The organism is Streptomyces sp. NPDC100445 (assembly GCF_044759735.1).
In the GTDB taxonomy this organism is placed as follows: domain Bacteria; phylum Actinomycetota; class Actinomycetes; order Streptomycetales; family Streptomycetaceae; genus Streptomyces.
The window spans coordinates 228,388-286,058 of sequence record NZ_JBIVZV010000007.1 but is presented as its reverse complement, the minus strand read 5'-3'; the positions used below and the strand labels follow the sequence as shown (position 1 = coordinate 286,058).

Annotated in this window: 25 protein-coding genes and 2 pseudogenes (1 of these 27 running past the window's edge); 9 read left to right on the top strand and 18 right to left on the bottom strand. The window is 73.8% G+C overall.

The features are described 5' to 3' along the window. Nucleotides 1-38 precede the first annotated feature (38 nt). From ACIQVT_RS19340 to ACIQVT_RS19330, 3 genes and pseudogenes are all read right to left on the bottom strand, one after another. A pseudogene (locus tag ACIQVT_RS19340) lies at nucleotides 39-14,603 on the bottom strand (SDR family NAD(P)-dependent oxidoreductase); the annotation flags it as partial. Between the two features lie 67 nt (nucleotides 14,604-14,670). Further along, a complete protein-coding gene (locus ACIQVT_RS19335) occupies nucleotides 14,671-19,425 on the bottom strand; it encodes a type I polyketide synthase (protein ID WP_403754705.1) in 4,755 nt (1,584 codons plus the stop codon). Continuing rightward, complete coding sequence (locus tag ACIQVT_RS19330) at nucleotides 19,422-24,866, bottom strand: SDR family NAD(P)-dependent oxidoreductase (protein WP_403754702.1); 5,445 nt, start codon at nucleotides 24,864-24,866, stop codon at nucleotides 19,422-19,424. The genes ACIQVT_RS19335 and ACIQVT_RS19330 overlap by 4 nt, the downstream gene beginning before the upstream one ends. Nucleotides 24,867-25,163: 297 nt before the next feature. Here ACIQVT_RS19330 and ACIQVT_RS19325 point away from each other — a divergent pair, with 297 nt between their 5' ends. After that, nucleotides 25,164-25,691, top strand: a complete 528-nt coding sequence (locus tag ACIQVT_RS19325) for a hypothetical protein (RefSeq protein WP_403754916.1) — start codon at nucleotides 25,164-25,166, stop codon at nucleotides 25,689-25,691. 57 nt (nucleotides 25,692-25,748) lie between these two features. On the opposite strand, the gene sbnA is transcribed toward ACIQVT_RS19325, so the two are convergent. From sbnA to ACIQVT_RS19290, 7 genes are all read right to left on the bottom strand, one after another. Next, nucleotides 25,749-26,723 carry a 2,3-diaminopropionate biosynthesis protein SbnA gene (gene sbnA, locus ACIQVT_RS19320; RefSeq protein WP_403754699.1) on the bottom strand — a complete coding sequence of 325 codons (975 nt, stop codon included), beginning with the start codon at nucleotides 26,721-26,723 and terminating at the stop codon, nucleotides 25,749-25,751. Nucleotides 26,724-26,759: 36 nt separating this feature from the next. After that, the gene (sbnB, locus tag ACIQVT_RS19315) at nucleotides 26,760-27,830 is read right to left on the bottom strand and encodes a 2,3-diaminopropionate biosynthesis protein SbnB (RefSeq protein WP_403754696.1); all 1,071 of its coding nucleotides are present in this window, start codon (nucleotides 27,828-27,830) and stop codon (nucleotides 26,760-26,762) included. Then, nucleotides 27,827-28,831 carry a TauD/TfdA family dioxygenase gene (locus tag ACIQVT_RS19310; RefSeq protein WP_403754693.1) on the bottom strand — a complete coding sequence of 335 codons (1,005 nt, stop codon included), beginning with the start codon at nucleotides 28,829-28,831 and terminating at the stop codon, nucleotides 27,827-27,829. The genes sbnB and ACIQVT_RS19310 overlap by 4 nt, the downstream gene beginning before the upstream one ends. Before the next feature lie 53 nt (nucleotides 28,832-28,884). Further along, nucleotides 28,885-32,139: an amino acid adenylation domain-containing protein gene (locus ACIQVT_RS19305; RefSeq protein ID WP_403754690.1), complete on the bottom strand. Its 3,255-nt coding sequence runs from the start codon at nucleotides 32,137-32,139 to the stop codon at nucleotides 28,885-28,887. A gap of 13 nt (nucleotides 32,140-32,152) precedes the next feature. Further along, nucleotides 32,153-34,741, bottom strand: a complete 2,589-nt coding sequence (locus ACIQVT_RS19300; RefSeq protein WP_403754687.1) for a Pls/PosA family non-ribosomal peptide synthetase — start codon at nucleotides 34,739-34,741, stop codon at nucleotides 32,153-32,155. A 273-nt stretch (nucleotides 34,742-35,014) separates the two neighbouring features. After that, complete coding sequence (locus tag ACIQVT_RS19295; RefSeq protein WP_403754685.1) at nucleotides 35,015-35,665, bottom strand: peroxiredoxin-like family protein; 651 nt, start codon at nucleotides 35,663-35,665, stop codon at nucleotides 35,015-35,017. A gap of 116 nt (nucleotides 35,666-35,781) precedes the next feature. Then, nucleotides 35,782-35,928 (bottom strand): hypothetical protein, encoded by a 147-nt coding sequence (locus ACIQVT_RS19290; protein ID WP_403754683.1) that lies wholly within the window; start codon nucleotides 35,926-35,928, stop codon nucleotides 35,782-35,784. Nucleotides 35,929-36,090: 162 nt separating this feature from the next. Between ACIQVT_RS19290 and ACIQVT_RS19285 the strand changes: the two genes are divergently transcribed. From ACIQVT_RS19285 to rph, 3 genes are all read left to right on the top strand, one after another. After that, nucleotides 36,091-36,690: a TetR/AcrR family transcriptional regulator gene (locus ACIQVT_RS19285; RefSeq protein WP_403754680.1), complete on the top strand. Its 600-nt coding sequence runs from the start codon at nucleotides 36,091-36,093 to the stop codon at nucleotides 36,688-36,690. A gap of 727 nt (nucleotides 36,691-37,417) precedes the next feature. Next, the gene (locus tag ACIQVT_RS19280) at nucleotides 37,418-38,905 is read left to right on the top strand and encodes an NB-ARC domain-containing protein (protein ID WP_403754676.1); all 1,488 of its coding nucleotides are present in this window, start codon (nucleotides 37,418-37,420) and stop codon (nucleotides 38,903-38,905) included. 340 nt (nucleotides 38,906-39,245) lie between these two features. Next, the gene (gene rph, locus ACIQVT_RS19275; RefSeq protein WP_403754673.1) at nucleotides 39,246-41,879 is read left to right on the top strand and encodes a rifamycin-inactivating phosphotransferase; all 2,634 of its coding nucleotides are present in this window, start codon (nucleotides 39,246-39,248) and stop codon (nucleotides 41,877-41,879) included. Nucleotides 41,880-41,938: 59 nt separating this feature from the next. Here rph and ACIQVT_RS19270 read toward each other — a convergent pair whose 3' ends face one another. From ACIQVT_RS19270 to ACIQVT_RS19260, 3 genes and pseudogenes are all read right to left on the bottom strand, one after another. Further along, entirely contained in the window at nucleotides 41,939-42,766 is an 828-nt protein-coding gene (locus tag ACIQVT_RS19270) for a MarR family transcriptional regulator (protein ID WP_403754670.1), read from the bottom strand. 247 nt (nucleotides 42,767-43,013) lie between these two features. After that, nucleotides 43,014-44,123, bottom strand: a pseudogene (locus ACIQVT_RS19265) (NAD(P)/FAD-dependent oxidoreductase). Beyond that, on the bottom strand, nucleotides 44,120-45,304 hold the full coding sequence (locus tag ACIQVT_RS19260; RefSeq protein WP_403754667.1) for a PucR family transcriptional regulator: 1,185 nt from the start codon (nucleotides 45,302-45,304) through the stop codon (nucleotides 44,120-44,122). The pseudogene ACIQVT_RS19265 and the gene ACIQVT_RS19260 overlap by 4 nt, the downstream one beginning before the upstream one ends. A gap of 223 nt (nucleotides 45,305-45,527) precedes the next feature. On the opposite strand from ACIQVT_RS19260, the gene ACIQVT_RS19255 reads away from it, so the two are divergent. Beyond that, nucleotides 45,528-46,172 (top strand): carboxymuconolactone decarboxylase family protein, encoded by a 645-nt coding sequence (locus ACIQVT_RS19255; RefSeq protein WP_403754664.1) that lies wholly within the window; start codon nucleotides 45,528-45,530, stop codon nucleotides 46,170-46,172. Further along, complete coding sequence (locus ACIQVT_RS19250; protein ID WP_403754661.1) at nucleotides 46,165-46,974, top strand: SDR family NAD(P)-dependent oxidoreductase; 810 nt, start codon at nucleotides 46,165-46,167, stop codon at nucleotides 46,972-46,974. Before ACIQVT_RS19255 ends, ACIQVT_RS19250 begins: the two co-directional genes overlap by 8 nt. A 53-nt stretch (nucleotides 46,975-47,027) precedes the next feature. On the opposite strand, the gene ACIQVT_RS19245 is transcribed toward ACIQVT_RS19250, so the two are convergent. The 3 genes from ACIQVT_RS19245 to ACIQVT_RS19235 form a co-directional block, all read right to left on the bottom strand. Continuing rightward, a complete protein-coding gene (locus ACIQVT_RS19245) occupies nucleotides 47,028-47,543 on the bottom strand; it encodes an STAS domain-containing protein (RefSeq protein WP_403754658.1) in 516 nt (171 codons plus the stop codon). An 843-nt stretch (nucleotides 47,544-48,386) separates the two neighbouring features. Next, nucleotides 48,387-48,695, bottom strand: a complete 309-nt coding sequence (locus ACIQVT_RS19240) for a hypothetical protein (RefSeq protein WP_403754655.1) — start codon at nucleotides 48,693-48,695, stop codon at nucleotides 48,387-48,389. Nucleotides 48,696-49,299: 604 nt separating this feature from the next. Beyond that, nucleotides 49,300-50,940, bottom strand: a complete 1,641-nt coding sequence (locus ACIQVT_RS19235; protein WP_403754652.1) for a penicillin-binding transpeptidase domain-containing protein — start codon at nucleotides 50,938-50,940, stop codon at nucleotides 49,300-49,302. A gap of 303 nt (nucleotides 50,941-51,243) precedes the next feature. Here ACIQVT_RS19235 and ACIQVT_RS19230 point away from each other — a divergent pair, with 303 nt between their 5' ends. Next, complete coding sequence (locus tag ACIQVT_RS19230) at nucleotides 51,244-52,938, top strand: chloride channel protein (protein WP_403754913.1); 1,695 nt, start codon at nucleotides 51,244-51,246, stop codon at nucleotides 52,936-52,938. A gap of 138 nt (nucleotides 52,939-53,076) precedes the next feature. After that, complete coding sequence (locus tag ACIQVT_RS19225) at nucleotides 53,077-53,526, top strand: phage holin family protein (protein ID WP_403754650.1); 450 nt, start codon at nucleotides 53,077-53,079, stop codon at nucleotides 53,524-53,526. A gap of 1,353 nt (nucleotides 53,527-54,879) precedes the next feature. On the opposite strand, the gene ACIQVT_RS19220 is transcribed toward ACIQVT_RS19225, so the two are convergent. Further along, nucleotides 54,880-55,989 (bottom strand): PP2C family protein-serine/threonine phosphatase, encoded by a 1,110-nt coding sequence (locus ACIQVT_RS19220; protein ID WP_403754647.1) that lies wholly within the window; start codon nucleotides 55,987-55,989, stop codon nucleotides 54,880-54,882. A gap of 789 nt (nucleotides 55,990-56,778) precedes the next feature. After that, a complete protein-coding gene (locus ACIQVT_RS19215) occupies nucleotides 56,779-57,306 on the bottom strand; it encodes a MarR family winged helix-turn-helix transcriptional regulator (protein ID WP_403754645.1) in 528 nt (175 codons plus the stop codon). 175 nt (nucleotides 57,307-57,481) lie between these two features. On the opposite strand from ACIQVT_RS19215, the gene ACIQVT_RS19210 reads away from it, so the two are divergent. Beyond that, on the top strand, nucleotides 57,482-57,671 hold the 5' end (the start) of the coding sequence (locus tag ACIQVT_RS19210; RefSeq protein ID WP_403754642.1) for an SPW repeat protein. The gene runs 230 nt beyond the window's last position; only the first 190 of its 420 coding nucleotides appear in the window; the start codon lies at nucleotides 57,482-57,484; its stop codon lies off the right edge, out of view.

Here is a 57,671-nt window from a genome sequence, read left to right as displayed (position 1 = left end):
GAGACCGCGGGCAGGCCGAGCGAGCGGCGGTGGGCGGCGAGCGCGTCGAGGTAGGCGTTGCCGGCGGCGTAGCCGGACTGACCGGGGCTGCCGAGCAGACCGGCCGCGGAGGAGAACAGCACGAACGCCGTCAGGGGCCGCTCGCGGGTCAGTTCGTGCAGGTGCCAGGCGGCGTCCAGTTTGGGCCGCAGGACGGTGTCCAGCCGCTCGGGGGTGAGCGAGGTCAGGACGGCGTCGGCGACGACGCCCGCGGTGTGCACGACGGCGGTGACCGGGTGTTCGTCCAGGACCCGGGCGAGGGCGGCGCGGTCGGCGGCGTCGCAGGCGACGAGGGTCACCCGCGCGCCGAGCGCGGTCAGTTCGTCGCGCAGCCCGGCCGCTCCGGGCGCCTCGGGCCCGCCACGGCTGAGCAGCACCAGCCGCTCGGCGCCGTGCGCGGTGACCAGGTGCCGGGCGACCAGCCGGCCCAGGGCGCCGGTGCCGCCGGTGACGAGGACGCCGCCGGAGAGGCCGGCCGGGGCGGGTTCGGTCAGGCGCGGGGCGCGTACCAGGCGGGGCACGCGCACCGTGCCGTCGCGCAGCGCCAGCTGGGGCTCGCCGGAGGCGACGGCGGAGGGCAGCAGGCGGCGGGAGGCGTCCGTACCGTCCAGGTCGGCGAGGACCAGTCGGTCGGGGTGCTCGGACTGGGCGGAGCGGATCAGGCCCCAGGCGGCGCCGGCGCCGGGGTCGGTGACGTCCCCGGGGCCGGTCGCCCCGTGGGTCGCCACCACCAGGACGGAGTCGGCGAACCGGGTGTCGGCCAGCCACTCCTGCACCAGGGTGAGCAGGTCCCGGACGCCGTCCCGGGCGGTGTCCGCGCCGGGGCCGCCGGTGTGGGTGACGACCAGGGTGTCGGGGGCCCGGACGGCGGCCTCCGTCAGGTCGGCGGCGACGGCGACCTCGGCGACCTCACCGGCCAGGGCCGCGGCCAGCTCCGCGCGGCCGGGGCCGAGCACGGTCCACCGCCCGGCCTGCGGGGCCGCGGGTACGGCGACCGGTACCCAGTCCACGGCGAACAGGTCGTCGTGTCCGCCCGCGGCGGCCGCCGCGATCCGCTGCGGATCGACCTCCCGCAGCGACAGGGACGCGACCCGCGCCACCGGCCGGCCGGTGGCGTCGGCGGCGTCGATGCGCACCGCGCCGGCGCCGGCCGGGGCGATCCGTACCCGCAGGGCGGTCGCACCGCTCGTGGCCAGCTCCACGCCGCTCCAGGCGAACGGCAGCGACATGTGCTGCCCGGCCCCCGCGCGCAGCCCGATGATGTGCAGGGCGGCGTCGAACAGCGCCGGGTGCAGACCGAACCCGGTGGTGTCGGCGGGGACGGCGACCTCGGCGTACGCCTCGTCGCCGTGCCGCCAGGCCGCGCGCAGGCCCTGGAAACGGGGTCCGTACTCGGCGCCCAGCTCAGCGAGCCGCTCGTAGACGCCGTCCAGGTCGACCGGTTCGGCGCCGGGCGGCGGCCAGGCGGTGAGGTCGTGGGCGGGCCGCTCCCCGGCGGGCCGCAGCACTCCGGTGGCATGGGTGGTCCACGGCTCGCCGTCGGCCCGGGCGGCGTACACGCGGAAGGCGCGCCCCGCGGTGGCGTCGGGTTCGCCGACCGTGCACTGGAGGCGGACGGCGCCGTCCTCGGGCAGCACCAGGGGTTCGGTGACGGTCAGGTCGTCCACCGTGCCGCAGCCGACGCGGGCCCCGGCGGCGAGGGCCATCTCCACGAAGGCGGTGCCCGGCAGCAGCGCCGCCCCGCCCACCCGGTGGTCGGCCAGCCACGGGTGCTCGGCGAGGGAGAGGTGCCCGGTGTACAGGGTGCCGTCGGCGCCGGCGAGTTCGACGGCGGTGCCGAGCAGGGGGTGGCCATCGGCCGGGCGGGGCAGGCCGAGGTCGCCGGTCATCCAGTGGCGGGTGCGCTGGAAGGCGTAGGTCGGCAGGTCGAAGCCGTCGCGGTGGGGCAGCAGGGCCGTCCAGTCGACGGCGGCGCCGTGCGCGTGCAGCGCGGCGAGCCCGGTGAGCAGCGCCTCGGTCTCCTCGCGGTCCTTGCGCAGCAGCGGTACGACGGCCGTCCCGTCGGGCAGGCACTCGCCGGCCGCGGCGGTCAGCGCGCCGCCCGGGCCGACCTCGGCGAAGTGCCGTGCGCCCGCGTCGTGCAGGGCGGTGACGGCGTCGGCGAAGCGGACGGCCTCGCGGGCGTGCCGCACCCAGTACTCGGGGGTGGACAGCTCGTCGGGGGCGGCCGGGGCACCGGTGAGGGCGGACACCAGCGGGATGCGTGCCGTCCCGTACGACACGGTGGCGGCGACCTCGCGGAACTCCTCCAGCATCGGCTCCATCAGGGCCGAGTGGAAGGCGTGGCTGACGGCCAGCTCCTTGGTGCGCTCGAAGCGGGCGGCCAGCGCGCGGGCCGGTCCGGCGGGACCGGAGACGACGACGGACGACGGCCCGTTGACGGCGGCGATGTCCACGCCGTCGCCGAGGAGCGGCCGCACCTCGTCCTCGGTGGCGCCCACGGCGATCATCGCCCCGCCCCCGGGCAGGGCCTGCATCAGGCGGCCCCGCGCGGCGACGAGCGCGCAGGCGTCCGCCAGCCCGAGGACGCCCGCGGCGTGGGCGGCGGCGAACTCGCCGACCGAGTGACCGGCGAGCAGGTCGGGCCGAACCCCGAGGGACTCCAGCAGCCGGTACAGGGCCACCTCGACGGCGAACAGCGCCGGCTGGGTGTAGGCGGTGCGCTCCAGCAGTTCGGCGGAGTCGAGGATCTCGGCGAGCGGCCGGTCGAGGAGCGGGTCGAGGTGGGCGCGGACCTCCTCGAAGGCGGCGGCGAAGGCGGGGAAGGCCGCCGCGAGGCGGGTGCCCATCCCGGGCAGCTGCGAGCCCTGGCCGGAGAAGAGGAAGGCGAGCCGGCCGTCCGTGGCGGTGCCGAGGACACCGGTCCGGGGGGTGCGTCCCTCGGCCACGGCCCGGACGCCGGCGGTCAGTTCGTCCCGGGTGCGGCCGAGTACGGCGGCGCGGTGGCCGAGCCGGGTGCGGGCGTGGGCGAGCGCGCCGGCGAGCCGGTGCGGGTCGATGTCCGGGGCGGCGGACAGGTGCGCCAGCAGCCGGGCGGCCTGGGCGCGCAGGGCGTCGGGGGTGTGGCCGGAGAGCAGCCACGGCACGGTGCCGGCCGGCGGGGCGGCGGGTTCGGCGGCCGGCTCCTCGGCGGGCGCGGCCTCGATGATGACGTGGGCGTTGGTGCCGGAGATCCCGAAGGAGGAGACGCCCGCCCGGCGCGGGTGGCCTGGGTCCGGCCAGGGGCGGTTCTCGGTGAGCAGCCGGACGCCCGCGCCGTCCCACTCGACGTGCCGGGAGGGCCGGTCGACGCCGAGGCTGGCCGGCAGCGTCTCGTTGCGCATCGCCTGGATCATCTTGATCACACCGGCGACACCGGCGGCGGCCTGGGTGTGGCCCAGGTTGGACTTGACCGAGCCGAGCCACAGCGGGTGGTCCTCGGTGTGCTCGGCGCCGTAGGTGGCGATCAGCGCCTGGGCCTCGATGGGGTCGCCGAGGGTGGTGCCGGTGCCGTGCGCCTCGACCACGTCGACCTCGGCGGCCGTGACCCCGGCCGCCTCCAGGGCGCGCCGGATGACGCGCTGCTGGGCGGGCCCGTTGGGGGCGCTGATGCCGTTGGAGGCGCCGTCCTGGTTGACGGCGGTGCCGCGCAGCACGGCGAGGATCCTGCGGCCGTTGCGGCGTGCGTCGGAGAGCCGCTCCAGCAGCAGCACCCCGGCACCCTCGCCGAAGCCGGTGCCGTCGGCGGCGTCCGCGAAGGGCTTGCAGCGGCCGTCCCGGGACAGTCCCCGGTGCCGGCTGAACTCCACGAAGGTGCCCGGGGTGGCCATGACGGTCACTCCCCCGGCCAGCGCCAGCGAGCAGTCGCCCTGCCGCAGCGCCTGCGCGGCCAGGTGCAGGGCCACCAGCGACGAGGAGCAGGCGGTGTCGACGGAGAGGGTGGGGCCCTCCAGCCCCAGGGTGTAGGCGACGCGGCCCGAGACCACGCTGCCGGAGCCGAAGCTGCCGAAGTAGTCGTGGTACATGACGCCCGCGAACACGCCGGTGTCGGAGCCTTGCAGGGTGGCGGGGTCGATGGAGGCGCGCTCCAACGCCTCCCAGGAGGTCTCCAGCAGCAGCCGCTGCTGGGGGTCGGTGACCTGCGCCTCCTCGTCGTCCATGGCGAAGAACGCCGGGTCGAAGTCGGCGGCGTCGTACAGGAAGGCGCCGTGCCGGGTGTAGCTCGTGCCGGGCCGGTCCAGGGTGGGGTCGTAGAGGTTCTCGACGTCCCAGCCGCGGTCGGCGGGGAACTCGCCGACGGCGTCGCGGCCCTCGGCCACCAGCCGCCACAGGTCCTCCGGCGAGGCGACGCCGCCGGGGAACCGGCAGGCCATGCCGACGACGGCGATCGGCTCGTCGTCGGCCGAAGCCCGGGGGGCGGGGCGGGCCGGGGCCGCGGCGAGGGCGCCGGTGAGTTCGCCGAGCAGGTGGCGGGCGAGTTCCGCCGGTGTGGGGTGGTCGAACACCAGGGTGGCGGGCAGCTTCAGGCCGGTCGCCGCGGTGAGCCTGTTGCGCAGTTCCACGGCCGCCAGGGAGTCGAAGCCGAGTTCCCGGAAGGCCAGGGTGCGGCCGACGTCCTGGGCGGAGCGGTAGCCGAGGATGGCCGCGACATGGCTCTGCACGAGTTCGGTCAGGAGCGGCTCGTGCTCGGCCGGCAGCAGCCCGGCGAGCCGGTCCCGCAGGGCGTCGGCACCCCCGGCCGCGCCCGCCGCGCCGCTCGCGCCGGCCCGGCGTACGGGCACCAGCGCGCGGAACAGCGGGGCCGCGCCGTCGCCCTGGGCGCGCAGGGCGGCCAGGTCCAGTTTCACCGGCAGCACGGCGGGGTCGGCGCCGCGCAGGGCGGCGTCGAAGAGGGCGACGCCCTCCTCGGTCTCCAGCGGGGCGACGCCACCGCGGGCGATGCGGGTGAGGTCCGTCTCGCCGAGGGCACCGGTCATGCCGCCGGCCTGCGCCCACAGGCCCCAGGCCAGGGAGTGCGCGGGCAGCCCGAGGGCCCGGCGGTGCACGGCGAGCGCGTCGAGGTAGGCGTTGGCGGCGGCGTAGTTGGCCTGGCCGGGCGAGCCGAGCGTGGCGGCGGAGGAGGAGAACAGCACGAACGCCGACAGGTCCAGGTCCGCGGTCAGTTCGTGCAGGTTCCAGGCGGCGTCGACCTTCGGCCGGAACACCGTGTCGATCCGCTCCGGGGTGAGGGAGGGGAGCACGCCGTCGGCGAGGACGCCGGCCGCGTGGAGCACGGCGGTCAGCGGCCGGTCGGTCGGTACGGCGTCCAGTACGGCGGCGAGCGCCTCGCGGTCGGCGGCGTCGCAGGCGGCGCTCGTCACCTCGGCGCCCAGCGCGGTGAGTTCGGCGACGAGGTCGTCGGGGGCACCGCCGCGGCTGAGCAGGAGCAGATGCCGGACGCCGCGCTCGGCGACCAGGTGCCGGGCCAGGATCCGGCCGAGGGCGCCGGTGGCGCCGGTGAGCAGGACGGTCCCGTCACCCGGGCCGGTGGCGTCGTCCGGGCCGTCCGGGGTGGAGCGGGCCAGCCGGGGAACCAGCCAGGTGCCGGACCGCAGCGCCAGGTGCGGCTCACCGACGGCCGGCGCCTCCGCCAACTGCTCGCGGGTGGGCCGCTCGTCGGCCTCGACCAGCACGACGCGGCCCGGGTTCTCCGACTGGGCCGAGCGGACCAGGCCGCCGGCGGCGGCGCCCGCCGGGTCGGTGCCGGTGACCACCACCAGGGTGCGGTCCTCGTCCGCGAGCCCGGCGCGCAGCCCGGCCAGGACGGAGTCGACGGCCGCGCGGGTCTCGGCGGCGCTCACCCCGGCCGGGGCGAGGACCACCTCCGGTGCGACAGCGCTCGCGGTCGCCGCGGGGGCCGGGGCCGGGACCCAGTCGACCCGGTACAGGGCGCCCGCGCGGGCGGACCGCGCCGCCGCGGCGAGCGCCTCGCTACGCAGGGGGCGCAGGGTGAGCGAGTCGACGGTGGCGACGGGCGCGCCCGTGGGATCGGCGAGGGTGAGGGAGACGGTGCCCTCGCCGGTGGGCCGGACCCGGACGCGGAGCGCGGTGGCACCGGTGGCGTACAGCCGTACCCCGGACCAGGCGAACGGCAGCAGGGCCTCGTCGCCCGCGGCGTCGGTGAGGCCGATGGTGTGCAGGGCGGCGTCCGACAGCGCCGGGTGCAGCCCGAACCCGTCGGCTACGGCGTCGGTGGCGACCTCCGCGTACAGTCCGTCCCCGGTGCGCCAGGCGGCGCGCAGCCCCTGGAACAGCGGCCCGTAGCCGAGGCCGAGGGCGGCGAGTTCGTCGTACAGGCCGTCGAGCGGTACCGGTTCGGCGTCCGTCGGGGGCCAGACGGTGAGCGGGTCGGCGGTGGCCGGCAGGGTGCCGGTCGGGGCGAGCAGGCCGTCGGCGTGCCGGGTCCACGGCAGCTCCTCGTCGGGGCTCTCCGGGCGGGACCAGACGGTGACCGGCCGGGTCTCCCCGTCCGGTGCTCCGACGACGACCTGGAGCTGGACGGCGCCGTGCTCGGGCAGCACCAGCGGCGCGTGCAGGGTGAGTTCGGTGACGTCGCCGCAGCCGACCTGGTCGCCGGCGCGCAGCGCGAGCTCCAGGTGGCCGGTGCCGGGGAAGAGCAGCCGGCCGCCCACCCGGTGGTCCTCCAGCCAGGGCTGGGTGCCCGCGGAGAGCCGGCCGGTGAGCACGGCGCCCTCGCTGTCGGCGCGTACCATCGCGGCGCCGAGCAGGGCGTGGTCGGTCGGGGCGAGGCCGGCGGAGGTGACGTCGGCGCCGCCCGCGGTGCTGTCCAGCCAGTACCGCTCGTGCTGGAAGGCGTAGCCGGGCAGCGGCACGCGGCGGGACCGGTGGCCCTCCTGCACGGCGGTCCAGTCGACGTCGGCGCCGTGGGTGAACGCCTCGCCGAGCGCCGCCAGCAGCCGGTCCCGGCCGCCCTGGTCGCGGCGCAGGGAGCCGACGGCGGCCACGGCGTCGTCGGTCTCCTGGATGCCGACGGTCAGGACCGGGTGCGGGCTGGACTCGATGAACAGCTGATGGCCGTCGGCGACGACGGCGCGTACCGCCTGCTCGAACAGCACGGTCTCGCGCAGGTTGGTGTACCAGTACTCGGCGCCCAGCTCGGTGGTGTCGAGCGGGCCGCCGGTGACCGTGGAGTAGAACGGCACCCGGGTGGCGCGCGGCTCGATGCCGGCGAGGACCTCGGCGAGGCGGCCGCGCAGGGTCTCGACGTGGGCGCTGTGGGAGGCGTAGTCCACGGGCAGGCGCTTGGCGCGGACCTTCTCCGCCCGCAGCCGCTCGAGGAGTTCGTCGAGGGCGCCGGAGTCACCGGACACCACCGTGGAGGCGGCGCCGTTGACGGCGGCGACCGACAGCCGGCCTTCCCAGGCGGCGAGCCGGGCGCGGACGGCGTCGGCGCCCTCGGCGACGGACATCATGCCGCCGGAGCCGGACAGCAGCTCGGCGATGGCCCGGGAGCGCAGGGCGACGACGCGGGCGCCGTCCTCCAGGGACAGCGCGCCGACCGCGCAGGCGGCGGCGATCTCGCCCTGGGAGTGACCGATGACGGCGGCCGGGGTGACGCCGTACGCGCTCCAGGTATGCGCCAGGGACACCATCACGGCCCACAGCAGCGGCTGTACGACGTCGACGCGGTCCAGGTCACCGCGCAGCTCGGTGCGCAGATCCCAGTCGGTGTACAGCGCGAGGGCGGCCGCGCACTCGGCCATGCGGGCGGCGAACACCGGTGATTCGTCGAGGAGTTCGGCGGCCATGCCGGACCACTGGGAGCCCTGGCCGGGGAAGACGAAGACGGGCCGGGCGCGGCCGGGAGCGGTGCCCTCGACCAGGTTGCGGGCGGTGGTGCCGTCGGCCAGGGCGGCCAGGGCGCCGCGCAGTTCGGCCGGGTCGGTGCCGGTGAGGGAGGCCCGGTGCGCGAAGCGGGCGCGGGTGGTGGCGAGCGACCAGCCGACGTCGGACGGGTCGAGGCCGGGGTGGGTGTCGAGGTGCCCGAGGAGCGCGGCGGCCTGGCCGGCGAGCGCGGCGGGCGTCTTCGCGGTGAGCAGCCACGGCAGGGCGGGGCTCCGGGGTGCGGGGTGTTCCGGTGCCGGGGCGGGCGGGGCCTGTTCGAGGATGACGTGGGCGTTGGTGCCGCTGATGCCGAAGGAGGAGACACCCGCCCGGCGCGGACGGTCCAGTACCGGCCACTCCCGCTCCTCGGTCAGCAGCCGCACCCGCCCCGCGTCCCAGTCCACCTCGGTCGAGGGCCGGTCCACGTGCAGCGTCCTCGGCAGCGTCCCGTGCCGCATCGCCATCACCATCTTGATGACACCCGCCACACCCGCCGCCGCCTGCGTGTGCCCGATGTTCGACTTCACCGAACCCAACCACAACGGCCGCTCCACCGGCCGGTCCTGACCATAGGTCGCCAGCAGCGCCTGCGCCTCGATCGGGTCACCCAGCGTCGTCCCCGTCCCGTGCGCCTCCACCACGTCCACGTCGGCGGTGGTGAGGCGGGCGTTGTCCAGCGCCTCGCGGATGACCCGTTCCTGGGAGGGGCCGTTGGGGGCGGTGAGGCCGTTGGAGGCGCCGTCCTGGTTGACGGCGGTGCCGCGCACGACGGCCAACACCTCGTGGCCGTTGCGGCGGGCGTCGGAGAGCCGTTCCACGACCAGGACGCCGACGCCCTCTCCCCACACCGTGCCGCCCGCCGCGTCGGCGAAGGCACGGGTGCGGGCGTCCGGGGCGAGCGCGCCCTGCCGGCTGAACTCGATGAACGTCTCCGGGGTGGCCATGACGGCGACACCGCCGACCAGGGCCAGGCCGGACTCGCCCTGCCGCAGCGACTGGGCGGCCAGGTGCAGCGCCACCAGCGACGACGAGCACGCCGTGTCGACGGAGAGCGAGGGGCCCTCCAGGCCGAGGGTGTAGGCGACGCGGCCGGAGATGATGCTGCCGGAGCCGAAGCTGCCGAAGTAGTCGTGGTACTGCACACCGGTGAACACGCCGGTGCGGCTGCCCTTGAGGGAGTGCGGGTCGATGCCGGCGCTCTCCAGCGCCTCCCAGGACGCCTCCAGCAGCAGCCGCTGCTGGGGGTCCATGACGAGGGCCTCCTTGGGGCTGATCCCGAAGAAGCCGGCGTCGAACGCGCCCGCGTCGTGCAGGAAGCCGCCCTCGCCGACGTAGGAGGTGTCGGGCCGCTGCCGGGTGGGGTCGACGATGCGGTCCACGTCCCAGCCGCGGTCGGCGGGGAACGCGCTGATGGCGTCGGTGCCGTCGGCGACCAGCCGCCACAGGTCGTCCGGGGTGCGGACGTCGCCCGGGTAGCGGCAGGCAAGGCCGACGATCGCCAGCGGCTCGTCCGCGCGGGCGGCCCGGGTGGCGCGCCGGCCGGCGGGGGCCGCGACCCGGGCACCGGCGACCAGGGTGGCGAGGTGGGCGGCGAGCGCCTCGGGTGACGGGTGGTCGAAGACCAGGGTGGCGCTCAGCCGCCGGTCCAGCTCGGCGGAGAGGGAGTTGCGCAGCTCGATGGCGGCGAGCGAGTCGAAGCCGAGGTCCTTGAAGGCCCGGTCGGTCTCCACGCCGGCCGGGTCCGCGTGCCCGAGGACGACGGCGACATGGGCGCGGACCGTGTGCAGCAGCGCCTCGGCGCGCTCCTCCTCGCCCAGCGCGGCCAAGCGCTCGGCGAAGCCGGCGCCGGCGCCCTCGGTGGCGGCCTCCCGGCGCACCGGGCGGCCGGCCAGCGCGCGCAGGACGGGGGCGAGGCCGGTGCCCTGCGCGCGCAGCGCGGGCAGGTCGAGCCGCACCGGCACCACGGTGGGACGGCCGGCGCGCAGCGAGCGGTCGAACAGGGCGGTGCCCTCCTCGGCCGACAGGGCGGTCATGCCGCCGCGGGTCATCCGGGCGCGGTCGTTCTCGTCGAGCGAGCTCGTCATGCCGCCCGTCGGCGCCCACGGGCCCCAGGCCAGCGACAGGGCGGAGGCGCCCTGGGCGTGGCGGTGCGCGGCGAGGGCGTCCAGGAGGGCGTTGGCGGCGGCGTAGTTGCCCTGGCCGGGGGCGCCGACGGTGCCGGCGACGGAGGAGAACAGCACGAACGCCGCGAGGCCGTCGGTCAGTTCGTTCAGGTGGAGGGCGCCGAGGGCCTTCGGCGCGAGGACCGTGTCGATCCGTTCGGGGGTGAGCGAGGAGACCACGCCGTCGTCCAGGACGCCCGCGGCGTGCACGACCGCGGTGAGCGGCCGGTCGGCGGGGATGCCGGCCAGGACGGCGGCGAGGCTCTCCCGGTCGGCGACGTCGCAGGCGTGGGCGGTGGCGGTCGCGCCGAGACCGGCGAGTTCGGCGATCAGGTCGTCGGCGGCGCCGGAGCGGCTGAGGAGTTCGAGGTGACGGACGCCGTACGCGGTGACCAGGTGGCGGGCGAGGACCCGGCCGAGGCCGCCGGTGGCGCCGGTCAGCAGGACGGTCCCCTCGGGATCCAGCGTCACCTCCGGCAGGTCGGCGGCGGTCTCGGCGCGCACCAGCCGGGCGGCGTGGGCGGTGCCCGCGCGCACCGCGACCTGGGGCTCGCCGAGGGCCAGGACGCCGGGCAGTACGGCTCCCACGTCGGTGCCCGGTTCGAGGTCGAGCAGCGTGAAGCGGTCCGGGTTCTCCGACTGCGCGGACCGCATCAGGCCCCAGACGGCGGCGCCGGCGAGGTCGAGCACGTCGCCGCCGGCGACGCTCACCGCGCCGCGGGTGACGACGGCCAGCGGGCGGGGGTCGTCGTCCTGGAGAGCGGCGAGCGCGGTGCGCAGTGCCTCGCGTACGGCGTCGGGGGTGGTGCCGGGGGTGCTGTGCAGCACCCGGTGGTCGGGGTCGGGGGCGTCCGCCTCCAGGGGCAGCGGCTGCCAGTCGAGGGTGAACAGGGCGTCGGCGAGGGGGTCGCGGGCGGCGCGCAGGTGGGTGAGGGGGCGGGAGGCGAGGGAGGTGACCGTGGCGACGGGGGCGCCGTCGGCGTCGGCCAGGTCGATGGCGAAGGCGTGGTCGCCGGTGGGCACCAGCCGGGCCCGCAGCACGGAGGCGCCGACGGCGTGCAGGGTGACGCCCGTGAACAGGAACGGCAGCCGGGCGGTGTCGTCGGCGGAGCCGTCGCCGAGCAGGGCGAGGGAGTGCAGGGCGGCGTCGAACGCGGCCGGGTGCAGGCCGAAGCGGGGCGCGTCGGCGGCGGGCCGCTCCGGCAGTCGTACCTCGGCGAACAGTTCCGCACCGCGCCGCCAGGCGGCGGTCAGGGCCTGGAACACGGGCCCGTAGGCGAGGCCGGCGGCGGCGTGCCGCTCGTACAGGCCGCCGGTGTCCAGAGGTTCGGCGTCCTCGGGGGGCCAGACGTCCAGGCGGGCGCCGGGCGTGCCGGAGGCGGCGGTGAGGAGGCCGGAGGCGTGCGGGGTCCACGGCTCGTCCGCGGGCGCGTTCTCGGCGCGGGCGTACACGTGCACCGTGCGGGCGCCGGACGCGTCGGGTGCCGCGACGGCGACCTGGACGCGCACGCCGTCGTCCGCGGGCAGCACCAGCGGCGCTTCGAGGGCGAGTTCCGCCAGGTGTGCGCAGCCGACCTGGTCACCTGCGCGGACGGCGAGCTCGACCATGGCGGTGCCGGGGACGACGACCCGGCCGCCGACGACGTGGTCGGCGAGCCAGGGGTGGGTGCGCACCGACAGCCGGCCGGTGAGGACGGCTCCGTCGGTGTCGGCGAGGACGGTGGCCGCGCCGAGCAGCGGGTGGTCGGCGGAGTCGAGGCCGGCGGAGCCGACGTCGCCCACGGTGGCGGCCGTCTCGGGCCAGAACCGTGTCCGCTGGAAGGCGGTGGTGGGCAGGTCGACGGTGCGGGCGCCGGTGAACAGCGCGGTCCAGTCCACGGCGGCCCCGGCCGTGTACAGCTGGGCGAGCGCGGTGAGCAGGGTCTCGGTCTCGTCGCGTTCGCGGCGGGCGGCGGCGGCCAGCACGGCGTCGGTGTCCGTGTCGTCTGCGGTCAGGCACTCGCGGGCCATGGCGGTCAGCACCGCGTCCGGGCCGAGTTCGAGGTAGCGGGTGACGCCCTCGGCGGCGAGGGCGCGTATCCCGTCGTGGAAGCGGACCGCCTCGCGCACGTGCCGCACCCAGTGGTCGGGGGTGGCGATCTCCTGGCCGGCGACGGCGCCGGTGAGGTGGGAGACCACCGGGACGGTGGCCCGGTGGAAGGTCAGCGACCGGACGACCGACCGGAACTCGTCCAGCATCGGTTCCATCAGCGGTGAGTGGAAGGCGTGGGAGACCGTCAGCCGCCGGCTCTTGGCGAACCGGGCGGCCACCGCCTCGGTCTCGGCGGCGTCACCGGAGATCACCACGGAGGCGGGGCCGTTGACGGCGGCGATGCCGACGCGGTCGGTGAGCAGCGGGCGGACCTCGTCCTCGGTGGCGCGTACGGCGATCATGGCGCCGCCCTCGGGCAGCGCCTGCATGAGCCGGCCGCGCGCGGTCACCAGCGTGGTCGCGTCCGCCAGGTCAAGGACGCCGGCCACGTGGGCGGCGGCGATCTCGCCGACGGAGTGCCCGGCGAGGTAGTCCGGCGTGACGCCCCAGGACTCCACCAGCCGGTACAGCGCGACCTCGAAGGCGAACAGCGCGGTCTGGGTGCGGGCGGTGCGGTCGAGCGGCCCGGGGTCGTCGCCGAGGACGACGTCGCGCAGCCCGGGGTCGCCGGTCAGCTGGCAGATCTCGTCGAAGACGCGGGCGAAGACCGGGAAGCGCGCGTGCAGTTCCCGGCCCATGCCCGGGCGCTGCGAGCCCTGACCGGTGAACAGGAAGGCGGTCTGCCCCTTGCGGACCCGGCCCGAGGCGGCGCCCCGGCCCCCCTCGGCGAGGCCGGCCAGGGCCGTGCGCAGCGCGTCGCGGTCGGTGCCGAGGACCACGGCCCGGTAGGGGTGGGCGGTGCGGGTGGCGGCCAGGGAGTGCGCCACGTCCACCGGGTCCAGCTCACCGACGGCGGCGGCCACCCGGGCGGCCTGCTCGCGCAGGGCGCGCTCGGTCCGGCCGGAGACCACCCAGGGCACCAGCGGGGGCGCCGTACGCGGCTCCGCCTCGGCCGGTTCGACGGCGGGGGGCTCCTCCAGGATGGTGTGCGCGTTGGTGCCGCTGGCGCCGAAGGAGGAGACGGCGGCCCGGCGCGGACGGCCGGGGTCGGTCCAGGGCCGGTTCTCGGTCAGCAGCCGGACCTCGCCCCGGCCCCAGTCGACCTTGGCGGACGGCTCCTCGGCGTGCAGGGTGCGCGGCAGCACGCGGTGCCGCATCGCCATGACCGCCTTGATGATGCCGGCGACGCCGGCCGCGGCCTGGGTGTGCCCGATGTTGGACTTCACCGAACCGAGCCACAGCGGGGCGTCCGCGGGCCGGTCCTGGCCGTAGGTGGCGAGCAGCGCCTGGGCCTCGATCGGGTCACCGAGGGTGGTGCCGGTGCCGTGCGCCTCCAGCAGGTCCACGTCGGCGGGGCCGAGGTCGGCGGAGGCCAGCGCGGCGCGGATGACGCGCTGCTGGGACGGCCCGTTGGGGGCGGTCAGGCCGTTGGAGGCGCCGTCCTGGTTGACGGCGGAGCCGCGGACGACGGCCAGCACCTCGTGGCCGTTGCGGCGGGCGTCCGAGAGCCGTTCCAGCACCAGCATGCCGGCGCCCTCGCTCCAGCCGGTGCCGTCCGCGGTGTCCGCGAAGGACTTGCAGCGGCCGTCCGCGGCGAGGCCGCGCTGCCGGCTGAAGGCGATGAAGTTGCCCGGTGTGGACATCACGGTCGCGCCGCCCGCCAGCGCGAGGCCGCACTCCTTGTTGCGCAGCGCCTGCACGGCCAGGTGCACCGCGACGAGCGCCGAGGAGCAGGCGGTGTCGATGGTGACGGCCGGGCCCTCCAGCCCGAGGGTGTAGGAGATGCGGCCGGAGATCACGGCGGCCAGCACGCCGGTGCCGAGCGCGGCCTCGCTGTCGTCGGGCGTGCGGGCCAGCACGTCCTTGTAGTCCTGGCCGTTGGTGCCGGCGAACACCCCGATCCGGGTGCCGTGCGCCGAGTCGGGGGCGATCCGGGCGCGTTCCAGTGCCTCCCACGACACCTCCAGCAGGAGCCGCTGCTGGGGGTCCATGGCGACCGCCTCGCGGGGGCTGATGCCGAAGAAGTCCGGCTCGAACGCGGCCGCGTCGGTGAGGAAGCCGCCGCGGGTGACGTAGGTCCTGCCGGGGGCGTCCGGGTCGGGGTCGTAGAGCGCGTCGACGTCCCAGCCCCGGTCGTCGGGGAAGTCACCGATGGCGTCGGTGCCGTCGTGGACGAGCCGCCAGAACTCCTCCGGGGAGGTCACGCCGCCGGGGAAGCGGCAGCTCATGCCGACGACGGCGATGGGTTCCCGGTCCTGGTTCTCCGCCTCGCGCAGCCGCTGGCGGGTCTGGGCCAGGTCGGCGGAGACCCGCTTGAGGTAGGAGAGCAGCTTTTCGTCGTTGGTCATGGGGTGTCGCCACTCCTGTGCGAAGACGTGGACCGCGGTGGGGCCGGGGTGTCGTGGGAGGGTCGCCTCACGCCGAGCCGAGCTGGTCGTCGATGAAGGCGAAGACGTCGTCGGCGGAGGCCTCCTCCAGCCGTCCGGCGACGGCGGCGGCGTCCTGGCCGAGGGTCTTGTCGAGGTCGCCCAGCAGCGACCGCAGGCGGGTGGTGATCCGGCTCTGTTCGATGTCCTCGGCGGTGAGGTCGCCGAGCCGCGCCGCGACCCGGTCGAGTTCGGCGAGGACCGAGTCCACCGAGGTGTCGGCGCCCGCGAGTTCGGTGCCCAGGTGCTTGGCGAGGGCGGCGGGGGTGGCGTAGTCGAAGATGAGGGTGGCCGGCAGCGGCACCCCGGCGGCGCCGCTGATCCGGTTGCGCAGGTCGACGGAGGTGAGGGAGTCGAAGCCCAGGTCGCGGAAGGCGGTGGTCGGCTCGACCGCGTCGGCGGCGCCGTAGCCGAGGACCGCGGCGGCCTGGCCGCACACCAGCTCCTGGAGGGCGCGGTCGCGTTCGCCGCCGGTGAGGCCGGCGAGCTTCTCGGCGAACCCGTCGGCGGCGCCCGTCTCGGCGGCGCCGCCCGTGCGGGCCTGTGCCCCGGGCAGCGTGGACAGCAGGGGGCTGGGCCGGGTGGCGGTGAAGGCGGGTGCGAACACCGACCAGTCGACGTCGGCGACGGTGACGGTGGTGTCGCCGCCGTCCAGGGCACGGCGCAGCGCGGTGAGCGCGTTCTCCGGGCCGAGCGGGGACATGCCCATCGCGCGGGCGGCCGAGCGGACGGTGCCGTGGGCGGCCATGCCGTCGCCGCCCCACGGCCCCCAGGCCACCGAGGTGGCCGGCAGGCCGGCCGCGCGCCGGTGTTCGGCGAGGGCGTCGAGGTAGGCGTTGGCGGCGGCGTAGTTGGCCTGCCCGGCGCCGCCGACGGTGGCGGTCAGGGAGGAGAACAGCACGAACGCCGACAGATCCCGGTCCGCGGTCAGTTCGTGCAGGTGGCGGGCGGCGTCGGCCTTGGGGGCGAGGACACCGTCGAACCGCTCGGGGGTGAGGGCGTCCAGGACGCCGTCGTCGAGGACGCCGGCCAGGTGCAGCACCGCGGTGAGGGGGTGTTCGTCGGGGACGGAGTCCAGCAGCGCGGCCAGCGCCCCGCGGTCGGCGACGTCGCAGGCGGCGAGGGTCACCGGGGTGCCGGCGTCGGTGAGTTCGCGGACGAGTTCGGCGGCGCCGGGCGCGTCCGGGCCCCGCCGGGAGGTCAGCAGCAGGTGGTCGGCGCCCTCGGCGGCGAGCCAGCGGGCGACGGCCGTGCCGACGGCGCCGGTGGCCCCGGTGACCAGCACCGTGCCGGACGGCTTCCAGGGGGCTCCGGCACGGGCCGGGGCGTGCTCCAGGCGTCGGCCGTGGGCGCCGGACTCGCGCAGGACGACCTGGTCCTCGCCGCCCGCGTCGCCGAGCAGGGCGGCCAGCCGGGCGAGGGTCCGCGGGCCGGGCGCGGCGGGCAGGTCGACCAGCCCGCCCCAGCGTTCGGGGTGTTCCAGGGCGGCGACCCGGCCGAGGCCCCACACCCGGGCCTGGGCGTACCCGGTGACGGCGGCGGTCGTGCCGTGGGCGACGGCGTCACGGGTGACGCACCACAGCGGGGCCGTGATCCCGGCGTCGCCGAGGGCTTGGACGAGGGTGGCGGTGGCGGCCGGTCCGGTGGCCGGCGCCAGCAGCGACAGGACACCGTCGGCGCCGTCCCGGCCGGCGAGCAGTGCGGTGAGTCCCGTGCGGCCGGCCGGGTCCGGCACCGTGACGGTGTCGAGGGTGAGGCCCTGCTCGGTGAGCCCGGCCAGGACGGTGGCCGTCCAGGGGTCGTCGGCGGCGGGGACGACGGCCAGCCAGCGGCCGCCGCGTGCCGGGGTGGCGGCGGGCGCGAGCGGTTCCCAGGCGACGCGGTAGCGCCAGCCGTCGGCGGCGGCGTGGGCCCGCCGCTGCTCGTGCCAGGCGGCCAGGGCCGGTACGACGGCGGCGACGGACGTCTCGTCGGCGACGCCGAGGGTGGCGGCGACGGCGGTCACGTCCTGGTCCCGGACCAGTTCCCAGAACGGGTCGGCGGCGTCGCCGCCCGCGCGGGCCGCCGCGGAGCGCTCGGCCTGGAGGATGGGGGCGTCCGCCCAGTGCCGGTCGCGGCGGAACGGGTAGGTGGGCAGGTCGACCCTGCGGCCGCCGGCGAACACGGTCGTCCAGTCGGGGCCGGTGCCGGTCAGGTGCAGGCGGCAGACGGCGTCGAGGAGGGCGGTGTCCTCGGGGCGGTCGCGGCGCTGGGTGCCGATGACATCGGGCACCGTGTCCTGGGCCAGGTTGGTGAGCACCGAGTCCGGGCCGACCTCGAGGAGGCGGGTGGCGCCCTCGGCGGCCAGGGTGGTGAGCCCGTCGTGGAAGCGGACGGCCTCGCGGACGTGGCGCACCCAGTACTCGGGCGAGGTGAGGTCGCCGTCCGTGCGGCCGGTGACGTTGGAGACGACCGGCAGGGCGGGCTCGTGGAAGGTGAGACCGGCCAGCACCCCGCGGAACGCGTCGAGCATGGGGTCCATGCGGTGGGAGTGGAAGGCGTGCGACACCTTCAGCCGGGTGGTCTTCTCCACCCGGGCGGCGACGGCGAGCACGGCCTCCTCGTCGCCGGAGACCACCACCGCGCGGGGCCCGTTGACGGCCGCGATGTCGACGCCGTCGGTGAGCAGCCCGGTGACCTCGGCCTCGCCGGCGAGCAGGGACACCATCGCGCCGCCCGCGGGCAGGTCCTGCATGAGCCGGCCGCGGGCGGCGACCAGGGTGACGGCGTCCGTCAGGTCCAGGACGCCGGCGACGTGCGCGGCGACGATCTCGCCGATGGAGTGCCCGGCGAGCAGGTCCGGGCGGACGCCCCAGTGCTCCAGCAGCCGGTACAGGGCGGTCTCGAAGGTGAACAGGGCGGCCTGGGTGTAGACGGTCCGGTTCAGGTGGGCGGTGGCGGGGTCGGCGTCCTCGAACATGACCTCGCGCAGCGGCCGGTCCAGGTGGGGGTCGAACGCGGCGCAGATCTCGTCGAAGGCGGCGGCGAACACCGGGAACCCGGCGTGCAGGGTGCGACCCATGCCGGGGCGCTGGGAGCCCTGCCCGGAGAACAGCACGCCGAGGCGGCCGGGCTCGGGGGGCACCACGGCGGGCCGGCTGCCGTCGGCGACGGCACGCAGGCCGGCCAGCAGTTCGTCCCGGTCGCGGCCGGTGACGGCGGCCCGGTGGGTGAACACGGTGCGGGTGGTGGCCAGCGAGTGCCCGACGTCGTACGGGTCGAGGTCGCCGGCGACCGCGAGCAGCCGCTCGGCCTGCCGCTGGACGGCGTCGGCGCCCTTGCCGGACAGCACCCAGGGGACGACGGGCAGCGCGGCCCGCTTTGGGGCGGGCTCCTCGGCCCCGGCGGGCGGCGCCTCCTCCAGGATGGTGTGGGCGTTGGTGCCGGAGATGCCGAAGGAGGACACGCCGGCGCGGCGCGGGCGTCCGTCGGGGGTGTCCCAGGGGCGGGCCTCGGTGAGCAGCCGGACGTCGCCGGCGCTCCAGTCGACGGCGGTGGAGGGCTTCTCGGCGTGCAGGGTGCGGGGCAGGGTGCCGTGGCGCATCGCCATGACCATCTTGATGATGGCGCCGACGCCGGCCGCGGCCTGCGGGTGGCCCATGTTGGACTTGATGGAGCCGAGCCACACCGGCTGGTTCTGCGGCCGGTCCTGCCCGTAGGCGGCGATGACGGCCTGGGCCTCGATGGGGTCGCCGAGGGTGGTGCCGGTGCCGTGCGCCTCGACGGCGTCGATGTGGTGCGGGGCGAGCCGGGCGTCGGCGAGGGCCTGCCGGATGACCCGGATCTGGGCCGGGCCGCTCGGCGCGGTCAGGCCGTTGGAGGCGCCGTCCTGGTTGACCGCCGAGCCGCGGACCACGGCGAGCACCTCGTGGCCGTTGCGCAGGGCGTCGGACAGCCGCTCCACCAGGAGCATGCCGGCGCCCTCCGCCCAGGCGGCGCCCGCCGCCCCGTCGGAGAAGGAGTGGCAGCGGCCGTCGGGGGACAGCGCGCGGCGTTCGCTGAACTCGATGAACATCTCGGGGCTGGCCATGACGGCGGCGCCGCCCGCGAGCGCCAGCGAGCACTCGCCCTTGCGCAGCGACTGGATCGCCGAGTGCAGCGCCACCAGGGAGGAGGAGCAGGCGGTGTCCATGGTGACCGCCGGGCCCTCCAGGCCGAGCGTGTAGGCGATGCGGCCGGAGACGATGCTGCCGGAGATGGTGCCGCCGACGTAGTCGTGGTGCATCAGGCCCACGAAGACGCCGGTCGGGGTGCCCTTCACCTTGCTCGGGTCGATGCCGGCCCGTTCGAAGGCCTCCCAGGTGACCTCCAGCAGCAGGCGCTGCTGCGGGTCGGTGCCGGGGGCGTCCTTGGGGCTGATGCCGAAGAAGGCGGGGTCGCACTCGGCGGCGTCATGCAGGAACCCGCCGTGGCGGACGTAGGACTTGCCGGGGGCGCCGGGTTCGGGGTCGTAGATCGCCTCGACGTCCCAGCCGCGGTCGGTGGGGAACTCGGTGACGACGTCGGTGCCCTCGTCGACGATCCGCCACAGGTCCTCGGGGGTGCGCACCCCACCGGGGTAGCGGCAGCCCATGCCGATGATGGCGACGGGCTCACGGTCCTGCTCCTCCAGCTCGCGTACGCGGCGGCGGCTGCGCTCCAGCTCGGCCGTGGCCCGCTTGAGGTAGTCGCGGAGCTTGTCGGCGGTGGCCGAGTCTTCCATCACAGGGCTCCCAGTTCGTTGTCGATCCTGGCGAAGAGTTCGTCGTCGCTGGCTTCGCCGAAGTCCTCCGGCGGCACGGGCGCGGTGTCCCGGCCGTGGGTCTCCTGCCAGCTGCGCAGCAGCGCTTCGAGGCGTGCGGTGACACGGGCGTGGCTGCCGCCCTCGTCGGGCAGGGCGAGCAGTGCGGCCTCGACGCGGTCCACCTCGGCCAGCGCGGTCCGGGCCCGGTCGGCCGGTCCGGGCACGAGCGCGGTCCTGAGGTGGGCGGCGAGGGCCGCGGGGGTGGGCTGGTCGAAGACGAGCGTCGCCGGCAGGGTGAGGCCGGTGGCGCCGGCCAGGAGGTTGCGCAGTTCGACGGCGGCGAGCGAGTCGAAGCCCATCTCCTGGAACGCGCGTCCCGGTTCGACGGACTCGGGCGAGGGGTGCCCGAGGACGCCGGCGACGTGGGTGCGGACCAGCTCCAGCAGGGCGCGGTCCCGTTCGGGGTCGGCCAGCGGTGCCAGCCGTTCGCGCCAGGAGCTGCCGGGGGCGCCGGCGGCGGGCCCGGCACTGGGCCGGGCGGGCCGCACCAGGCCGCGCAGCAGCGCCGGTACGCCGTCGGGCCGGGCGCGCACCGCGGCGGCGTCCAGGCGTACGGGGACCAGGACGGCGTCCTCGCCGCCGAGTCCGGCGTCGAAGGCGCGCAGTCCCTGGCCGGGGGTCAGGGGCGGCAGGCCGAGCCGGCGCAACCGTTCCAGGTCGGCGGCGTCGATGCCGTCGCTCATGCCGCCGGCGCCGGACCACAGGCCGTAGGCGAGGGAGACACCGGGCAGGCCGAGCGAGCGGCGGTGGGCGGCGAGGCCGTCGAGGAAGGTGTTGGCGGCGGCGTAGTTGGCCTGGCCCCCGCCGACGAGCAGACCGGCGGTGGAGGACAGCAGGACGAACGCCGACAGGTCCTTGTCGCGGGTCAGTTCGTGCAGGTTCCAGGCGGCGTCGACCTTGGGCCGCAGCACCCGGTCCACCCGGTCGGCGTCGAGCGTGGCCAGCACGCCGTTGTCGACGACGCCGGCGGCGTGCACCACGGCCCGGACGTCGTGCTCGGCGAGCAGCGCCGCCAGGTCGGCGCGGTCGGCGGCGTCGCACCGGGCGATGACCACGTCGGCGCCCAGCTCGCGCAGCGTCTCGCGCAGTCGGTCGGCGCCGGGGGCGTCGGCGCCGCGCCGGCCGGCCAGCAGCAGGCGCCGTACGCCGTGCTCGGTGACCAGGTGCCGGGCGATCAGGGCGCCGAGGCCGCCGGTGCCGCCGGTGATCAGGACGGTGCCGTCGGGGTCGGGGGCGAGCGGGGCGCCGGGCTTGGCGCGGGCCAGCCGGGGCAGCCGTACCTCGCCGTCCCGCACCGCGACCTCCGGGTCGCCGGCGGCGAGCGCGGCGGCGAGCGCGGGTCCCGGGTCGGCGCTGCCGTCGCTGTCGACCAGCAGGAACCGGCCGGGGTTCTCCGCCTGCGCCGCGCGGACCAGCCCGTACAGGGCGGCGTGGCCGAGATCGCCGGCGCGCAGCAGGACGGCGAGCCGGTGCTCGGCGTGGTCCGCGTCGGCCGGCCAGGTGCGCAGCGCGTCCAGCACGGCGTGCACCCGCTCGCGCACCAGGGCGGGCAGGTCGGGTACGGCGTCGGGGGTGACCGGTACGGCGAGGACCACCAGGTCGGGTACCGGACCGGCGGCGACGAGAGCGGCCGGGTCGCAGTGGTGGGGGGCGTCCAGCCCGGTGTGCGCCGGGCCGGTGCCCGCGAGGCCGCACACCGCCAGCGCGGGTGTGCGGGCGGTCGCCGGGACCGGCGCCGGGACGAGGTCGACCCGGTACAGCGGGTCGTCGCCGTCCCCGGCGAGCTGCTCGGCGGAGACGGGGCGCGCCACGAGGCTGCGGACGGTCGCGACGGGCGCGCCGGTGGCGTCGGCCAGGGTGAGGGCGACGGCCTCGGGGCCGGACGGCGACAGGTGCAGGCGTACGGTGTCGGTGCCCGCGGCGTGCAGGGTGACGCCGCCCCAGGCGAACGGCAGCACCGCCCGGCCGCCGGGCAGGTCCAGCAGGTTGACGTGCAGGACGGCGTCCAGCAGCGCCGGGTGCACGCCGTACGCGGCGGCGGTGGCACGGGCGCTGTCGGGCAGGGCCGCCTCGGCGAACAGCTCGTCGCCGCGGCGCCACATGGCGCGCAGGCCCTGGAAGACCGCGCCGTAGCCGTAGCCGGTGCGGGCCAGTGCGGGGTAGAGGCCGTCTAGGTCGACGGGTTCGGCGTCCCGGGGCGGCCAGTCGGTCAGGTCCGCCGGGGCGGCCCCGTCGTCGGCCGTGACGGTGAGGACGCCTGCCGCGTTGCGGGTCCAGGGGGCGTCGGGGGTGTCGGCGCGGCGGGACCAGACGGTCAGCTCCCGCTGTCCGTCCCGTTCCCCGCCGACGGCGGCCTGGACGGCCAGCGCCCCCTGCTCGGGCAGGATCAGCGGGGCGTGCAGGGTGAGTTCGCCGACGGTGTCGCAGCCGGTGCGCTCCGCGGCCTGGAGTGCCATCTCCACGAAGGCGGTGCCGGGCAGCAGTACGGTCCCGTGCACGGCGTGGTCGGCGAGCCACGGGTGCGAGGCGAGGGAGAGCCGGCCGGTGAGGACCGCTCCCTGCGTGTCGGGCAGGTCGGTCGCGGCGGTCAGCAGCGGATGGCCGGTGGCGCGCTGCCCCAGGCCGTCGGCGTCGCCGCTGCCGCCCGCGCCGGCCTCCAGCCAGAGGCGCTCACGCTGGAAGGCGTAGGTGGGCAGGGGGGTGTGCCGGGCGTGGTGCGGGGCGAAGAACGCCGCCCAGTCCACGGCGGTGCCGGCCGCGTGCAGCCGCGCCACGGCCGTGACCAGGTCGCGTTCCTCGTCGCCGGCGCGGCGCAGTGCGGCGACGGTCACGCTGTCCCCGGGCACGCAGTCCACGGCCAGCGCGGTCAGGGCCGCGTCCGGGCCGACCTCGAGGAACGCCCGGACGCCCAGCTCGTGCAGGGCGGTCATGGCGGGGGCGAAGCGGACGGGCCGGCGGACGTGGTCCACCCAGTGGCCGGGGGTGGCGAGCCGCGCGGGGTCGGCGAGGGCGCCGGTGAGCGTGGAGACGATCGGGATGCGCGGCTCGGCGAAGGAGCACCGGGCGGCGGCCTCCGCGAAGTCGGCGAGCATCGGTTCCATCAGCGGCGAGTGGAAGGCGTGCGAGACCTCCAGCAGCTTGCCCCGGCCGAAGCGGGCGGCGAGGGCGGTGACGGCGTCCTCGGCTCCGGAGACGACCACGGAGCGCGGGCCGTTGACGGCGGCGAGGCCGACGCGCTCGTCCAGGTACGGGGTGACCTCGTCCTCCGTGGCGCGCAGCGCGGCCATGGCGCCGCCCGCGGGCAGGGCCGCCATCAGGGTGCCGCGCGCGAGGACGAGGCGGACGGCGTCGGGAAGGGACAGCACCCCGGCGACGTGGGCGGCGGCGATCTCACCGACGGAGTGGCCGGCCAGGTAGTCGGGGGTCACGCCGCAGGACTCCAGGAGCCGGTACAGGGCCACTTCGGTGGCGAACAGGGCGATCTGCGCGTGGTCGGTGCGGGCGAGGAGGCCGGCGTCGCCGTCGATGAGGTCGGCGAGCGGGCGCTCCAGGCTCGGGTCGGCGAGGGCGCACACCGCGTCGAAGGCGTCCGCGTACACCGGGAAGGCGCGGTGCAGGTCCCGGCCCATGCCGGTCCGCTGGGACCCCTGGCCGGTGAACAGGAAGGCGGTCCTGCCACCGGCCGGGGTGACCGGGGTGGCGGCGGCGAGCCCGGCGAGCAGGTCGCCGGTGTCCCGGCCGACCGCGACGGCGCGGTGCTCGTGGCGGGCGCGGGTGGTGGCGAGCGACAGCCCGAGGTCGGCGGGGCGGACGCCGGGGTGCGCGTCGAGGTGGTCGCGCAGTCGCGTGATCTGCGCGGTGAGGGCCTGCGGGGTACGGCCGGAGACGATCCAGGGGAGGTGAGCGCCGTCCCGGCCGGCCGGGTTCTCCGCGCCCTCCCGGTCACCGGCGGGCTGCTCCGCGTTGCCGGCGGGTTCCGGGTCGGCGGGGGCCTGCTCCAGGACGACGTGCGCGTTGGTGCCGCTGATGCCGAAGGAGGAGACGGCGGCGCGGCGGGGCCGGCCGGTGGCGGGCCACGGGCGCCGTTCCAGGGCCAGTTCGACGGCTCCCGCGCTCCAGTCGACCTGGTCGGTGGGCGCGTCGACGTGGAGGGTGGGCGGAACCTCGCCGTGCCGCATGGCCAGCACCATCTTGATGACGCCCGCGACGCCCGCGGCGGCCTGGGTGTGCCCGAGGTTGGACTTGACCGAGCCCAGCAGCAGCGGCTCGGCGCGGTCCTGGCCGTAGGTGGCGAGCAGCGCCTGGGCCTCGATCGGGTCGCCGAGCGAGGTGCCGGTGCCGTGCGCCTCGACCACGTCGACGTCGGCGGGGGTGAGCCCGGCACCGGCCAGGGCCTGCCGGACGACGCGCTGCTGGGACGGGCCGTTGGGCGCGGTCAGCCGGCTGCTGGCGCCGTCGGAGTTGACGGCGCTGCCCCGGACGACGGCGAGCACCGGGTGGCCGTTGCGCCGGGCGTCGGCGAGCCGTTCCAGCAGCAGCATGCCGGCGCCCTCGCCCCAGCCGGTACCGTCGGCCGCGGCGGCGAACGCCTTGCACCGGCCGTCCGGCGCGAGCCCGCGCTGCCGGCTGAAGTCGACGAACGTCTCCGGGGTGGACATCACGGTGACGCCGCCGGCCAGGGCGAGCGAGCACTCGTCCGCCTGGAGCGCGCGCACCGCCCAGTGCAGGGCGACCAGGGAGGACGAGCAGGCGGTGTCGACGGTGACCACCGGGCCTTCGAGTCCGAAGGTGTAGGCGACGCGACCGGAGGCGATGCTCGCGGCGCTCCCGTTGGCGAGGTAGCCGTCGAGGTCGTCGGGTACGGAGGTGAGACGGGTGGCGTAGTCGTTGTACATGACGCCGGCGAACACGCCGGTGCGGCTGCCGCGCAGGGAGGCCGGGACGATACCGGCCCGCTCGAAGGCCTCGTACGAGGTCTCCAGCAGCAGCCGCTGCTGCGGGTCCATGGCGAGGGCCTCGCGGGGGCTGATGCCGAAGAAGCCGGGGTCGAAGTCGGCGGCGTCGTGCAGGAATCCGCCGGTACGGGCGTAGGTCCGGCCGGGCCGGTCGGGGTCGGGGTCGTACAGGGCGTCCACGTCCCAGCCGCGGTCGGCGGGGAAGTCCGTCACCGCGTCGGTCCCCGTCGCGACGAGTTCCCACAGGTCCTCGGGGGTGGTGACGCCACCCGGGTAGCGGCAGCCGATGCCGACGACCGCGACCGGGCCGTGTGCGCGTCGCTCGTTCTCGCGCAGCCGCCGCCGCGCCTCCCGCAGGTCCGCGGTCGTCCGCCTGAGATAGTCGAGCAGTTGCTCTTCGTTGTTCACCAGCGCGCCATCCGATCGAGATCGAAGTGAGGGCCTGGGCCGCGCGGATCGCCTCCGGACGGTTTCCGGTCCGCTTCCCCTCCGCTGTCGGAGGCTAGGCAGCCGGTGCGAACCCAAGACACCCCTACGGCCCCCAGGGGCCCCCGTGACGGTTAAGGGGTCCCGCTCCGGGGGCGTCGCGCGCGATGATCCTCGTACGGCCTTGGGCACCCCACCGGCGAGGCGCGCCGCCGCTCGAAGTCGTGCATCGTGAGGGTCTACGCTGTCCCGCCCCACCTGGACCGGGAGGTCACCTCGGTGTTACCCGCACGGGTGCTCGCCGTTGCCCCGCCGGCTCTGGTGATTCTCGCCCTGTCCGGCTGCTCGTCCTGGGGCTGCACCGACACGACGGCGGAGCGTGGGAAGGCCGGTGCCAGGGTGCAGGTCGTGGACACGGACGGGCAGCCCCTCGGCGTCACCGCCGCGGTCGTCGACTGGCGCCTTGAGCCCCACCCGCAGGTGCCCTCCGAAGGTGACCGGGTCCACTTCCACTTCCGCTTCGACGGCGCCGACGAACATTCCGACCCCGCGGTGGATGCCTGCGCGGTCGACAAGGAGCGTGTGGTGTTGGGGTGTCGGACGGTGCACTCGTCCCAGGCGTTCGGGCCGGCCGACGATCCCCTCACGGGCGACGACTGGCTCGCCGTCGAGCACCCTGAGCAGGTTGCCGGAGTGTTGTTGATCCCCAATGACCAGTCGTACGACCGACGCACCTGTGAAGTGGACGTCAAGGACGGTGGCGGGACGCATCCCCCGGAGCCACCCACCAGAGGAGACCGGTTGTAGGGAGGTCAAAGGGGTTGAGCGCGGGGCAGCCCTACCGGGCCCCCGGCCCCGGCGCGGCTAGAAGGGGTTCACCTGGGCGGAGTCGAGGACTCCGTCGCCGTACAGGTCCTGGAGCCAGTTCGTCTGGTAGATGGTGTCGAGGTAGCGTTCGCCGAGGTCGGGGGCGATGGCCACCGCGGTGAGGTCACGGCTGCCGTGCCGGGCCAGCCAGGACGTCGCCGCGCTGACCACCGTGCCCGTGGACCCGCCGAACAGGAAGCCCCGTCGGGCCAGGCGGTGACAGGTGCGGATGGTGTCGGCCTCCTCCACCCGGATCACCTCGTCCACCAGCGTCTCGTCGAGGAGCGGGGGGCGCATGCTCATGCCGAGGCCGGGGATCATCCGGCGGCCGGGCTCGCCGCCGAAGGCCACCGAGCCCACACTGTCCACGGCGATGATCCGCACCGGGCGGCGCCGCTCGCGGAAGTAGCGGGCGCAGCCCATCAGGGTGCCGGCGGTGCCCGTTCCGATGAACAGCGCGTCCAGCCGGGGGAAGTGCTGGGCGATCTCCGGTGCCGTCGTCCGGTAGTGCGCCTGCCAGTTCTGCGCGTTGGTGTACTGGCTGAGCCACACGTACCGGTCGTCGGACGCGCACAGATCGCGGACGTAGTCGAGCCGGGTGCCGAGGAAGCCGCCGTTGGAGTCCAGGTCGGCCACGATGTGCACCTCACTGCCGAGGGCCTCCATCAGCAGCCGGGTGGAGAGGTTGCAACGGGAGTCCGTGACACACAGGAACCGGTAGCCCTTGCTCGCGGCGATCATGCTCAGGGCGACGCCCAGGTTGCCGGACGAGGACTCGACGAGGACGGAGTCCGATTTCAGGGTGCCTTCGCGCTCGGCCCCCTCCACCATCGCGTTCGCGGCCTTCAGCTTGATTGAGCCGGCGAAGTTGAAGCCCTCGCACTTGAGGTAGAGGCGGTATCCGAAGCTCGACTCCAGGTCGATGAAGAGATTGCCCTCGTTGAAGGCGTGGGGAGCGGAGATGACGGGCACGGCAGGCCTCCTGTCCCAGGGCTGAGGGCGAAGGCCTCAGCCGTACCGGCGCAGATCGTGGAAGAAGTCGTCGATGACGCGGAGTTCGTCCGCCCGGGCCACCTGGTCGTAGACGTACTTGCCGACGGCCAGGTCGAGGACGCCCAGGCCGAACGGGGAGAAGATCACCGGCCGGTCGCGGGGCGGGGCGGCCCGGCCGAGCAGTACGTCGTTCAGCGTGCCGTCGAGGAAGTCACGGCCGCCGGTCAGCTGCTCGGCCAGATGTGGGGAGGTGTCCGCCTTCAGGCAGTGCTCGACGTCGTCGACGTAGTTCGCCGCGCCGAGCAGCACCTCGGGGGCGAGGTCGCGCAGCGACACGTGCAGCACCAGGGGGTTGTGGCGGAACCAGTCGGGCGTCGTGACGTGGGGCCGGCCGGCGACGGTGGCGAACACCACCAGGTCGCTGGAGCGCACGAGGTCCTCGGCGCTGTCGTGGACGGTGACCCGCTCGCCGGCGCCGGCCTGGCCGAGGTAGCCGGAGAAGCCGGCGGCGCTGTCGGCGGACAGGTCGTGCACGCCGACGGCGTCGAAGGTCCAGCCGGTGCCGGCCAGGAAGGTGTGGATGTAGCGGGCGATCAGCCCCGTGCCGAAGAAGCCGACCCGGCGGGGCCGGGGCCGGGTGCGGCTGAGCCGGTCGGCCGCCAGCGCGGCGGACGCCGCGGTCCTGGCCGCGCTGATGACGGAGCTCTCCAGGCAGGCGAACGGGTAGCCGGTGTCGTGGTCGTTGAGGATCAGTACCGCGGAGGCTCGCGGCAGTCCGGACCGTACGTTGTCGGGGAAGCTGGAGATCCACTTCATGCCGTCCACCCGCACCTGGCCGCCGAGGGACGCGGGCAGCGCGATGATCCGGGACGCGGGGCGGTCGGGGAAGCGCAGGAAGTACGACGGCGGGTTGACCGAGTCCCCGGCGCCGTGCAGCCGGTAGGTGGCCTCGACCAGGTCGACGAGTTCCCGCTCGCGTCCGTCGAGGGCCCGGTGCACCTGCTCGCCGGAGATCACCGCGAAGGTGGGCGCGGTGTCCGGGCCGGGCGGGGCCGGCTGGGCGGGTGTCGGCAGCAGATCGGTCATCGGCGGCTCGCCTCCGGGGTCGGGATGTGGTCGGCCAGGCGGTGGGGGTCGGCCAGAGCGACGACCACCCGGCGGTCACCGGTGAAGGCCTCCCGGCTGTGCGCGGTGGCGATGTTGTCCACCAGCATCAGGTCCCCGGTCTGCCAGGGCTCGCGCCGGGTGTGCTCCTCGTACGTGGAGTTGAGGACGCGCACGACGTACTCGTCGATCGGCGTCCCGTCCCCGTAGCGGGTGTTGAACGGCAGGCCGTCCGGGCCGTACTCGTCGAGCAGGTACTCGCGCACCTCGGGGGCGAGGGTCCACTCGTTGAGGAAGGCGATCTGGTTGAACCAGCAGCGCCGGCCCGTGCGCGGGTGCCGTACCACGGCGCCGCGGCGCTGCTCGGTGCGGAGCGAGCCGTCGGCTCCCCAGGTGAACTCGATGGCGTTCGCCCGGCAGTAACGCTCGATCGCGTCCCGGTCCTCGGTGCCGAACGACTCCGCCAGAGACGCCCCGATCTCGTCGTTGTAGGTGCGGGTCAGCAGCCAGCCCTCGTGCTCGAACCGTTCCGTCAGCTCGCCGGGCAGGGCGTCGAGGACGTCGCCGGCGTCGGCGAGAGCCGTCGCCCCGCCCTTCTCGGGCGCGGTCAGGCACGCGAACAGCAGCAGACCGGGCACCTCCAGCGGGTAACTCAGCTCGTGGTGCATGCACATCGGCTGGTTGGCCGGCCAGGGCGTGGAGGAGTACAGCCCGGGGCCGTGGGCCTCCCGGGGGGCGAACGCCTCCCGTTCGGGCAGCAGCCGGCCGGCCAGCCCGGTGAGGACGGCACCGGCCTGGTCCGCGTCCCGCAGGCCGAGGCCGCGCACGAGCAGCGCCCCGTGCTCGGTGACCCGTGCCCGCAACGCCTCCCGGTGCTCGGCGGCCCAGCGCGCGGGGTCGTCGGGCGGGTCGACGCACAGCAGCGCGGGTCTGTCCGGCCGCGGCTCCACGTCGAGCGGTGCTGTCAGGGACGAGGAGGTCATCTCGGTTTCCTTTCGGTCGCCCGTCGAGGGAAGGGTGGCGAGGCGAGCCGGCCTCAGGTGGGGGCCAGCGGGACGGCCGCGCGCAGCACGGCCCGCGCCGTCTCGGTCGGCCGGGTGCGCGGGAAGTGGTGGCCGCCGTCGGCCAGTTCGTGCAGCTCGACGTGGTCGGCCAGGAGCAGCCAGTCGCGGTGCCGCTCGGCGTGGCCGGCCGTGTGCGGGTCGTCGGCGGCGACGACCACCGAGACCGGCGCGGACAGCCGTACCGCCGGCGGGTCCTCCAGGACCGCCTGGAACCAGCGGTGCGCGGACACGCAGTCGTGCCGGTACGCGGCGGCGATGTGCCCGGCGTGCGGCGCGGTCAGCTCGGCGAGTTCCGGATGGCCGCCGTCCGCGGCCAGTTCGGCGACGATGTCCGTGTCGTCGCGGCCGGTCAGCTCGGTGACGGCGGCACGCCGGTCCGCGGCGGTGCCGAGCAGGTGCGCGCCGAGGAAGACCCGCGTCACCCGCACACCGCGCTCCGCGAGGACCCGGGCCGTCTCCAGCGCCGGGGCGGCGCCCGAGGAGTGGCCCCACAGCATGACCCGGGTCAGGCCGCGCGCCGTGATCTCGGCGGCGACCCGGCGGGCCACGTCCGCGATCGACATGAACGGCTCACGGCGGGCCGCCAGGTCGTGACCGGGCGGGTCCACCGCGAGGACCGCCAGGCCGCTGCCCGACAGCGCCGCCGCCAGCGGGCGGTAGTTGACCGCGTTGCCGCCCGCGGACGGGAAGCACACCAGCGCGCACTCGGGCGTACCGGCCGTCTTCGACAGGGGGTGCAGCAGTTCCGCGCCGGGCCGGCCGGCACCGTCGAGGAGGGCGGCCAGGTCGGCGAGCACGGGGTGGCGGGTGATGTCCTTCAGCGACACCGCGCGGTCGAGCGCGATGCTGAGCTTGACGGCCGTCAGGGAGGTGCCCCCGGAGTCGAAGAAGTGGTCCGTGCGGCCGATCCGTTCCTCGGGCACGCCCAGCAGTGCGGCCCAGGCCGCCGCCACCCGCCGCTCGGCCGGGCTGAGCGCGTCGCCCGACGCCGTGACGGCTCCGGCGGCCGGCGCCGTCCGCCCGGCCCGCGCGGTCAGGGCCTTGCGGTCGGTCTTGCCGTTCGCGGTCAGCGGCAGGCCGTCGCACCAGTGGAAGGCCGCCGGGACCATGTAGGCGGGCAGCTCCGCCGCGAGCGCCTCGCGGAGCGTGCCGGGCTCGTGCCGGGTGCCGGTGTGGAAGGCGACGAGCTGCTTGTTCCCGCCGCCCCGTTCGACGACGACCACCGCGCCGTCGCGTACCCCGGCCACCCGCAGGAGGGCGTTCTCGATCTCGCCGATCTCGATGCGGAAGCCGCGGATCTTGACCTGGCCGTCCCTGCGGCCGAGGAACTCCAGCTTGCCGCCGGGGTGCCAGCGGCCCCAGTCACCGCCGAGGTAGAGCCGCTCGCCGGGCCGGTACGGGTTCGTCCGGTAGGCCTCACGGGTGCGTTCGGGGTCGTTGACGTAACCCCGGCCTACGCAGACGCCGGAGAACGCGATCAGTCCGGGTGCGCCCAGCGGGAGCAGCGACAGCCGCTCGTCCACGACGTAGACGCGCACGTTGCCGACCGGGCGGCCCAGCAGCACGCGGTCCGGCACCGAGTCCAGGACCTCGTGGTTGGTGTCGTCCGACGTCTCGGTCAGCCCGTAGGCGTTGAGGAGCCTGATCCCCGGTCGGACCGCGAACCAGCGCTGCACCAGCTCGCGTCTGAGCGCCTCACCGGTCACCGACACCCACCGCAGGTCGGGCAGGGCGCGGGGGTGCCGCTCCAGGTAGGAGACCACGACCTCCAGGTAGGACGGCACCAGCTGGGTCACGGTGACCCGGCCGCGCTCCACCGTGTCCAGGAACCGCTCCACGTCCACGATCTCGTCCTGGCCGACCAACAGTGTCCGCCCGCCGACCAGCAGGGGCGCCATCAGCTGCCAGAGCGAGATGTCGAAGCACTGCGGGGCCGTCTGCGCCACCACGGAGTCCTCGTCGAGCCCCAGGTCGTCGATCTTGGCGTACAGGTGGTTGAGGAGGCCCGCGTGCTCGCACATCGCCCCCTTCGGCTCGCCGGTGGAGCCGGAGGTGAAGTAGATGTAGGCCAGCCGGCCAGGCTCGACCGGCACCCCGGGGTCGGTGTCGTCGTGCGGCTCCGCGTACGCCGTCGAGACCGGCACTCCCGTGGCTCCCGGCACGGTCGCCAGTGCCTCCTCCAGGGTGTCGGTGGCGCCCTGCGCGGTGAGCACCAGCCGGCAGTCGGCGCGGGACAGCGTCGCCGCGATACGGCCGGCCGGGAAGTGCGGCTCGATCGGCAGGTACACGCCGCCCGCCTTGAACACCGCGAGCGTCGCCGCCAGCCAGTCGAGGTCGCGCTCCATGACGACGGCGACGACGTCCTCCCGGCCCAGTCCGCGGGCCAGCAGCGCCCGCGCCAACCGGTTGGCGCGCGCGTTGAGTTCGCCGTACGTCCACTGCCGCTCGCCCTGCACGGCGGCCACCGCCCGCGGGTGCGCCCGTGCCCGCCGCTCGAACATCTCGTGCGCGCGGGCGTCCGGCAGCGGCCGCCGGGGCCCCGCCTGTCCTTCCAGCTGCTCGCCCACCTCGTCGGGCGAGAGCAGCCCCTGCCGCGCGTGGTCGGCGTCCGGGTCGGCCGCCAGCAGCGCGAGGGCCCTCAGGTGGTAGCCGCCGATCCGGTCCGCGCCCGCGGCGTCCAGGGCGTCCGTGCGGTACCGCAGGCGCAGCAGCAGCCGTCCTTCCCGGTCGTGCCAGCGCACGTGCAGTACGGCGTCGTCGGCCGGTGTCTCCTCGGCGCCCTGCGGGCCGAACACCACCTCGTACGGCGGTTCGGTCAGTCCCAGTTCGCGGCGCAGCCCGGCCACCGGGAACTCCCGGCGCGCCAGCACCTCCGCCTCGGCGCGCGCGGCGGCCGACAGCAGCGCGCGCCAGGACCCGGCGGGCACGGTCAGGCGGCACGGCAACGGCTCACCGCGCACTCCCCCGGTGTATCCCGTCACCACGTCCGGCTCGCCCGACAGGGCCGCCAGGACCTTGGCGTGCGCGGCCAGCAGCACCGCGCCGAGCGGCAGTCCGGACCGACGCGCCAGCGCGCGCACCGGGGCCGCCACGTCGTCCGGGACCACCGTCTGCCGCTCCAGCACTCCCGGAGCCGGCTCGGGGGCCCAGCGCGGTACGGCGGTGACGCCGCCGGCGGTCAGCACCCCGGTCCAGAACTCCCGGTCCGATTCCACGCGCGTGTCCATCGAATGGCCTTCCTCAACTCAGGGCGGAGGCGGGTTCGCCGGTCGTTTCCCCGGCCCGGGCCGGCCCGCGCGGCCGGGTGGTGGCCTCGGGCATGTCCACGGCCGGATTGCCGCCCCACCGCGCGCCCGGGGGGACCTCCTCGCCCTTCATCAGGAAGGAGTCGGCCGCCAGCACCGCGGCGTCGCCGAGGGTCACGCCGTAGTGCACATGGGCGCCGACGCCCAGCGTGCAGCCGACGCCGAGCGTGGTGCCGTCGGACTTGAACGTGCCGTCCTCCTGCGAGTGGCACTGGAGCTTGCTGCCGACGTTCAGGGTGCAGTCGTCACCGATGGTGGTGAGGGTGCGTTCGGTCAGGAAGCAGCCGTCGTCGAACACCCGGCGGCCGATGCGGACGCCCAGCATGCGCCAGACGAGGCTCTTGTACGGGGTGCCGTTGAAGACGTCGAGGAAGTGTGTGGGGATCTTCCACAGCCGCTCGTGGAGCCAGAAGGTGCGGTCGTAGATCGAGCAGAGCTGGGGGCTCAGCCGGCGGAACCACAGCATGCAGCGCTCCACGAGCACGTAGTAGACGGTGGAGAACGCGAGCGTCAGCGCGAGGTAGGCGGCGATCACCACGTGACCGATCACGCCGTAGAGGTCCACGGAGGCGAGGGCGAGCAGGGTGAGCGCGAAGACGTGCAGCCAGCGCACGCACAGCATCAGCGCCATCGAGCGGAGGTTGTACCGGTTCTTCGCGGCGAGCCGGCGGCGCAGCGTGTCGCCCGAGCGGAGGTGGTCGAACCGGGAGTCGCGGTCCACCGACCGGGGGATCTCGAAACACGGCGAGCCCAGGAGCCCCACGCCCTCACGCATGTCGCCGTCGAGGGGAACCATCACCTTGGTCGCGAGGAGGCAGTTCTCACCCGTCCTGCCGCCCACGGGATAGGCGATGTTGTTGCCGAGGAAGTTGCGGGCCCCGATCGACACCCGCGACAGCCGGAACGACGTGGCGGAGTACTCGGCGTTGAGCACGGACAGCCCGTCGGCCACCATCGTCCCGCTGCCGACGGAGACCAGGAAGGGCGTCTCCTGCTGCACCTCGGTGCCGAAGTTGGAGCCGGTCTGCTCGACCCGCGACAGGTCGTAGCCGAGGCCGCGGAGGTAGTGGACGATGTACGAACTGTCCCCGAAGAGCCAGGCGAAGAACTTGACGTTCGTCAGGCGGGTCGTCGTCCGGTGCACCGTGTAGTGGAATCCGTAGAGCGGGTAGACCCGGTCGGGCCGGACCAGCAGGCGCAGCAGCCGGGGCACGGTGTAGAGGGTGACGAGGCCCGCGACGAGGAAGCCGGAGAACAGCACGAGGGAGACGACCAGCGCGTCGGAGACGAGTTCCGGCCGGCTCAGTGCGGCCGTCCGCGGGTCGAGCCGTTTGCCGATCGCCGGGACCTCGGTGAACAGCATGTACATCCCGCCGACGGCGAGCGGCACGTACAGGAACAGCACCTGGAGCAGCGTGACGCACCCGAACCACGCCCGGCGCGCGGTACCGCACCCGGTCGGCGTGACCCGCACGTAGTCGACCGCCGTGGGTTCGGCCGGTGATCCGTGCCAGCGCTCGCCGTCCGGGACCGACTGGCCGCGGTGGAGCGCGGAGGTGTGGCCCAGCTGCGCGCCGTCGCCCATCGCGGTGTCGATGTCCAGCACCGTCTTCTCGCCGATGAACACGTCGCGGCCGAGGGTCACCCGGCCGGTCTGGATGTGACCGGCGTGGGCCCGGTACCCGAGGAAAAACGTTTCTTTGCGGATGACCGTCCCGGAACCGATCGTCACCAGGTCGGTGCAGACCGGCACCGAACGGGACAGGATGGTGACGCCCTTCCCGATCCGCGCGCCCAGCGCCCGCAGGTACAGCACGTACAGCGGGGTCCCGACGAGGAACACCATCGGGTTGGCGTGCAGCAGCACCTTGACGAGCCAGAAGCGCGCGTACGCCGGCCCCCAGACGGGGAACTCGCCTTCCTTCCAGCGCCCGACGAGGAGCCACTTGGCGACGACCGGGAAGACGCACAGCATGGCGAACCCGGCGCCGCCGAACACCAGCGACCGCAGGTAGACCGCGGTGAATCCCGACCCGGAGGAGATCCACTCGTAGCCACCGGCGGTGACGAACCCGGAGACGAAGGAGTACCCCAGGAAGACCAGCAGCTGGAACAGCCCGCACAACGGATGGGCGAACCGGTTGCGGCGCGCCGCCGGAGCCGCGGGCTGTGCCGGTGCCGACGGGAAGGCGGTCGTAGCGGCCCCTTCCGGCGCGGCGGGCGCGAGCGCCGCCGTCAGGCTCCGGATCGTGGGATGCCGGTAGATGTCCCGCATCGAGGGGGACGGCAGGTGCGGGTCCTTCCTGAGCCGGGCGCAGAACTGGGCCATCAGCAGCGAATTGGCGCCGAGGTCGGCGAAGAAGTGACGATCCACCGCCACGTGCTCGACGCCGGCGACCTCCGCCAGTACCGCGGCGAGTCTGTGCTCGGTCTCCGTCCCGTTCCGCGCCGGCCCGGAGTCGCGCATGGTGACGGCAGGTTCTTCCGGCCCGACTATGGGGACCTCGGAGGACTGCTCCACCATGCGATCTCCTGAGAACGTACGGACGGCCGATGACGGCCGGATCACAGGTGATCGGCAACCGCCGGTCTCAGTCTGGACAGACGTCCACCGGGCTGCCACTCAACATCGCTCCCGGTGCCCGCCGGAAAGACCCCGGAGGTTGCGGTGTCCCTTGATTTTCCGCGCGACCCGGCCCGCCGGACGATTCACCCGAACGGCGGCTGCCGCCCGGAGGAGGGCGCAAGGGTGTGCGGGGTGATCCGGCGGGGCCCGGGCGCCGGGTCCGAGGACCCCTCAGCCGAGCGGGTCCAGGGCGGCGATGATGTCGGCCGGTTCGGCGCGCCGGGTGTAGTCGGCGTCGACGAAGGCCCAGCGGATGGTGCCGGCGTTGTCGATGACGTAGGTGGCCGGCAGCGGCAGGGTGCGCGGGTGGCCGTCGTTGACGCGCTGGAGGTCGAAGCCGAGCCGGTCGTAGACCGCGGCGAGGTTCTCGGGGAGGTCGAAGGCGAGGCCGTACTGCTTGGCGGTGTCGGAGCCGATGTCGCTGAGGACGTCGAAGGCGAGGTCGTGCTTCTCGGCGAGGGTGAGGGACTCGTCGGGGATCTGCGGGGAGACGGCCACGAGGCGGGCGTCGCGCGCGGTGATCTCGGTGTGGTGCCGCTGGAGGGCGCGCAGTGCGAGGTTGCAGTAGGGGCACCAGGCCCCGCGGTAGAAGGTCAGCACGACGGGGCCGTCGGCGAGCAGGTCGGCGAGGGCCGTCGTCCGGCCGGTCGCGGAGGGCAGCTGGAAGCGGGGGGCCCGGTCGCCCACGGTGAGGGCACGGTCGGCCTGTCCGGAGTCGGCGAGCGCCTGCCCGGCCCGCCGCATGATCTGCCGGACCTCGGCGGGGATCCGCTGCTGGCGGGCGTCGTAGAAGGCGCGCAGTTCGGCGTCGAGACTGGGCATGCTGGCTCTTCTCCCGGTCGATGGCGGGCGCGGGGGTGAACCCCAAAACTTGAAACGATCGTTCCAAGATAGCGGCAGCCCAGGGCCCCGCGCCAGGTGAGAGGCGGTCGGGAAGCTCAGAGCGTGGTGAAGGGGCGGTGGTCCGCCAGGGCGAGCATGCGCACGAACTCGGCCAGTCGGACCCCCTTGCGGGCGAGGAAGCGGAGGAACCGGGGCGCCCGGGAGCCGTAGGCCACCGTCCGAAGTGCTGGTATGCGATTCATGGCCGCAGCATGTCGGCGCCGGTGTCCGGTCGGCGGGATCGTGGACGAACCTGGACGCCGCCGCCCCGCGCGTTGCGGTGCGCCGGTCGCCCCGCACTCCCTTTGCCCGGCGACCGGTGCGGAGTATCTTGGAATCCTCATTTCAAGATGGCGGGGTGAACCATGCCGGACGTCAAGCACTTCGATCCGGACACGGCCCTGGAAACCGTCGTGCGGCTGTTCTGGCGGCAGGGCGTGGCCTCGACCGGCATCCAGGACATCGTGGCCGCGACCGGTCTCAACCGCTCCAGCCTGTACGCCACGTTCGGCGGCAAACAGGAGCTGTACCTCGCCGCGCTGCGCCGCTACCTCGAGCAGCGGTCGCAGCCGATGTTCCGCCGGCTGGCCGAGGACGAGCGCGGGCTGTCCGCCGTCGCCGAGTTCTTCGACGGCCTCATCGAGGCACGGTGCTCGGGCGAGTACGCCCGCTGGGGCTGCATGGTGTCCAACGCGCACGCCGGCGCCGACCAGGGCGACCGCGACGTCCGCGCCGTACTCGACCAGCACCACCAGGAACTGCGGGACGCGATGTACGCCGCACTCGTCACCGCCGAGGCCGAGGGCGAGCTCGCCGCGGGGGCCGACCCGGCGGCCGCGGCCGACCTGCTGACCCTGCTCGCCTACGGCGTGAACCTGCGCTCACGCGCCGGCGCCGACGCCCGGGCGCTGAGGAGGACGGTCACCGCCGCGCTCGCGTCGCTCGGCCACCCCGCCGCCGCGTGACACCGGGAAGCCGCGGGCTCCCGGCCCGGTGCGGGTCGCGCGCGGGACCGGAAGCCCGGTGGCGGGAACGGCCTCGGCCGGCGGACGGGGCGAGCGGACCGCCGGTCCGTGGCTCCGGCCCGCTGTCCGGGACGCGCACTACGGCGGCGCCCCGGGCGGCGGGGTCGTGCGGGGGCTGCGCGTTTCCACGTTGCCGTCTCCTCGGGTGCGTGAGGGAGCCGACGGGGGAAGGGCGGTACCGTTCCCGCCGGCGGTCGGCGGGGGCGCGACGGACGGTGCGGGCGTGGAGGCCGTCACGGCGGCCCGGAGAGGCGGGCCGTCGCCCGCGCGGGGTCGTGGCGCCGGGGCCGCGGGTGCGGAACCGTCCGCCCGACCGCCTCCGGTCCGCGACGTCCCCAGGGAGGCGCCGGCACGGCGGGCGCCGAGCGCGGGGAGCGGCGGTCCACCGCCGGAGGGCATGCCGGTTCCTGGCGTGGTGAGGCGAACCCCTCTTGTGGGGTGGGTACTTGCGTGGGAGCGGGGGTCCGGCCGGGCGGCCGGTGAGATCGGCACTCAGTATCGGGACGGAACCCGGCGTTCCGGAGTGATCGTGGATGATCCTGGACGCGCTCCCCAGCGGATGGCCCACGTCCGCATACCGCTTGACAGTCGAGACCCCCTGTCGTCTAACTTGAAACGAGTGTTCCAAGTTGATGGTGGCCCAGGTGTCCCACGGGGGAGGATGTTCGTGCCGCAGGTACTGGACCCGGGGAAAGCCCGCACATTGGACGAGTTCGTCGCGGAGCTGCGGCTGCTGAAGGCGTGGGCGGGCAACCCCTCGATCACCGAGATCACCCGCCGGGTCCACCGGGACTGGCAACGCGCGGGCCGACCGTGCAGCGAGTGGCCCGCCCGCTCGACCGTCGGCAACTGCTTCCGACTGGGCCGCCGCCGACCCAACCACGACCTGCTGCTGGCGGTCGTCCGCACCCTCGCCGACGGTGACGAGGCGACCGTCGCCGTCTGGCGGCAGGCACTGCGTACGGTCCTCGGCGAGGCCGAGGCCGCCGCCCGCGTCACCGCCTACGACCGGTTGCCCGCCGCGCCGTCCTCGCCGGTCGGCCGGTACCGGCCCGCGTCCGACGCCGAATCCGCGCTCACGGCGGGCGGTCGCTCGGGCGTGGTCGTGCTGGAAGGCGCCGCGGGCATCGGGAAGACCGCGCTGGCCCTGCACGTGGCCCACCGCCTGGCCGCCCGGGAGCGCGCCGAGACGCCCGTGCTCTTCGCCGACCTGCGCGGCTTCGCGCCGAACGGTCCGGCCGCCGACACCGCCGCGGTACTGGAGACCTTCCTGCGCCTGCTCGGCGTCACCGGCGACCGCATCCCGCACGGCGTCGACGCCCGGGCCGCCCTGTACCGCCGGCTCCTCGCCGGGACAGGGGCGACGGTCGTCCTCGACGACGCGCCCGACGAGGCGCACGTGCGGGCGCTGCTTCCCGGGGGCCGCGGCTGCCGCACCCTGATCACCAGCCGCCGTGCGCTGCGTGCCCTGCCCGCCGCCACCCGCCTCACCGTCCCCCCGCTGGCACCGGACGACTCCGTGGAGCTCCTGCGCCGGACGGCGGGAGCCGACCGCCTCACCACCGACGCCACCGCCCTCGGTCGGATCGCCGACGACCTCGGACACCTTCCCCTGGCCCTGACGGTCATCGGCCGCCACATGCGGGAACACCCCGGATGGACACTGGACGACTACGACCGCGAACCCGTGATCACCCTCGCCCTGGAGGACGGGGTCCGCGGTGCGCTGGCCGCCTCCGACGCGCGGCTGACCGCCGGTGCGCGGAAGCTGCTGCGCCTCCTCGCCCTGCACCCGCTGCACCGCACGGACACCCTCGGCGCGGCGGTACTCGCGGGTGAACGGGAACAGACCGTGCGCGAGCATCTCGACGCGCTGTCCGGGCTGCACCTCCTGGTGGAGCCCGAACCCGGATGGTTCCGCCCGCACGCACTGGTCCGCGCCTACGCGGAGGAACGTGTCTGCATAGACGTGCCCGGAACCTCGATCCGCCAGGCCCTCGGCCGCGTGCTGGCGCACTGCCGGGGCGCCCACTCGCGCGACAGGGCGCACGCGCCCGGCGCACGCCCCGCGCTCAGGCGCCTCGACCGGGCCGCGGCATGGGCCGAGGCCGTACGCCCGCGTGAGGGGAGCGCGGCACGCGTCCTCGCCGCCTGACGCGGCACCGGCCGGTCCGACACACCGTCAACCGGAAGCCGCGGAGGCACCGGAACAACGACAAAGGCGAGGAGACACTTCTCCTCGCCACTACCAAGATATAGCGCACCGGGGGGCTTGCGGCAAGGCCCGGGTCACGGCGCAGAATCGTCGGCCGATGCCACAACCTGCGGAAATGAGGGCACGACGTGCGTGTGTTGTTGACGAGGCACGGGGGACGCGGTGACGTCGGTCCCGTGGACCGGCGGCGCGGTCGCGGGGGCTCCGGCCGCACGGCGGCGCCGGGGACGCGATCGGCCGCCGCGGTGCCGGGGAGCACGGGCGCCACGGAGGTGTCGCGGTGAGCGGGCGTTACGTGGTGGATCTCCGGGAGGTCGACGGGACGCGCGTCGCGGTCGTCGGCGGGAAGGCCGCGCACCTGGGCGCCTTGTCACGGCTCGACGGCGTCCGGGTGCCGGGGGGCTTCTGCGTGACGACGGACGCCTTCCGGCGGATCATGGCGCGAGCGCCGTCGATGGACGAGCCGCTCGCTCGCCTGGCGCGCTGCGGCCCGGACGACCGGGAGGCGATCCGCACGCTCAGCGCGCGGATCCGCCACACCATCGAGGAGACCGCCGTCCCGGCCGACCTCACAGCGGCCGTGACCCGCGCCCTCACCGGGCTCGGCGAGGGCGCCGCCTGCGCCGTCCGGTCCAGCGCGACGGCGGAGGACCTGCCGACCGCCTCCTTCGCCGGCCAGCAGGACACCTACCTGAACGTGGTGGGACCGGCGGCGGTCCTCCGCCACATCAGCCGGTGCTGGGCCTCGCTGTTCACCGAACGGGCCGTCACCTACCGCCTGCGCAACGGCATCGACCACCGTACGGTCCACATGGCCGTGGTCGTGCAGCACATGGTGGTGCCGCACGCGGCCGGCGTCCTGTTCACCGCCGACCCCGTCACGGGCAACCGGAAGGTCGCCACCGTGGACGCCGGCTTCGGCCTCGGTGAGGCCCTGGTCTCCGGCCTGGTGAACCCGGACGTCTTCACGGTGCGGGACGGCGAGGTCGTCGCCAGGACGATCGCCGTCAAACGGCGTGCCCTGCACGCCCTGCCGGCCGGCGGCACCGAGGAGATCGCGGTCGACCCGCGGCGGCAGGAACAGCCGGCGCTGACGGACGCCCAGGTCGTACGGCTCGTGCGGCTCGGACGGCGGATCGAGGCACACTTCGGCCGCCCGCAGGACATCGAATGGTGCCTGGTCGACGACGACTTCCGGATCGTGCAGAGCCGGCCGATCACCACGCTCTTCCCCGTACCCGAGACCGGTGACCGGGAGAACCACGTCTACGTCTCGGTCGGCCACGGGCAGATGATGACCGACCCCATGAGGCCACTGGGGCTCTCGATGTGGCGGCTGACGGCCATGGTGCCGATGCACGAGGCCGGCGGGAGGCTGTTCGTCGACGTCACCCGGCGCCTGGTCTCGCCCGCCGGCCGCGCCGGCCTCCTGGACGTCATGGGGAGGGGAGACCCGCTGCTGAGGGACGCGCTGGAGACCGTCCTCGACCGTGACGACTTCGTCCTCCCGTCACTCCCCGACGCGGCTCCCGGACGACCGCCGGCCGGTGGAGCGGCCGGCGGGGCGGCTGGAGCGGCTGGTGGGGCGGCCGCTCCGATCGAGACCGATCCGGCCGTCGTCACCGGGCTGATCGAGCGCAGCCGGGCCTCCGTCGCCGCCCTGGAGCGAGCGGTCCGCACGAAGACCGGACCGGCGCTGTTCGACTTCCTGCTGGAGGCCTTCGAGGAGCACAAGCGCGTCCTCGGCGATCCGCTCAGCCTCCGGGCGCTCACGGCGGGCATGGACGCCACGACGTGGCTCAACGACAGGCTGGAGGAGTGGCTGGGCGAGAAGAACGCCGCCGACACGCTCACGCTGTCCGCCCCCGACAACATCACGTCGGAGATGGGACTGGCGCTGCTCGACGTCGCGGACGTGATCCGCCCGCGGCCGGAGGTGGTGGCCTTTCTGGAGGGCGTCGAGGACGACGGCTTCCTGGACGAGTTGGCCGGACTCCCGGGCGGGACCGAGGCACGCGACGCCCTGGAGGCCTACCTCGACCGGTACGGCATGCGCTGCGTCGGCGAGATCGACATCACGAGACCGCGTTGGCGCGAGCGCCCCACCACGCTCGTGCCCGTCCTCCTCGACCACGTCAGGAACTTCGGGCCGGGCGCCGCCGAGCGGCGTTTCGAGGAAGGACGACAGAAGGCGCGGAAGAAGGAGGCAGACGTGCTGTCACGCCTGCGGGCCCTGCCGGACGGTGCCCGGAAGGCCGACGAGGCCAAGCGGATGATCGACCGGGTCCGGACCTTCATCGGTTACCGGGAGTACCCGAAGTACGACATCATCAGCCGCTACTTCGTCTACAAGCAAGCTCTGCTGGCAGAGGCCGAGCGCCTGGTCCGCGCCGACGTGCTCGCCGAGAAGGAGGACATCTTCTACCTCACGTTCCAGGAACTGCACGACGTCGTGCGCTCGCACCAGGTGGACGACCGGCTCGTCCGGCAGCGCAAGGACGCGTTCCGTTCCTACCACGCGCTGACACCGCCCCGGGTGCTCACGTCGGACGGTGAGGCCCTCACCGGGGCGTACCGGCGCGACGACGTGCCGGCCGGCGCCCTGACCGGCCTGCCGGTGTCCACCGGGACCGTCGAGGGAAGGGCCCGCGTCGTCCTCGACATGGCGCGGGCCGATCTCCGAGCGGGCGACATCCTGGTCACGACGTTCACGGACCCCAGCTGGTCGCCGCTGTTCGTCGGCATCGCGGGCCTGGTGACGGAGGTGGGCGGCCTGATGACGCACGGCGCGGTGATCGCCCGGGAGTACGGCCTGCCCGCCGTCGTGGGCGTGGAACAGGCCACCCGGCTGATCCGGGACGGCCAGCGGATCCGCGTCCACGGAACCGACGGGTACGTCGAGATCCTGCCCTGACCGCCCACCGGCGGAGCACGCTCGGCCGGCTGACCCCGCCCTCCGCCGGTCACCGCCCGTCACCGCGACCCCGCGGCCACCAGCGTCGCGGTGACGGGTTCCAGCTCGGTGACCAGCTCGTCCAGCTCGGCGGGGGACAGAGCGTCGTACGGCGCGGCGGCGAGCTCGTCGGTGAGGGCTTCGACACGTCGCTTGGTCTCGCGGCCGGCGTCGGTGAACCGGCCGCCGGCGTCGACGAGTCCGCGTTCGCGCAGGCCGTCCATGACCGCGGCCAGCCGCTCCTTCGGCAGGTGGTGGATGCGCCCGAAGGACTCCGGCGGATGGATGCCCCGCGCCAGGGCGTCGAGCACGTGGGCCTCCGTGCCGCCGATGCGCGCGCCGACGAGAGCGGCGACATGCCCGTCACCGCGATGCTCGCGCAGCATGGTCGCGGAGTGCCACAGCCGGGCCACCGGGTCGCCCGGCACCGCGACGGTGCGCATCCCGGCGTACATCACCCGGCCCTCCGTGGGCGCGCTCGTCGCGGCTTCGGTGAGCAGGTCGGCGGCGCGCGCGAGGCCCGGCGAGTCGGCCACCTCGTCGCCAAGGATCCGCCGCAGCGAGGCCGCGCTGCCCCGCTCCCGCGCGGCGACGGACGCCTCGGGCGGGATCGTCTCCCACGCGCTCGGGATGTGCCGCGCGGCCTCCCCCTCGGCGAAGTTGTAGAAGGCCGCGTGCACGACCTGCGCCGGCACCCGCCCCAGCGGCGCGGCACGGCTGGCGAAGTAGCCGTCCCAGTAGGTGGGGTGGCCGAGCGCGGCCAGCTCCTCGTTGCAGTCGTCGGCGAAGTAGGTGACCAGGCAGATCGGCTCCAGGAGCTCGAACATGCGGCGGGCGATGTGAGCCATGCCCCCATCATGCCCGCGGTCACACTCCCGGCGGAGCGGTACGGACCACCGGTTCGGCCCGTAACGCTGGCGCCCCCGTGAGTTGGCATGGTGACCGCACGCGGTGGGCGGACCCCCGAACCGCCCCCTGAGGTGATTCCTCCCGGGCGTCTCCCCTACGGACGACGTACGCGACAGTGAGCCCTGTCTCAGGCGCATCCGGTGCGGACCAGCGTGTGCGGCAGGCCCTCCGGGATCACCGTAAGGGTCAGCTCCCGGGCACGGGCCGGCCCGTCACCGGCCGAGACCCCTCGGGGCCCGAGGTGCGGACCAGGTTGCCCGCCTTCTCCCGGTGCTCGTGCACGAGGCGGATCGCCATGGCGCCCTCACCGGCCGCCGAGGCGGCCCGTTTGACCGAGCCGCTCCTGACGTCACCGGCGGCGAAGACCCCGGGAAGTGTGGTCTCCAGCAGCAACGGACCACGGCCGAGCGAGTCCCACCGGGTGGCGCCGGCCGCCGCCTGGGCGTCGGCGCCGGTGAGGACGAAGCCCTTGTCGTCCAGGGCCAGCACGCCTGTCGGCCATTCCGTGCGCGGCCGGGCTCCGATGAACACGAACAGCGCGGCGGCCCGCAGCTCGCGGCGTTCGCCGCTCACGTTGTCCTCCACGATCAGCGACTCCAGCTTCTCCTCCCCGAAGACGCCGCGGACCTCCATGTGGAGCAGCACCTCGATCTTCGGGTGCCGTTGCACCCGGTCCATCAGGTAGCGCGACATGTCCGCTCAGCGCCTCGGACGAGGAGGTGGACCCTGGACGCGTTGGTTCGCCAGGAACAGCGCCGCCTGCCCGGCGGAGTTCCCGCCACCGACCACGGCGACGGGAACCGCCCGGCAGAGACTGGCCTCGTGGACGGTCGCCGCGTGATGGACACTGATGCCCTCCAGACGGGCGATGCCGGCCACCTCGAGCCTGCGGCACCACACGCCCGAGGCCAGCACCACGGTGCCCGCCCGGGTCCGGGACCCGTCCGCGAAGGTGACCTCGTACTCGTCGTCGTGCGGGGTCAGCCCGCTGACCTGGGCTGGCACCACGAGGCGGGCACCGGCCTTGTGTGCTTGGAACACCCCGCGTTCGATGAGTTCGCCCCCGGAGACGCCCGACGGGAAGCCCAGGTAGTTCTCGATGCGGGAGGAGGTACCGGCCTGGCCTCCCGTGGCCACGGCGTCGACGGTGACCGTGGAGGGCGAGGCACGGCTGCTCGCCGCGGCCGAATGACCGCACCGGCCCCGGCGGGCCACGCGGGCGGCCCCGTGTCGCCGCTGAGGTCCGCCCACCGCCGGCCCGCCGCCAGGCACGGCGCCCTCACGGCCTTCCGTCATGGGCAGGCCCTGCCGGGGCCGGGTGGGGGTGTCCCCAGCTCGCGTGCCGCCAGAGCCCAGCTGAGCTCCACCACGGTGTCCGGGGCGTCCAGGCTGGTGCCGGTCAACTCCTCGAACCGGCGCAGCCGGTAGCGCACGGTGTTGACATGCACGTGTGCGTCGCGGGCGACTTCACGGATGTGCCGTCCCCGCTTCAGGTACTCCCGCACCGACTCCTCGATGAGCGCGCCGAACTCCCCCTCCGCCTCCAGTGGACGCAGATAGCGGTCGAGCAGCAACGCGGCGATTTCCGGTTCGGCGACGACCGCCACCCGCCAGGACAGATCGCTCAGATCGTGAACGCCGCGCAGATCGTACGCCCGGGCGGCCTCCAGCATCCTGCCCGCGGCGCGGAAGGAGCGGTGCACGGTGGCCAGGTCCGTCGGCGGCCCGAGTCCCGCCGTCACGTCCAGGTCACCGGTCTCCGGCGGGGTCTCGACGACGCCCACGACGGCCCCGTCCAGCACGGTGAGCAACGCCGATCGGCCCTTGCCTCGGCGGCAGGACTCCAGGGAGCGCTCCAGCGAGTCCGGAGTGACTCCCCGGTTCGGGACGGCTCTGATCGCCCGGTACGGGCGCGAGGCGTCCAGCCCATAGATCGCCGCGCCGCTGTGGATCTCCGCCGCGGTCAGCGTGCCGTGGAGCAGTCCGCGCAGGAAGTCGGCGCGGCGGCGGGCGTCGAAGAGGGCGGAGTCGATCTCCGCCTGCCGGTGGACGGCCGCGATCCGCAGGCTGGCGACGTCCGCGAGCTCCCACAGGCACATGGTCCGGTCGACGACGAGGCCGGGGTCCAGTCCGTGTTCGGACGCCTCGGCGACGAACAGATCCCGTATCGCGCTCAGGGCCCGCCGGAAGGCGTGCAGCCCGTCGGCGAGCGGCACGCCCCGGGCGGCCCGGTCCCGGGCCACCTCCGCTTCGCCGAAGTCCTCCGGCGCGGGCACCGTCCCCTCGCGCACCACCGTCAGGGCCCGCTGGAAGTGCCGGTGCCAGATCTCGTCCAGCGATTCCCGCGGCACCGCCCGGTAGGACGGAATGCGGCCCGTCAGGTCCGCGTGCAACCGCCCGCCGACCTGGCCCTGCTGCGCGGTCATCGCGGCGATGACCCGTTCGAGGGGCACCGCGCCGACCGGCTGTCCGGGCATGGACCTCACCTCCGCCCCTGTGGGACCGACCGTTGTGCAACCGAACAATATGCCGACCCACGCCCTTGGCCGGCGGGCCGTCGACAGCACCCCGCCCGTGAAAGCACAGTGGCACGGCGGCTGAACAAGCTCTTAGGCGCCCACCCGGCCGTGTGCCGTCCGGTGCCGCTCCCGGCCGCCCTCGTACCCCCGCCCCACCCCGACGACCAGTGCGGAGACCGCCATGACCGACGAGCACCACCACCCCCGCCGCGCCGCCGACGCCGGACCACGCCTCGCGCCCCTGCCCGAGGACGACTGGGACCGGTCCACCCGTGAGCTGCTCGCCCCGATCCGCCGGGATGCCGACGGCGGCCTCCCGCACGTCTTCACCACCTTGGTGCGGCACCCCGGTCTCTTCCGGCACTTCCTGCCGTTCGGCACCTACCTGCTGCGCGACGGCCGTCTTCCGGACCGGACGCGGGAACTGCTGATCCTGCGTACCGCGTACAACACCCGGGCCGGTTACGAGTGGGGGCGGCACGTTCTGCCGGCCAGGGCCACCGGGGTCACGGACGAGGAGATCCGACGGATCGGCGCCGGCCCGGACGCCCCGGGGTGGTCACCGGCCGATGCCCGTCTGCTGCGGGCCGCCGACGAACTGCACCGGGACGCGTGCCTGTCCGCGGCCACCTGGTCCGCACTCGCCGCCGAGCACGACGAGGCACAGCTCGTCGAACTCACCCTGCTCGTCGGCCAGTACCACATGGTCGCCTTCTTCCTGAACTCCGCCGGGACCCGGCTCGAACCGGGCTACGCGACGGAGATCCTGCCCGAGCCCGCCACACCCGGAGCGGCCGCAACGGAAGGGGCCCACGGCCATGCGTGAGCCCCGGCGGTCCGCGACCCACCCGGCCGGCCTCCTGACCGGCCGGAACGTCCTCGTCATCGGCGCGGGCACCCGTCCCAGCGACGATCCGAAGGCCCCGGTGGGCAACGGGCGGGCGGTGGCTGTGCTCGCCGCCCGCGAGGGAGCCTGCGTGGCCTGCGCCGACGTCTCCTCGGCCGCCGCGGCGGCCACCGCCGCCCTGGTGGGTGAAGAGGGCGTCCGTGGCCTCGCCGTGGTCGGCGACGCCACCGATCCCGACCGATCCTCGACGATGGTCGCCGAGGCCGTCCGCGGACTGGGCGGACTCGACGCGCTGGTGGTCAATGTCGGCATCGGCCTCGGCACAGGCCTGGCGGACACCTCACCGGAGCAGTGGGAGCGCGTGCTCTCGCTCAACCTGAGTGCCCCCTTCCTCGCCGCCAAGTACGGACTGCCCGCGATCTCCGACGGCGGATCGATCGTCTTCGTCGGTTCCGTGGCCGGGCTGCGCGCGGCCACCGGCTCCCCGGCCTACGACAGTTCCAAGGCGGGCCTGTTCGGTCTCACCCGCCATGTCGCCAAGGAGGGAGGTCCGCGTGGGATCCGCGCCAACCTGGTCGTCCCGGGACTGATCGACACACCGATGGGCCGAGAGGCCTCGGCCCGGCGGGCCTCGCGTTCCCACACGTACAGTCGCATACCGCTGGGACGGCAGGGCACCGCCTGGGAGGTGGCCGAGGCCGTCACCTTCCTGCTCTCCGACCGCGCCTCCTACGTCACCGGACAGAGCCTGGTGGTGGACGGCGGGCTGAACGCCGTCTGAGTGACGCTCTCCGAGGCGCTCCCGGCTCGGCGGTAGGGCATCGGCACCCGCACTCAGGGCCCTCCCCTCAAGGCAAGATGGGTGGTCAGACCCGCCCGCTCCGCAGCGGCCCGGAGTACCCCACTGGCCCGGGTGAACTGCACGTCGATACCGGCCAGGGGCAGAGTCCGAAGAATGCCCACCAGGGTGTAGAGGCCCGGGTAGTCGCAGAATGTGATGCCCGACAGGTTCAGCACCAGCAAGCCACCGGTGGAGTGGGCGGCGAGCACGGCCAGATGCTCTCGGAGGGCATGCGCGGTGTCGGCATCGAGCTCTCCCGCGAGGTGCAACTCCAGTCGCGGCGGAAGACCTCCTCCGCTCTCCGGCCGGACGGACAGTCTCGACCACGAAGCCGCTTCCCGTGACCCTTGCAGCAATTCATCGCCGCCCGTCAGCGCGGCGCCAGCTGTCTCGTCATCCTGTGGGTTGGACAGATGTGGTGGCATCGACTTTCCGGGGTCGTCTCGGCAGCAGATGCCGACCAGACTTCCCGGCGCTCCAGGAAGCACCAGCAGCTCCCATGCTCTCATCTTTGCACAGAGTAAAGAACGACATCAACCCGGGGGGTAGGCCGGTGGCCCGTGGTGAGCAGGACCTGTCACTCCGTGTTCGCCAGGGCGACCGTACCGTCCGTCATGCCTCCGGCCAGGGGCGCATCCGGCGTTTGCGGTCTTTCTTGCGTGTGCGGCTCGGTGCCGCGCGAGGGAACGGGGACGCGGGAAATCGGGGAGATACCATGACGCCTGCCTCCTTCTGGAGCAGCGTGGGCAGAAGCCGCCGGTTGGTGTTGGGCATTCACGCGGCCTGCCAAGCGCGGCTTGTACAAGCGGCCTAACGAGCCCTGCACGGTAAGCGGTAAGACGTCGACGGCAGCCTTCTTTTTCGATCGCCTGCAAATCGCGGCCGGCGCGGATTGTTCCTGGTGTCATCGCGCGGCGCCCGCATGATTCGGCTTCGTGCAGGCGCGAGCTGGAAACTCCGCTGACGAAGGGCCCGTGCTTTTCGCCTCCCGGGTGGCCGCGCCATCGCCATGCCGACATTGAAGACCGTCACCAGGTCCACCACCGGCGTGCCGTCGTCCGCGTCCACTTCAGCGACGTGCACATCACGTCCGTCGACGCAGAGGGGACCGTGGGTATGAGGTCGCGAGGCGATCCGGACGCCGGTGGTTCTGGTGCACGAAGGGGGCTGGGTGGTACGTCGACTCCGGTGACGCAGGAGAATTCCGTTACCGGCAGCTGTCCCCGTCCTCATTGGTCACCGGTGGGCCGCTCCGTGTCCGAACGGATGCCACGACCGGTGGTGTCCGTCGCCCCGGTCGGCCTCGCCGTGCGTCGCACCGTTCAAGGTCGGGTCGGTCTCGCGCTGGACGATCAAGTTGTCACGGTCTTGGCTGACGGCTCGGCCCTGCGCCGGGACGCGTCGAGACTGCGACGGGTGGACCGCGCACGACGTACCGAGCGCCGGTAGCCGGCGAGCAACAAACTGAGTCCCAGCATGGCCACTGCTCCGACGACGATGCCACCCAAGAACAAAGTGCCCGTGGAACCGGTGATGTGGTAACCGAACACGCTGAAACCCGGAGAGGCAAGCTGATGCCCGCTTCCGGCGTTACCGAACACACCAGCCAGACCCGCAACGACCGCGGCAACCAGGATGACTATGCCAATCACAGCGAACACGGCATCCTCCATCCGCCGTTTAGCCTATGCAAATCCAGTCAACACCTTGGATCGCACGACGTCCAGTCGATCCGGGATGCGCGGGAGGGGAAGGGGAGTGGAACGCGGTCCACGCGTGATGCATGTGGGACACGTCGGAGTCGCCCGCACCATGACGTACGAAGCGCCACATCCGTTCCTTGAGCCCCTTGCGGACGAGCGAGGCGTTCACCGGCCAGGCCGGCGGCTATGCGCTGGAGTACGGACGCCAAGGCATTGCCCTCGGCCGCGAGCGCCGGCAGTACAGGACTGAGCATGTAGCCACCCGGCAGATGTCGGAGATCCTGGCGTCGTCCGGCGAAGCGGCCACCTCACGGTCTCGGTGTCGGTGTCGGCTACAGATGAGGGTGTCCCGATCGGCCTCGCCTCGCACTTGTAGGGCGCCGCTTCGGGGGGTGGGAGGAACTGGAGCACCTCCATTGGCCCACTGACCGCTGTCGCTATCCGGGATGCGTCGCTCGCCGAGTCAAAACGTTATTCAGGTACGGGCCTCGGTGCCACTTCAGAGATCCGCATCCGGAAGCCGCGCTCACCACCTCAGTGATGCGGAGCAGGAAGCCGCTGCTCAGCGTGCCGTCAGCAGTCGCCGGACGACATGGCCCGCCGAGTCCACGCCGGAGCGTCCGCCTTCCACGAGTGCCGCGACAGCGATCCGGGAGTCGTATGCGGTCAGCCAGCCATTCGTGTGATCCCCTTCCTCCGCGGTACCCGTCTTCGCTCCGACACCCGCGAGTCCGCCAAGGCGCGGTGCCGCGGTACCCCTGGTGGCCACATCCTGCATCATCGTCCGCAGGTAATCAGCCGTCGTCGCGGATATGGGCCGGGGTGCTCGTTCCTGCCGCTGTCCGGGCAGGATGATCGGCTGGTGGAAGCCGGCATCGCGTACTGTCGCCGCTACGGACGCCATGAACAGGGGTGTGGCTGTGACCTTGCCCTGTCCGATGAACTGGGCCGCCTGGTCTCCCCCTTGGACATCCGACGGAATGCTCGGGTCCGTGGTGGCGACACCTCCGCCGATCGACCAACTGCCCATCCCGAACACGTTCACGGCCTCGTCGTGCAGAGCGGATGCGTCTCCGTTGTGCACGAGATGACGGAAGCCTTCCTTGATGAAGGAGGTGTTGCACGACACGGTGAACGCCTGGGCCAGCGTGGCCCTGGGATTGGCCCGCACGCCAGGATCGTTGTGAAAGACCTGACTGTTGGCCGTCACCGAGTCCGTGCAGGGAGCCGGACTGTTCGCCGTGAACCCCACCTGGTCGAACAGCGCGGCCGACGTGACGATCTTCATCGTGGAACCCGGTGACTTGATGCCGTTGATGGCGATGTCCCCGTCGGGCCCCGTGTGCGCGACGGCGAGAATGTGCCCGCTCCGCCAGTCGAGCGCCACAGTTCCCGCCGCCTTCCCCTGGAGATGCCCGTCTTTCACGGCCTCCTCGGCCACCGCCTGGAGGGACGCATCTACGGTCGTCTTGATGACTGGCGGCCGCCCCTTGGTGAAGACGTGCAACGTCCTGCCCGCACCGCCAGGTTCGACGACGGCCACGCCCGTGCCACCGCTTCCTCCGGTGGGTTCGGCGTTCTTGCGGATTGTCGCCGCCATCTGACGCAGAGAGGGAAAGCCGGCAAGTTCCGTCTTGCCGTCGCTCGCGACGACCTTGGCCGCGTCCAGGTCGCGCGGGAGCTTGCCTGCGGTCAGTGACTGCCCGTCCCCGAGCCCGGGACAGAGGACCGAGTTGTTCCAGTGCACCGCCGGCTTGCCATCACGGTTCTGCAGCACTGCCACCGCACTCGAGTACGTCCAGGTTCCCCCCGCCACCCGAGCCGTCACATCGAAGGTGACTTCGGTACCCCCCGGCGTCGCAGCAGAAGGTCCTACGGCCTCCACATGGCCGAAGGCCAGGTGCTTCAGGTGCAGCCCCCGCGTGTAGCCCCGCAAGGCCCGTGCGGCCCTGTTCGGCGTGTCCGTGGCATCGGCTGCCCGCTGTAGATGCCGGTCGGACCAGTCGTCCAGGAAGGCCCGGGCGAACTCGACCGCCTCGTCGCCGGACGGCGGGGAAGTCGACAGCGTCGAGGCATCGAAGCTGTCTCCCGCTGGAGTCTCACGCTCCGTTGCGTCGGAGGCCGCCCCGTGGACGACGTTGTAGGCGCCGATCCCCCCGACGGCCAACACCGCGGCGCAGGCACTTGCGATGCCGATCTTCACACCTGTGTTCATAAGGGGATCGTACATACTTTGCACTGTCCAACTTTTAGTCGATGAAAGATCGTTATCCGATCATCGGCGCGCACCGCCCTGACGCTCGCCGCCGCCACCCGGCCACCTCGGCGCCTCGACACCTGCACGACGTGACAACCCGCGAGTTGTTTTGCATACTGCAAATATAAGACAGGAGGACGGATGGTCGACATGGCGCGCCTGAACTTGGCCCGCGTGGACAGAGAGACGAGCACCAGCCGCATGACACCAGCAACAGGAACCAGCCTGCGTGCCGCCCCCCGGTGGTTCATGCTGCTGGCCATCGCGGTCGGGGGCGGCGCGGGAGCCGGTTCGGTGGTCTTCCGCTGGTGCATCCAAGCTTGCACCCGCATCTTCTCCGGTCACACCGACTACGCCTCCGCGCCCGGCACCGGAAATCCCCACGTGCCGTGGCTCGGCCCGTTCTTCGTGCTCCTCGCTCCGGTGCTGGGCGGTCTGCTCTACGGCCCTCTGGTCAACCGGTTCGCGAAGGAGGCACGAGGACACGGGGTTCCGGAGGTGATGCTCGCCGTTGCACAGCGTGGCGGTCGGATCAGTCCGAAGGTGGCCGTCGTCAAGACTCTCGCGTCCGCCTTGACCATCGGCTCGGGCGGCTCGGTGGGTCGCGAGGGACCGATCGTGCAGATCGGGTCGGCCCTGGGATCGACGCTCGGCCGCCTCGCGAGGGTCACGGAAGGCCGCTTGCGACTCCTGGTCGCCTGCGGCGCGGCAGGTGGCATCGCCGCCACGTTCAACGCTCCGCTCGCCGGCGTCTTCTTCGCCATGGAACTGGTTCTTGGCACCTTCAGCGCGGAGGCGTTCGGTGCGGCCGTTCTCTCCAGCGTCACGGCAAGCGTGATCGGCCGGGCGGCCTACGGTGACGTGGCCTTCCTGACTCTGCCACGCTTTCACGTCGACCATCTCACCCAGTACGGCCTCTTCGCCCTGCTCGGCGTCCTGGCCGCAGTGGTCGGCGTGGGATTCTCACGCCTGCTGTACCTCATCGAGGACGCCTGCGACTGGCTCTGGCGGGGCCCGGAGTGGCTGCGTCCGGCGGTCGGCGGCCTCGCACTGGGCGTGCTGCTGCTGGCTCTGCCGGAGATGTACGGCGTTGGCTACCCGGTCCTGGAGAACGCCACCGAGGGTCGCTACGCGATCGGCCTTCTACTCCTGCTATTGATAGGCAAGGTGCTGGCCACGAGTCTGACCATCGGCATCGGCGGCTCAGGTGGCGTGTTCGCACCGAGCCTGTTCATCGGGGCAATGCTCGGAGCCGCGTACGGCCTCGGCGCGCACGACCTGCTGCCGGGAACAGCCGGGGCGGTGGGGGCCTACGCCTTGGTGGGGATGGGAGCCGTGTTCGCGGGCGCCTCACGGGCGCCGATCACCGCCGTGGTGATCCTCTTCGAGCTGACCGGGGAGTACACGATCATCCTGCCGCTGATGCTCGCCATTGTGCTCGGTACGGCCACCAGCCGGTTGCTGTCGCGGGACACCATCTACACCCTCAAGCTCACTCGCCGAGGCGTCGACGTCACGGCCCCTGCCCACGAGGCACCGCTCGGCGCTCAGCGAGTCGGCGCCGTCATGGAACCGCTGCCCGCACCGCTCCTTTCGTCCACGCCGCTCCCCGACGCGGCGGATGCCCTGAGTCGGTCCGGGTACGACGCGCTTCCGGTGGTGGACGACGCCGGTGTCCACGTCGGCGTGATCTCGGCTCAAGCCGTAGCCGAGGCGCTGATGGAAGATCCTGAGTTCGCGCCCTCGGGCATCGGTCAACTGGTCGAGCCGTCCACTCCGGTCCTCACGGACCAGACGTTGGCCCAGGCCGTGCACGTCCTGCTCAGCGGTGCGGGCGACGGCATCCCTGTTTTCGATGCCACGCGAAGCCGACCTGTCGGCTGGCTCAGCCATCGCAGCGCGCTGCGGGCGACCCATCCGGTGTCAGCGCAGTGGGCGTCCTGACTCGGTGACGCCTTCACTCCCCGGGCCAGGTCGGTATTGGTCGCGGGTGATACGGCCGTGCCTACCGGGGTACTGCGTGAACACGCGACGGCCCCCGGGCCGCCTGAAGAGTTCGCGCGACGACAGACGGGAGAAGCCATGTACCCGCGACGTGACGGTGAGGAGTCGGCCGGGAGCCCCGTGGGAGACGCTGCGGCCCGGCTGGCCGAGGACACCGCGGACCTGGCCCGACGCGAGGTCAGGGCGATCCAACAGGAGGCCCTGAGCACACTCAGGCGGTTGGGCGCCGGTGGGGCACTGCTCGCCGGCGCGGGCACCTGCGGTGTGCTCGCTCTCTGGGCGGCGCACGAGGCCGTGTTGCGCGGCGTCGAATCCGTGATGCCCAGGGGGCGGGCCGCGGTGACGCTGACCTGTCTGTACGCCGCCTCCGCAGCCGCGCTCGGCGCAGCAGCCCGGAACCGCCTGCGCACCGCCGCGCAAGCCACCGCCAGCACAATGACGAAGGAAGCCCAGCGGCTCGAGCAGGAGCAGACCCACTCACCTCAGGCCGCCACAAGTACCGACCAGGACCCTGACGACCTGGAGTGACCGGCGCGATGGGCGGCTCACGGCCGAGGCCCACGCGATTGCGGGACGGACCCCGCGGCACCCTGGGGAGCGTCGTGCCCGACCGGTCGGCAACCACCGGGCCCCGGTCGCCCGCTCTCCGTATCCCATGCGGGTAGCCGGCCGTCTCACATCCCGCGCACGAGACGACGCGGCCGGCCCGGCGGCGGGAGCCCTTTGCCCGACACGGCTCGCCGACCCCGTACGACAGGTGGCCCTCAGGCCTTGCCGTCATGGAGCCTGGTCCGGACGGCGTCCGTCAGGTCTGTCGCCCTGGCTCGACACTGCGAAAGCCACCGCTGTCGATCGGCCTGTCGATCGGCGGGGGACTCGCCGTCGGTCGCTCATGTCCCTGCCCGCGTACAGCAAAGGATCGCGCAGCTCCGAGGCAGGCGTCTGTCAGCCCAGCAGGCCCCTCACCGAAGAGACGACGTACGAGAAGGCCGGGACGCACCCGAGGGGTCTCCCGAGGAGGACGGCTCACCCAAGACCGCGTCGGCCTGCGGCAGCGGGAAGGGGGGCCTCGGTGGGCGTGCGGATCGAGCGAACGACCGCCACCACACTCCCCCCGACGAGGGCCACGGCCCATGGGACCAGGTCATTCAGTAGCCCTGGCGCTCCTTGTCCCACACCCCGGGGAGGCACCGCGCCCCTGGGGTCGTAGACCACGGGGAGTACGTCACCGGGCCGGCTCGTCGGCTCACACCCGCGCCAGATGGGGGTCTCGAGCGGAGTGCCGTGGGAGTTCGTGACCAGGCAGAGATACCGGCCCCGTTCACTGCCCGTGGCATGCCCCTTCTCCACCGACGTCACCACGACGGATTCGACCAGCCCCCGGCCTTCCAGCACCATCCCGGCAGCCGCCTGCGGAGTCCGTACGGCGAGTGCCATCGCCAGCAACGCGGTGATGCCGACCAGGTCACGCCCGGCTCTCACGCACATGAGGTGGACGGCAACAGCCGCCGCGCACACCAGGCTCACCTCGCCGTCGGCCGACAAGGGCTTGCCCACCCACGCTCCGAGGAATGCGACACCGACGATCGCCACGACACCGAGTACGCCGACGAGGAGTCCCTCGACCACCGGCCAGCGGGGCGGACAACCGGCGAATTCGGCCGGCCCCCAGACCGTGTCGCGAACATGGGCCGCGAGGCATGACGCACCGGACGGGGAGGCTCGACGGCCTTGGCGGCGGGACATCACTTCCGCACGACCTTCCTCCTCGTGGACCACTGGTGTCGCCGCTCGGATGGCGCCTCTGCCCTGCCTCGTACGGGACGCCGCCGCAGGCCCGGACTGCCGGGTACGGCGGTACCGCCATGATGCTGCCTGGCTCTAACCCGGGGCTTCACGCCATGGCGCCTCGCTGTCCCCACCACCACCGTGACGGTGATATCGCAGCAGGAGCATGGCAGCATCGTCGTGAAGAGGTCCGTCTACGTGACGCACCAGGTCCTCCCGCAACCGTTCCAGCGCCTGGTGGGCCGCGGGCGCCTTGAGCAGGTCCGCCCCTCGCTCTTCCAACGGGTAGAAAGCTCCTTCCGTGTCGCGGGCCTCGGTGACACCGTCCGTGTACAGCAGAAGTTGCTCGCCCGGTCCGAAAGGCACCTTGTAGGGCTGCGGCCCGCCGCTGTCATGGGCGCCGAGCCCCAGGGGCAGCGCGTAGGCCGGCGGCTCCGGGAAGTCGGAGGTTCCGTCGCAGCGCACAACCATGGGAGCAGGGTGGCCGTAGTTCAGGAATACCGCCTCATGGCCCTCGACGATCTCGGCCAGAACAGCGGTGACGAACTTCTCTCCCTCGACCTCACGACCGACGCACCTCTCAAGACGCTCGCCGAGCCCGACGAGGTCGGTTTCGTCGTGGGCCGCCTCCCGGAAGGCGCCGAGCACCACGGCGGCGGTCTCGACCGCGGTCAGTCCCTTGCCCTGGACATCGCCCACGATCACCCGGATACCGTGCGGTGAGGCCACCACCTCGTAAAGGTCCCCGCCGATGCGCGCCTCCGCGACCGCCGAGGTGTAGGACACCGCCACCTGCAACGGGCCGGCGGTCCGTGGGACGGGCCGCAACAGCACTCGCTGTGCCACCTCGGCGATGGACCGCACACTGGCCAGCTCCGCCTCCCGGCGCGAGCGCATCACTGCGGCCGCGATACCCACCCCGGTGACCCCGCCGACCGATGCCATCGCGGTGTACCCCCGCCGCTCCTCGAAAAGCCCGTCGTACAACCCCAGTGCCACGCACAACAGCAGCGCGGCCAACCCGATCAGTGCCGCACGCCGCCACCCGCCGACGAGGCCGGCGAACGCCGGCCCGAGAGAGACCAGCGGGAGGAATCCCACCCCCGGCCCGGCCACCACGTCCGCCCCGGCCACGACGATCATCACCGCCGCGGGCATCCAGGTCAGCAGGGCGGAACCCGGCGTCGGCTTGTCCCCGGTCATGCGTCCTCCAGCGATGCCACAGTTCATGGAAGCCGTCCAGATGATCTTCAGACGGGTCTGCTCGTGTCTTTTAGACTATGCAAACCGCGCACGAGGAAGTGGCTCTACCCTCAACCGGGAACGAAGGTCGGCACGTCGCCGAGGCTGGTGAAGGCCCCCACCCGCCGCCGACCGCCCACCGGCTGGCTGGGGTGAGCCTTCCGACAGGCGACTGCTGCTCCACCACACCGGCCGCGCCGGTGGACCCGATGGTCGGGCGGCCCCTACGCGCTGCGGCACCCACGCATCGCGCGCCGCCTGCCCGCGCTTCTCGGATTATCGGCGGACGGCACCGATGCCGGGTTCCGGGCAGCCGGCCGAGCTCTTCCCTTGGCCGGCTGGCGGTAGGCCGCGGTTCCCCCTCGGTGTAACCGCCGTGCCGTTCAAGGGTCGCGCGATGTCGGGAGTGCTGCCGTCGTAAGCGGCGGAAACCCTGAGCGGTGCGTCGACCGGTCGATCGCCCTCTCCGGTTCCTTGCTTCGTCCGGCTCGTTCCCCGCATTAACAGGCGCCGCAGCCTCGACAGCGGCTCCGTGGGCCGCCGGGCAACGGAAGAGAGACCCCGCCCTTTGCGCAGTGCAAGCACAGGGGGTTCAGAGATGGCGAATGGCCCGGAGTGCCCCCACACGCACAGTTGGGCACGCACTCACAGAGCGCAGGACGCAGCTCAGTCGCAATTTAGACTATGCAATCATCAGCTTAACGCCAATGTGATCCACATCACAGCACCGTAACGGCGCCGCAGTTGCGCCTACCGCCCCGCCGGGAGGTCCAGTGCCCAGCCGAGCGGGTGCGGATCCACCTCTCCGGCCGAGGCGGGCGGCTCTCCGCCAGCCTCGTTGAACGCATCGAGGGCCTCGATGAGCGCCAAACGCTGCGTCGGTCGTAGGCGTTGGACGATGGCGGCGATCTCAGACCGGCGCCGAGCCGTCGCTGTCTCGACCGTTCGTCGACCTTCCTCCGTCAGCTGCAGCATGGTTTCCCGGCGATTGGCAGGATTGTGCTGCCGGTCCGCGAGCCCTGCCGCGATCAACCGGTCCACCATGCGCATGGCGGTCGATGGTGCAACCTGCAAGAGCTCGGCCAGGTCCACCAGCTTGGTTGCGCCTCGGCTCGCCAGAACGACGAGCATCCTGAACTGCGGCAGGGTCACCCGCTCTTCAACCTCGGCAAGCGAACGGGCAGAGACCGCCACAAGCAAACGGGAAGCGGTCAGTACCGCCCGCGTGACCGCGTCCACGTCATCCAGGTCCCCGACCGGGGTTTCAGTCTCCGCCATACATCCTTTCTACCGCGCCAGGCCACGGTTCCCGACCACAGTCGGTTACGGCAGCACCCGGGGGCATCGGAAAAGGATCTGAAAATTTGCACTGTGCCAGTGAATCGGAGGCGTACAGAGGGATACCCAGAAGGGGACAGAACACCCACACCTCATGGGAAGGGAGGTGGCCCTCGTGGCCACGCACACTCGCATCGACGAACACCCGGACATCATGGCGATGCGGGCCCACTATGTGGAGGTCTCCGCACGACCGCAGCTGCAGGCGGCTGAGGGGCTGTCCCTGTTGACAGGCCTGTACCTGGCGATCTCCCCTTGGGTAGTCGGCTTCAGCGGCAATCCGCTGGCCGTCAGCAACCTGGTCA

What these genes read in the sequence shown, in the direction of transcription:
- sbnB (WP_403754696.1), bottom strand. Translation starts at nt 27,830, where the DNA reads ATGACCGATCTGCTGCCGACACCCGCCCAGCCGGCCCCGCCCGGCCCG.
- ACIQVT_RS19310 (WP_403754693.1), bottom strand. Translation starts at nt 28,831, where the DNA reads ATGACCTCCTCGTCCCTGACAGCACCGCTCGACGTGGAGCCGCGGCCG.
- ACIQVT_RS19305 (WP_403754690.1), bottom strand. Translation starts at nt 32,139, where the DNA reads ATGGACACGCGCGTGGAATCGGACCGGGAGTTCTGGACCGGGGTGCTG.
- ACIQVT_RS19300 (WP_403754687.1), bottom strand. Translation starts at nt 34,741, where the DNA reads ATGGTGGAGCAGTCCTCCGAGGTCCCCATAGTCGGGCCGGAAGAACCT.
- ACIQVT_RS19295 (WP_403754685.1), bottom strand. Translation starts at nt 35,665, where the DNA reads ATGCCCAGTCTCGACGCCGAACTGCGCGCCTTCTACGACGCCCGCCAG.
- ACIQVT_RS19290 (WP_403754683.1), bottom strand. Translation starts at nt 35,928, where the DNA reads ATGAATCGCATACCAGCACTTCGGACGGTGGCCTACGGCTCCCGGGCG.
- ACIQVT_RS19285 (WP_403754680.1), top strand. Translation starts at nt 36,091, where the DNA reads ATGCCGGACGTCAAGCACTTCGATCCGGACACGGCCCTGGAAACCGTC.
- ACIQVT_RS19270 (WP_403754670.1), bottom strand. Translation starts at nt 42,766, where the DNA reads ATGGCTCACATCGCCCGCCGCATGTTCGAGCTCCTGGAGCCGATCTGC.
- ACIQVT_RS19260 (WP_403754667.1), bottom strand. Translation starts at nt 45,304, where the DNA reads ATGCCCGGACAGCCGGTCGGCGCGGTGCCCCTCGAACGGGTCATCGCC.
- ACIQVT_RS19255 (WP_403754664.1), top strand. Translation starts at nt 45,528, where the DNA reads ATGACCGACGAGCACCACCACCCCCGCCGCGCCGCCGACGCCGGACCA.
- ACIQVT_RS19250 (WP_403754661.1), top strand. Translation starts at nt 46,165, where the DNA reads ATGCGTGAGCCCCGGCGGTCCGCGACCCACCCGGCCGGCCTCCTGACC.
- ACIQVT_RS19245 (WP_403754658.1), bottom strand. Translation starts at nt 47,543, where the DNA reads ATGAGAGCATGGGAGCTGCTGGTGCTTCCTGGAGCGCCGGGAAGTCTG.
- ACIQVT_RS19230 (WP_403754913.1), top strand. Translation starts at nt 51,244, where the DNA reads ATGCTGCTGGCCATCGCGGTCGGGGGCGGCGCGGGAGCCGGTTCGGTG.
- ACIQVT_RS19225 (WP_403754650.1), top strand. Translation starts at nt 53,077, where the DNA reads ATGTACCCGCGACGTGACGGTGAGGAGTCGGCCGGGAGCCCCGTGGGA.
- ACIQVT_RS19220 (WP_403754647.1), bottom strand. Translation starts at nt 55,989, where the DNA reads ATGACCGGGGACAAGCCGACGCCGGGTTCCGCCCTGCTGACCTGGATG.
- ACIQVT_RS19215 (WP_403754645.1), bottom strand. Translation starts at nt 57,306, where the DNA reads ATGGCGGAGACTGAAACCCCGGTCGGGGACCTGGATGACGTGGACGCG.